The following is a 57,671-nucleotide window of genomic DNA, read 5'->3' as shown; positions in this document are numbered from 1 at the left end:
GCTAAAAATTGAGTTGGTTTTAACTGCGCATCCGACTGAAGTCAGCCGTCGTACCCTCATTCAAAAATATGACGATATTAATGACTGCTTGTTTAAAATGGATCAGCAAAAACTGACACCACGTGAACGTCAGGCAGTTTTGGCAGATTTAAAGCAGCTGATCAGCTCGGCTTGGCAAACCGATGAAATTCGCCAACATCGCCCAACCCCTGTCGATGAAGCCAAATGGGGCTTTACCACCATCGAACAAACCTTGTGGAATGCGGTGCCTAAATTCATGCGTGAGTTAGACAGCATTGTGCAGGAACATTGTGGGCAAAGCCTGCCGCTGAGTGTTGCGCCTGTACGTTTCGCCTCTTGGATGGGCGGTGACCGCGATGGTAACCCGAATGTCACTCATAAAGTTACTCAAGAAGTATTGTGGCTGTCACGCTGGAAAGCAGCAGAACTGTATTTACGTGATATTGAAAACCTGCGTTGGGAACTCTCCATTCAGCAATGCAGCCCAGAATTGGCAGATGCTTTGGGACATTTCCATGCCGAGCCGTACCGTGAATATTTACGCGACACCCGAGAACGCCTAAAAGCCACCCGCGACTGGTTAGCAGCGAAACTGCAAGGCAAAGAGGCTGATGACAGTTTGGTCATCAAAAGCAAAGACGAACTGTTACAGCCTTTATTGCTGTGTTATCGCTCGCTGACGGCTTGCCAATTATCAGACATTGCGAACGGCAAATTGTTGGATTTAATTCATCGTGTGAATTGTTTCGGCATTGAATTACTAAAACTGGATATTCGCCAAGAATCGGGACGTCATCGTCAAGCCATTTCTGCCATTACCGAATATTTAGGTTTGGGCAATTTTGAAACTTGGACTGAACAAGCGCGTCAGAACTTCTTGCTTCAAGAGCTACAAAGTAAACGTCCGTTATTGCCAAAATTCATGCAAGAACCTGCACAAAGCCTGATTCAACATCCCGATGTGCAAGAAGTGTTTGCCACCATGCGCACTTTGGCTGCACAGCCGCAGGAAAGTTTGGGCGCTTATATTATTTCCATGGCGGAATATCCAAGTGATGTATTGGCAGTGTTATTGCTGCAAAAAGAAGCGGGCATTCAGCATCCTTTGCGTGTGGTGCCGCTGTTTGAAACCCTGAAAGACTTGGATGGGGCTGCCCAAACCATGAATACCCTATTTAATATGCATTGGTACAAACAGCATATTCAGGGCAAACATGAGGTGATGATTGGCTACTCAGACTCCGCCAAAGATGCAGGGTTCATGTCTGCCAACTGGGCGCAGTACCGCGCGCAGGAAGAACTGACTGCGGTAGCGCAGCAACATGCTGTGCAGCTGACTTTATTCCATGGTCGCGGTGGTTCCATCAGCCGTGGCGGTGCACCAACACAACAAGCATTGTTCTCACAACCACCGGGTTCTATTTCAGGTGCAATCCGCGTCACCGAACAAGGTGAAATGATTCGTTTTAAATTTGGACTTGAAGGGGTTGCCTTACAAAATCTGGAAGTCTACACCGCTGCAACCTTAGAAGCGACGCTGATGCCACCACCTGTGCCGAAAGCAGAATGGCGCGAGTTGATGGATAACATGACCGAACTTTCGGTGCAGGTCTATCGCCAAACCGTGCGTGAAAATCCACATTTTGTGAAATATTTACGCACCGTTACGCCAGAGCTGGAATTGCAGATGTTGCCACTCGGTTCACGTCCTGCGAAGCGTAAAGTGAGCGGTGGAATTGAATCCTTACGTGCCATTCCGTGGGTATTTGCATGGACACAAATCCGTTTAATGCTGCCTGCTTGGTTAGGGACAGGCGCAGCAATTAACCAAACGCTCGATCAGGGACAAAAAGCCACTTTGGATGAAATGCTCAGCGATTGGCCGTATTTCCAGACTTTGATTGATATGCTAGAAATGGTGCTATCTAAAGCCGACAGTAATATTGCCCTGTACTACGAATCTAACCTGACCGATGACGAAGACTTAAAACAACTCGGTGAGCAACTCCGTCAACGTCTGCGTGATGCTGTGACGACTTTACTGACCCTTAAAGGTGAATCGCAATTGCTCAGCAGCAATGATGTGCTAGATCAATCGATGCGGGTGCGTAAACCTTATTTATTGCCACTGCATTTGCTACAGGCAGAATTGATGAAACGTCGTCGTTTGTATTTGGCAGAACAGCATGCCGAACATACCCCTGTCGATCATGCCCTCATGGTGAGTATTGCAGGGATTGCAGCAGGCTTACGCAATACAGGTTAAGACCTAACGAATAGCACAACAAGCAGAGTCATGCTCTGCTTGTGGCTCATTCACTCACTTAAACATGATTTGGGACGGATGACTACATATTAGGCTAAGTAGAAAAAATCATAAAAAAACATGATAACTGGCATTTTTTATGATTTCTGTCTCAACTTATTTGAATTATGCTTAGATTAGACAATAAATAAGAATTTGGACTTGCCTATGCCAGAAAGCTCTACAATGACGACTTTATTAAAGCTAAAAATTTTTAATTTTTTCAAGGGTATAAAAATCTCCTCAGTTTAAATAACATCCAAAAATCACGTGTCGTCAGTGGCTTGGTTTTTTTCTTTCATTTACTCTTTTTAGTGGTACTTTGGCTCAGTCAAAGCCAACCCCTGTTTACCCCATACATGCTGCCATGGGTATTGGGTTGTTTAATATTGTATTTGCTGATTGCCTTGGTCTTTATATGTCATCAGCTATCGTATTCCTGAAAATCAGACCACACTCTATTATTTTCCAATTCTGTGTTTAGGCTTTTATAGCAGCTCACTCATGAGTATTGGCTATTTTCTGGGTCAAATGACGGTACTCACAGGCGTATTTACCATTGGCTCCATTTTTACAGGCTTATTGTTGTTTAAACGCAGCATTATCTTTTGGGGCACCATTCCCTGCTTGGTGGTATTTTACGGTGGTTCTTTGCTGACCTTGCGCAATATTATCCCCTATGCGCCCGTTTTTCAGCCCTATACGTTTACCAGTGCGGAATTCCAAAATTTCATGCTCATCAATAACTTGATTGGCAGCACCATCATTGGTGTTCTGTTGGCCATTTTATTTAATACTTTTTTGGGACGCTGGATGATTCGTGAAGAACATCAGCAACAACTAATTCTGCTTGATCCACTCACCCAAACTCTCAACCGACGCGGTTTAAGCATAAAATTCAACCAACTGGTGAATCAAAAACAATTGGCGGGGCAAAACAAAGAACACATCTGCCTTGCCCTGCTCGATTTAGACTGGTTTAAGCAAGTAAATGATCGCTATGGACACGATGGCGGTGATCAGGTTCTCAAGCAAATCCCCAAAATTTTGCAAAAAAATCTGCGCAGTGAAGATATTATCGGACGTTTTGGTGGCGAAGAATTTATGATTATTTTCTCTAATACCTCACCACAAATTGCCCAAAATGTACTGGAACGCTGCAGAATCGCCATTGAACAACATCGTATTCCCTATGCGGCACAGTACATTCAAATTACCGCAAGCTTTGGTTTGAGTGCAGAACCGATCTCGAGTGCACATCTGCATCAACTGATTCAACGCGCCGATGCAGCGCTGTATAAAGCTAAGCAAAGTGGACGTAATAACGTGCAAGCAGACATTGACTAAGACATACGTTGCGTGTCTAAAATTCAGCCTAAATTATGTGCAATTAAATTTATTTTTAGTCTGGATTCATCGCATTGATGCGGCAATACATTCTTTAAATTTATAAATAAAATTACTTATTTATATTAAATGTAAATTTTATCAAATAGTAAAATTTAATCCTAAAAATAAGCAGCTGGTCAGTTTCCTCGCAAAATTTTTAAAAAATTTATGCAATACAAGGGTATGATGTGCTCAATTTAGCTTTTGAGTGCTTACTTTATGTCCAATTGGTTTCCCAAATGGCGCCCTTATGAAGGCAGCATTGATGCACGTCCTGTAGGTACCAATGAGTATCTACCGCCTGCACAAACCGTTGTATTGGGGATACAACACGCATTTGCCATGTTTGGTGCCACTGTACTTGCACCTTTTTTAATGGGCTTTGATCCGAACCTTGCCATTTTAATGTCAGGAATTTGTACCATCCTGTTCTTTTTCATGACAGGTGGGCGTGTTCCAAGTTATTTAGGCTCAAGCTTTGCCTTTATTGGGGTGGTGATTGCTGCCACAGGCTATGCAGGCGCAGCAGGCGGTTTAAATGCCAATATTGGGGTTGCGGCAGGCGGGATTATTGCCTGCGGTATTTTATATGCCCTGATTGGCTTTTTGGTGATGGCTACTGGCACCCGCTGGATTGAAAAATTAATGCCACCTGTGGTGACAGGTGCGGTGGTGATGATCATTGGTTTAAACCTTGCTCCTGTCACGGTCAAAGCGGTTGCAGGCAATCCATTTAATATGTGGATGGCCTTGGTGACTGTGCTATGTATGGGCATGATTGCCGTATTTACCAAAGGTTTACTGCAACGCCTCTTGCTCCTGATTGGCTTGCTCATATCGTATCTGATCTATTTTGTAGTCACCAATGTCATGGGTTGGGGGACGCCAATTAACTTCGCACCGATTCAGCAAGCCGCTTGGTTTGGCGTACCAGACTTTCATGCGCCTGTATTTGATGTGAATGCCATGCTGATTATTGCCCCAATTGCCTTCATTTTGGTGGCAGAGAACTTGGGACACATTAAAGCAGTAGGTGCCATGACTGGTGAAAACCTCGATCCACACATTGGTAAAGCCTTTGTAGCCGATGGTGTTGCCACAACCCTTGCAGGTGGTGTCGGTGCACCGGGTATGACTACCTATGGTGAAAACATTGGGGTGATGGCTGTTACCCGCGTGTATTCCACGATTATTTTTGTGGTGGCGGGGGTCTTTGCTATTTTCCTTGGCTTATCACCAAAATTTGGGGCAATCATCCATACCATTCCTACCGCCATTTTAACGGGCGCTTCGATTGTGGTATTTGGTTTGATTACCATTGCTGGCGCGAAAATCTGGATTGAAAACAAAGTCGATTTTTCTAAAAACAAAAATCTGATGGTGGCTGCCGTGACCATTATTTTAGGAACGGGTGACTTTGCGTTGCAATTGGGCAGCTTTAACTTGGGCGGGATTGGGACAGCAACTTTTGCAGCCTTGTTCCTGAACTGGTTCTTTAGTTTGCGTGATCCCTCTTAATCAGAACTTGCGGTCATTTGCTTGAACCTAAGTAAATGCCGAAACAATGCAAAAAGACCGAACAACAGTGATTGTTCGGTCTTTTTTTACCTCAAACGGTCTGTCTAGAATGAACCGTTTTTAAGAGATAATGCTTTTACTTGGCTTATTTCTGTTTTTTAAGCTCTTGCTTAAGTTGCTTCAATTTGCCTTTATGTTTTGAAATCTTTTTCAAACGTGCTTTGATTTGTTGCTTCAAAGATTTAACTTGCTTAGCCATGGTATTACTCCTTAGTAAGGCTATTCGTTGCCATTGTGTTGTTTCACAAAACTACGAATAAATTTTCTTAATTCACGAGCAGCACTAGTATCAAGTTCTTCACATAAACGAATAAATTCATCACGTTCAGTACTATTAATACGAATTAAAAGTTGTCCATCTTTCTTGCCTGTCTTTATTTTTTTGATTTGCTCGTTCATTGCTGATCTCTCCAAAATAAAGACTGCTTTGCAAAAGATGTATATACAATATATATACTTTTTAAAATAAAGCAAACTTACAATGTTAAAAAATGTAATAAAATCATATTCTTTTTTTTACCAATACTTTTTAAAAACCCAGCAAAGCCAAGACAGGCAAGGCTTTTCGCTTAAAACCACCTGCAGAAAAAATAAGCAAATTATTTTTAAAAATTATGCTTTGAATACCAAGATGGCATATAAATACGCGGTTTTACCGCAAAAACGCAAAGTTTGGGCTGCGTTTGAAGCATCGCCCAAACTTAGGGATAGATCAATTAAGGACGGAATTCTTTTAATTCACGCTGAATAAAATGCTGAATCATATCGTGATACAAACGCTCGACCATGTCAGGATCGACTGCATGTTGCAGAGCCAAAGTACGGACTTTTTCAATCACTTCTTTCACGCGCTGCGGTGACTGTACATCTTCCACAGTCTGTTTATGGCGCATGGCCTGATCGACATAAAACTGACGCGATGCAATCAGTTCAATTAAAGCCACATCAATTTGGTCTATTTTGTCACGTGCTTGTTGTAATGAGTTTACTTTTTCATTGTTCATGGGCTTGGGCTACACTTTCAGTTTCGGTTTCGTTTTCACTCTTATACTTTTCTTCTAACACATTACTGAAAATACTTTCAATCATCCACACCCGATATAAGCTGTTAAACACGTAGCTTTGCCCATCTATGCGCAATTCCAACACAGGAAAATCGGGCTGAGATTTCATTTCACACAGCATATCGTTTTCTTTGAGCAACTCGGTCACATCGGCTGTGGTCAGTTGATCTAACTCCAGTTCACGCTGCATACGCTCAAAATGCGCTTTAAAGGATAAATCCTGTCCCCTCGTCCATACCGCCTGCAAAATGCGATACATGGCATCCACACGCTGTTCTTCAGGCGCACTGTAATACAGTTGTGCCATTTGATAAGTCGCCTGCTCAGTCGGGCGGCAAAACGGCGTAAACGCAACATCAGTACGTTTAGATAAACGTGTTGCCAAACTCCAGTCAAACCAGTCGCGTCCATGATAAGACAAGGGATACACATTCAAATGGATATTGTAATAGGCAGCTAATTCTTCTTTGATATACGCCAATAACAACCAAGAAATCGGGTCTTCCAGTGCAATATACAAATCCAGTTCAGGGTCGAGTGCCTGAATTTCATTGAGTTCTTCGGCATCACTAATTAAATGTTCTCGCCATTCAATGTGATTGATCAAGAAAATAGGATTATCGGTGAGTAATTTTTGTTGTTTTAAACGGCGTGTCAAACGCAATAAATCATCGACCGCATGATATTTACGTCCACCAAACTCAAAATAACTGGCCAATACAGGTGCATCATCAAAAACCCGTTCAGGAAAATCCTGAATTTGATGATGACGGCTGGACATGGCATATAAAGTGCGTAATTTACCCGACTGCTTTTGCCACAGCATGTGAAACACATCTTCGAGTAAATACAAGAAATCCTGACCACGTAACGGCGTATGCCGCAAAATAGCTTCTGCCTGCATTAAGGCCTCTGCAGTCGGTGGTTCAGGGCTATCGTGAAAACTAAAACGGTGTTGTTTGGCAAGAATTTGTGCATCTTGAATACAATAATTTTGCCATTCTGCAGCCGACATTTGATTCGGTGCATCGCCACTTTGCCGCGAAATCACCACGGTTAAAGGTTTTAATTCATCGGCCAGAATATCTTCTAATTGCGGCAACTGCTGTACCGCCAAATAGCTATATACATCATCTAGACGTAAATACACACTCAGTCCGTGTTCCGTGGGCAACACCGCTTGCCGAGATGGTTTTTGATAAAACCAACTCGATCTGATCGGATCGAACCAACGGCGTAACAGTGACATGAGATCAGCCTCTAAAAAGAAAATCCTTGTGGTTTGGGGACAAGCCACATGCAAATCATGTGCGCTCGTCCTTCAATAGTACACAAGGATTTATATCAATTCATATAAAAATGATCAATTAGACCTCTAAATTCAGATCAGTCACTGCACCTTTTTCTGCACCCGATGCCAATTTAGCAAATTTCGCCAATGCACCATGGGTATAGTTTGGCTTTGGTTTGACCCATGCCGCTTTACGTGCTGCCATTTCCTCTTCCGACACATGCCAAGTCATTTCACGGGTTTCGGCATTAATCGAAATTTTATCGCCATTTTTCACCAGACCAATTGGCCCGCCTTCATACGCTTCTGGGGTCACATGCCCAATCACAAAACCGTGACTGCCACCCGAAAAACGTCCATCGGTAATTAACGCGACTGAATTACCCAAACCTTTGCCAATAATTGCAGAAGTTGGTTTCAGCATTTCTGGCATACCCGGGCCACCTTTAGGGCCTTCACCACGAATCACCACCACTTCACCTTCTTGCACTTCACCATCTAAAATGCCGCGCATCGCGCCAATTTCACCTTCAAAAACGCGTGCAGGGCCTTCAAAATACAAGCCTTCTTTGCCTGTAATTTTTGCCACTGCGCCCGTAGGTGATAAGTTGCCTTTTAAAACCACCAAGTGCGAATCTTTTTTGATTGGCGCATCAAACGGTAAAATAATTTGCTGACCTTCAGGATAATCGGCAACATCGGCCAAGTTTTCTGCCAAAGTTTTACCTGTAACCGTTAAGCAAGAACCATCAAGCATGCCTGCATCTAGCATGCGTTTCATCAACGGTTGAATGCCGCCAATGGCAATCAGCTCCGACATTAAATACTTGCCCGATGGACGTACATCGGCCACCACTGGGGTTGCCTGACCAATACGCACGAAATCATCTAGTGTGAGTTCAACCCCTGCAGAATGTGCCATGGCAATCAAATGCAACACACCATTGGTCGATCCACCCAAAGCAATCAATACTTTAATGGCATTTTCAAAGGCAGATTTGGTCATAATGTCACGTGGTTTAATATCCAGACGTAACAGATTCATGACCGCTTCGCCTGCGCGTTGGCAGTCATCCATTTTATCTTGAGAAACAGCTTCTTGTGCTGAAGATCCCGGCAAACTCATGCCCAATGCTTCAATGGCCGATGCCATAGAGTTGGCGGTGTACATGCCACCACAAGAGCCTGCACCTGGCAAAGCCACTTCTTCAATTTGTTTGACCTGAATTTCGTTAATTTCACCTTTGGCATGCTGACCCACGGCTTCAAACACCGAAATAATATCGGTATGTCCTGCACCCGGTTTAATAGTGCCGCCATAAACAAACAAGCCCGGACGGTTTAAACGCGCCAGTCCCATAATGCAGCCCGGCATGTTTTTATCGCAGCCACCAATTGCAATCACACCATCATAGGCCTGACAGCCCACCACAGCTTCAATTGAGTCGGCAATAATTTCACGTGAAACCAATGAATATTTCATGCCTTCGGTGCCGTTTGAAATACCATCTGAAATGGTGATGGTATTGAAAATAATGCCTTTACCACCCGCCTGATTCACGCCTGTTTCTGCTTCGCGCGCTAAGCCATCAATATGCATATTACATGGTGTGACATTGGCCCAAGTCGATGCAATGCCAATAAATGGACGAGTAAAATCTTCATCCTTAAAACCCACCGCACGCATCATGGAGCGTGCAGGTGCATTTTCAATGCCTTCATAGACTTCGGCTGAATGTTCGCGGATATTCTGTTTACTCATGGCTGATTCCTTAGCAAGATGGGTGAAATGACGTGCTCATCATGACGATTTATTTTATTTTTCATTGTATCGAAAGCGGGCAGGATGTAAACGAAAATGCCTGTCTAATTTCATTGCTCAAATTTGCTGCGATACTGACATTGCTCATTGGCAGGCTCATAAAAAAGCACCCCAATTTTGGAGTGCTTTTTTGTGGCAGCTTAAATTGCTAAGTACTGCTTAGATTTCACGTACCGCACCTTTTGCCGCACTAGTAGTGTGCATAGCATAGGCTTTCAACGCTTTAGAAATTTTACGTGGACGTTCTTCTGCAGGATGCCAGCCTTTAGCTTCTTGCGCTTCACGACGTGCCGCCATGGTTGCGTCATCTACCGCCAAGTGAATGCTGCGGTTTGGAATATCAATTTCGATACGGTCACCATCTTCAACCAGACCAATCGCGCCACCTTCAGCCGCTTCTGGAGAAACGTGACCAATTGAAAGACCTGAAGAACCGCCCGAGAAACGACCATCAGTCAGTAATGCACATTCTTTACCTAAACCTTTCGATTTCAAATAGCTGGTTGGATAGAGCATTTCTTGCATACCTGGGCCACCACGTGGGCCTTCGTAGCGAATCACCACCACATCACCCGCTGTGATTTTACCGCCCAAAATCGCGTCTACTGCAGCATCCTGACTTTCAAAAACACGTGCTGTGCCGTTAAATTTCAAAATGGAATCATCTACCCCTGCAGTTTTGACAATACAGCCATCCAAAGCAATGTTGCCGTAAAGTACCGCCAAACCACCATCTTTAGAGAAAGCGTGTTCTGCATTACGAATCACACCATTGTCACGGTCACCATCTAAACGTGAATAGTAACGGTCTTGTGAGAATGCTGTTTGGGTGGCTACGCCGCCCGGTGCAGAACGGAAGAACTGGTAAACGTCTTCATTTTCGGTACGGATGATGTCCCATTTATCCAAAGCATCTTTTAAAGTCGCTTCGTGAACTGTGCCTACTGAAGTGTCCAATAAACCTGCGCGATCCAGCTCGCCTAAAATAGACATAATGCCACCCGCACGGTGTACATCTTCCATGTGAACATCTTGTTTTGCAGGCGCTACTTTACATAGTACAGGCACTTTACGTGATAAACGGTCAATGTCATCCATGGTGAAATCCACACCTGCCTCATTGGCAGCCGCCAACAAGTGCAGTACGGTGTTGGTTGAACCGCCCATGGCAATGTCCAACGTCATAGCATTTTCATAAGATGCTTTGGTTGCAATTGAACGTGGCAATACGCTGTAATCGTCTTGTTCATAATGGCGTTTGGCCAATTCCACAATCAACTGACCTGCTTTATCAAACAGTTTTTTACGGTTGGCGTGAGTTGCTACAATTGAACCGTTGCCCGGTAAAGATAAACCTAGAGCTTCTGTTAAGCAGTTCATTGAGTTTGCAGTGAACATCCCTGAGCATGAACCACAAGTTGGACATGCAGAACGCTCATATTCAGCAACTTCTTCATCCGTATAGTTGTCATCTGCCGCCACAATCATCGCGTCAATCAAGTCAATCGCGTGTTCATTGCCACGAATTTTGACTTTACCTGCTTCCATTGGGCCGCCAGACACAAACACCACTGGAATGTTCAGACGCATAGCAGCCATCAGCATCCCTGGTGTGATTTTGTCACAGTTGGATATACACACCATTGCATCGGCGCAGTGTGCGCTGACCATGTATTCTACCGAGTCGGCAATCAAGTCACGCGATGGCAATGAATACAACATGCCGTCATGACCCATGGCAATCCCGTCATCTACAGCAATGGTGTTAAATTCTTTGGCAACACCACCTGCCGCCTGAATTTGCTCTGCCACCATTTGACCGAGGTCTTTTAAATGCACATGGCCAGGTACAAATTGGGTAAATGAGTTGACCACCGCAATAATCGGCTTACCGAAATCTTCGTCTTTCATACCCGTTGCACGCCATAAGCCGCGTGCACCCGCCATATTTCTTCCGTGTGTCGATGTTTTTGAACGATAGTCAGGCATTATAAAGTTCCAACTTGGTTGTGCTGAAATGAATCTGAAATTCATTCTGGCGAAATAATACTGTTTGCAAGATCTGTATCACTGCAAAATAGTTTAAGAGTCTTTCTATTTTACTACAGCTTGAGGTAGTAAGGCTGCTGCTTTACCAACTTTATGATGGATAAAAAGTGACGAGAACCCACAGCACCTTGTTGATCATACTGAATGCAATACAAAACTTTCATGAATAATTTTTAAATTTTGCATTACTAATTTTTATCATAATAATTTATAGCACAGCGACAAGGTGGATTTGTTACAACCCGTTCCGACCTTTGGGCTGCAATTTGTTATAATTGCCGCGTCATCTAAAACTATGGGTTGATTTCCATTGAAAATCGTTTTTGCAGGTACGCCTGAATTTGCTGCAAGCGCTTTGGCAGCACTCCTGAACACCGACCATGAGATTGTCGCGGTTTACACCCAGCCTGACCGTAAAGCAGGACGCGGACAAAAACTCACAGCATCTGCGGTGAAGCAATTGGCACTACAACACGATCTTCCTGTCTATCAACCTTTGCATTTTAAATCATCTACTGAAGAAGGTCTGGCGGCCCAACAAGAATTGGCTGCATTGAATGCCGATGTGATGGTGGTTGCGGCCTATGGTTTAATCTTGCCGCAAGTGGTTTTAGATACTCCTAAATATGGCTGCTTGAATATTCACGGTTCGTTATTGCCACGTTGGCGTGGTGCAGCGCCGATTCAGCGCGCGATTGCCACAGGTGATACCGAAACAGGCATCACCATTATGAAAATGGCTGCAGGCTTAGATACGGGCGATATGATGTATAAAACCCTATGCCCAATTACTGCCACAGACACCTCTGCCACTTTACATGACAAACTGGCGCAGCAAGGTGCCAAAGCAATTGTTGAAGTACTGGCTTCAGAACAAAAATTGCAAGACTATTTAGCCGCGCGTGAAGTGCAAGATGAAGCCTTGACGGTCTATGCACACAAATTGACCAAAGCCGAAGCACGAATTGACTGGTCACAAACTGCAGCCGAAATTGACCGTAATATCCGTGCCTTTAACCCGTGGCCGGTGGCGTTTATCCCTTTAGATGAAACACAAAACTTGCGCGTTTGGGGTTCAGCATTATCGGATGAATCTGCACAAGGCAAAGCTGCAGGCACAATTTTAAAACTGGACAAACAAGGCGTACACGTCGCTTGTGGCGATCAACAAGCGGTATGCTTAAGCTCGTTGCAATGGCCAGGCGCTAAACCGCTGAATCCTGTGCAAATCATTCAAACTCAAAAACTTCAAACAGGACAAGTTCTCGCATGAGCCATTCTGAATCAGGCAACTCACATTTGAACTTGCGTGCCCAAGTCATCCGTACGCTATTGGCTGTACAACAAGGGCAATCATTGGCGAGCGTTTTACCTGCACATTTAAGTAAAGTCGCAGAACGTGACCGCGCCTTGTTTCATGAACTGGTTTTGGGCACTTTGCGTCAATGGTATGCCCTAAAAAGCATTACTTTGCCGCTGTTGGTGAAACCACTCAACAATGAAACTGTTGAAACCTGTTTATATGTCGGCTTATATCAAGTGCTTTGTACTCGTGTAGCCAGTCATGCCGCAATTTCTGAAACCGTAACTGCAGCCAAACAATTGGGCTATCAAGCACTCAGCGGTGTGGTGAATGCAATTCTGCGTCGTGTTTCACGTGAAACATCGGAATTTCAAAAGGCTTTGGCGCAGGCACATGGTTTGCCAAGTTGGTTGTATAAACGTCTGAAAAAAGATTGGCCTGAACAACAAGAACAACTGACGCAAACTTTAAAGCAAACCGCGCCTCTGACTTTAAGAGTCAATACACGCCAAATCAGCCGCGATGACTATTTAGAAATTTTGCAGGAACAAGAGATTGCTGCAGAAGCTTGCACCGTGTCTGAAGTCGGTATTGTGATGCTGCAAAATGTGCACATTCCAGACTTGCCTGGTTTTGATGAAGGCGTATTTTCCGTACAGGACGAACATGCCCAACTGTGTGCAACGCTCTTGCCAAATTTAGATGGCAAAGTGGTAGTCGATGCCTGCGCAGCACCCGGTGGTAAAACAGCGCATCTGCTTGAAAAATTTCAGCCTAAAAAATTGATTGCCATAGATCAGGATACCAAACGTCTGTTACGTGTCAGCGAAAATCTAGAACGTCTGCAACTGAATCAAGAAGCGCAAGTTGAAATTTTGGCTGCCGATGCAACCACATGGAATGCCAGTGAAGCAGTAGACTGTATTGTATTGGATGCACCGTGTTCTGCAATTGGAGTCTTGCGTCGTCATCCAGATATTCGTTTGCTGCGTCAATCTAGCGATATTCAGCAGACGGTGGTATTACAGCAACAGATTTTGCAGCAGATGTGGCAACAGCTCAAAGTTGGTGGCACCTTGCTTTACATTACCTGCTCGGTTTTAAAAGCCGAAAATGAACAGCAAATGCAGCAATTCTTTGCCGAACATCAAAATGCCAAAGAAGTCAAAATTGAGGCAGATTGGGGCATTCCACAACTGTATGGGCGCCAATTATTGCCGCAACAAGGACGCGGGGATGGTTTTTATTATTGTCGTATTGAAAAAACCGCCTAAGCTATTTCTGTTTTAACGATTCTTCTCATTTAATAGCCTTTCCAAAAAAATAACCCTTGAATCAATCAAGGGTTATTTTAGTTAGCCAGTGCAATGCTTTACAGCATCGCACCCGTTTCAGCAAAATGCTTAGTCTTCGAGTTCATCTGGGTTTTTGATCAGGTGAATCATCGCCAAAACTAAACCACCCCAAAGTACCACTGTTGAAATAATCAACATCACCAATGCAGATGTATTCATCTTATTTCTCCGCTGCGTCGTGATCTTTTAAGCGGCTAAGCAATACCGCGCCAATAATAAAGAGCACCACGGTACCACCACCCACGGTGAGTAAAATGTGTAATGGATAACCACCATAGCCTTCTGCAAAAATAGATTTCAGGGTTAAGCCTAAAGCCACGAGCAATGAAAGCGGCGTCACGATGGTTAACAGGAAATTCCAGCCCCAACCCAATTTAATGCTTGAGTATTGGTTAACGTGTTGCTGCAATTCTTTGAGCAATGGACGACGGAACCAAGTCACCAAAATGATCGACAATAAACCACCACCAACAATACCAATGTTGTTGGCAAAGTAGTCAATGATGTCGACAAAAGTGATCGCGCTGTGGGTAGAGAATAAAATGGTTGAAACAATAGCTGAACCACCCGCAATGATGGTTACTGCACGCTTACGCGACCAACCCAGTTTGTCTTGGAACGCAGCAATGGGCACTTGCAGAATACTCACCATTGAGGTCACCCCTGCAACCGTCAATGAAGCGAAGAATAAGAAACCAAATAAATCGCCACCTGCACCCAAGCTTGAAATGATTTTCGGGAATGCAATAAAGGCTAAACCAATACCACCAGAAACCACTTCATCTACCGATGAACCTGCGCTGTACGCCATGAAACCAAGCGCAGCAAAAATACCAATACCCGCTAAAATTTCAAAAGATGAGTTTGCAAGTGCAACCACCAAGCCTGAACCAGTCAAGTTGGTTTTACGTTTTAGGTAAGATGAGTAGGTCAACATAATCCCGAAACCCACTGAAAGTGAGAAGAAGATATGACCAAAGGCAGCTAACCATACTTTATAGTTCGCCATCGCTTCCCAGTTAGGCGTAAAGAAAGCATTTAAGCCATCGACTGCACCCGGTAAACGTAAAGCTTGAACCACGAGAATAGAGAACAAAATCAGCAAAAGTGGTATAAAGATTTTATTTGACAGCTCAACCCCTTTTTTCACCCCGCCGTATAAAATGAACATCACCACCGTCCATACGATGACTAGACCAATAAATAAGGTTGGTACAAAACCAAAGGCTAAGCCTTCACCATTTTGTAAGTAGCTTGTGAAAAAGAATTTTTCAGTGTCTGTTCCCCATTGCTGACCAATGGAATAGAACATATAACTGCCTGCCCAAGACAATACGCTGGCATAGTAAATACCAATCAGCAAAGTCACCATCACCTGCCACCAGCCCAATGCTTCACTGTTCATGAGCTTTTTATAAGCGGTTGGTGGTGCTTTACGGTATTTATGCCCAACTGCATAGTCCAAAAACAGCAATGGCAAACCTGCGGCAAAGATCGCAATTAAATAAGGGATTAAAAATGCGCCGCCGCCATTTTCATAGGCAACATAAGGGAAACGCCAAATATTGCCCAACCCGACCGCAGAACCAATGGCTGCGATAATAAAGCCTGATCGCGCGGACCAACTCTCACGAGAATCTGTCATAGAACACCTAAACTTCAGGCTATTTTTTGCTGCTTGTTTTTTAATTCTGACCTTTTATATAAATAACTTGCTTTTTCATTAGCTTAAATTTACTTTATATAACGGTACTTTAGCGCACGCAAAAAATATCCTGCAAAAAATGAAAATCTGGGTGTTTGCTTTAGAGTCACACCTTTTGAGCATCAAATTCTAAAGGTCAAACAGCGAAATATTCGGAAAATCTTGCTTAAAGTCTTTGCCCAATATTGCGCTTTTGTATGGCTTAACAATACTCATTTTTGAACAATTTTTCTGTAAATTCTGCTTAGAAAGATGCTTTTTGTATGCATTTTTTTAATCAAACGTTCAAATTCCACTCCATTTTGACTTGATTTTTTGGTTATAAGTCATATAACTATTTGGAATGTAATGTTGGTGCTATTTGAGTTGTTTTACTTTTCATCTATTATAGCAGCGCTGTAGCTTATTATTCACCAAACCACAGCGCTGTAATCAATCATCTCAAAATTCAGAGTTAACTCATCCTTTCTCTTTATTTATAATGATGCATCATTAGATCAGATACTTAACGCTTAATTACCAATAAACGCTCTTCCTGCATATCCCGAATAGCAGATTGAATCCCTTCACGCCCTAAACCTGAATCCTTCACGCCACCATAAGGCATATTGTCCACACGGAACGATGGAATATCATTAATAATCACCCCACCAACTTGTAACTGATCCCATGCATACAGCATTTTTTCCAAGCTTTGTGTATAAATACCCGCCTGTAAACCAAAACGGCTTTGGTTAATACGTGTAATTCCTTGTTCAAAAGATGAATATTTTTCCAAAATGGCAACAGGGCCAAAAACTTCATCTTTATAAACCTCCAAGTTTGGATCGACCTGTTCCAATAAAGTCGGCTCAAACATCACACCTTTCAGCTCGCCACCTGCCAATATTTTTGCACCTTTTTTCACCGCTTTATCAATCCACTTTTTCAAGCGCTGCGCTTCAGCTTCCTTAATCATTGGCCCGACTAAAGTGCTGTCTAAATCAGGATCTGCCGCTTTAATTTTCTTGAGCTGGCTCACAAGTTTCTTTTTCAGTTCGGCATATACGTCAGCATGCACCAAAATACGTTGCACACTAATACACACCTGCCCAGCATGATTATACGCACCACCAATTAAGCGATGAATCAATGCATCATTCAATTCAGTATCGGGTTCAATCATCACTGCTGCATTGCCGCCCAACTCTAGCGTTACTTTTTTGCGTCCTGCGCGGGCTTTCATATCCCAACCCACCACATCTGAACCGGTAAAACTGAGCAGTTTAAAGCGGTCATCTGTCACTAAAACATCAGCTTGTTCACGCTCACAAGGCAATACCGAAAACGCACCTTTAGGTAAATCTGTTTCTGCCAACACTTCTGCAATTTTCAATGCTGAAATAGGCGTGGCACTGGCAGGTTTTAATACAAAAGGACAACCTGCGGCAATCGCAGGTGCAATTTTATGTGCAGTTAAATTCAACGGAAAATTAAAAGGACTAATCAAAGACACGGTACCAATGGGTACATGCTTAACCATCCCTTGATAATTCGCAGCAGCAGCCGTCACTGCCAACGGCAAAATACGCCCTTCATCTAGTTGTGACACCGCATCTGCCGCAATTTGGAAGGTATTAATTAAACGCTCGACTTCTGCCATCGCAGCCAAACGTGGTTTTCCACCTTCGGCAATTAAAATTTCGACCAATTCTTCACGCATGTTTTGAAAACGCTGCACACAATGCAACAGAATTTTTTGTTTTTGAAAGGGCTGTAATTTTGCCATTTCAGCTTCTGCTTTTACGGCTGCACGAATGGCCTTTTCAATACTTTTTTCATCGGCAAGTGCAACACGCGCATATAAATTTTGAGAATATTTATGCTGAACGGCTAACCATTGCCCTGTTTCTACGGCTTTATTGGCAAGATAGAGCGGATAATCGACAGGTGGATGGACATTTTGCATACTGAAATCCTCTATTTTTGGCGCGAATTAGGCTATATTTTTACAAGAATTTTGATTCAAGAAAATGTATGATGCGCTAAGTTGGACAATATTTCACATGATTTTTTGTCACGAGAACATCACAACACTAAACCATTCATCCCAAATGATGATGACAAAATACTAGAGTTTATATGCTTACATTACAACGTTTTGCTTTAGCATGCAGTTTAATTAGTTGTTCAGCGGTGCATGCCGATATTATTGGGGTAAAAGCCAGCGTAGATTATTGGAAATATAGCGCAGACTGGAATCAGGCTCAGTTATCACCAAACTTGGATGATGATTTTGCCTTACCCTTCAGTCTAGCAGTAGAGCATCCAGTACCATTTTTACCCAATGCTAAAATTAAACATGCCAATTTGCAGGCCGAAAGCGAGCAAAGCGCTGCTGGTGTAAAAATCAATCAACTAGATTTAGATTACTCAGACTTCATTTTATATTATGAAATTTTAGATAACATTGTTGCCGCAGATGTTGGATTTGGTGCCAAAGTACTTGAAGGCGACTTAAGATCGAATTTGTTTTCGACACAAGACGTCAGTGAAACTTTAGCTATGCTGTATGCAGAAGCAGCGGTCAAATTGCCATTTACAGGTTTAAGTGCCAAAGCTGAAGCTAACTATGCCAAAAATAGCGACAATGAAGTTCGTGATGCTCAGGCAGAAATTAAATATAACTTTATAGATGCCATTTTAGTCGATGTTGGTTTAAAAGCAGGTTATCGCATTTTAGATATTAAGCTCAATCAAGATTCCAATCAGGAAACTCAATTAGAGTTTAAAGGCCCATATTTAGGTTTAGAAGCACATTTCTAAATATTTGATATTTATATAAGTTTAAAACCCTTAAATTATTTTTAAGGGTTTTTTATTCTTCGCAGATTCAAATCCCAAGTGCAACACATTTGTAGTTAGTTGAAAAAGTTAGGTGTATTCATAGAATCATTAGACTTTTTCAACTCGCAATTGGAAAGCACACAATGAAGAAATACACCCAACTTTCTCAAGATGAAAGATACGAAATTTATGCTACTTTGAAAAGTAAAAGTTCAATCGCTACCCTTGCTCGAGAGTTAGGACGTTCACGATCAACCATCTACCGTGAATTAAAAAGAAATACTGGGCAACGTGGATATAGAGCTCAACAGGCAGCTAAATTTGCAAGTCAAAGACGGTACCGTCCTTCATCATCAATGACAGCATTTGCCTTCGCTTATATTGATTATTTGATTGGTTTGGACTGGTCACCAGAACAAATTTCAGGTGCTTTAACACAACGCGGTTGGCTGGGTGTACCTTCACATGAGTGGATTTACCAGTACATTTATCAAGATAAATCAAAAGGCGGTAAACTTTATCTACACTTAAGGCTTCAGAAGAAATATCGAAAACGCGGTTACAAAAACACGGATCGTAGGGGGCAAATCATTGATAAAACAAGTATTCACTGCCGAGACCAGGTCATTGATCAACGACAACGTTTAGGAGATTTCGAAGGTGACACGGTGATTGGTAAACATCATAAAGGTGCTTTATTGACTCTCGTTGATCGAAAGAGCCTGTATGTACATATTGTTCATTTAGGGCCAACGAGAGCATCCTCTCAAACGATTACTTGTGCATTAGATCGTTTACAAATGAGCCATGCTTATAGTGTGACATTTGATAATGGCAAAGAATTTTCCGAACACAAAAGAATTACTGATGCTGGCATAGAGACGTATTTTGCTGATCCTTACAAGTCTATTCAGCGAGCTAGAAATGAAAATACGAATGGTTTAATCCGTCAATATCTGCCAAAATCATCATCGTTTGATGACGTGTCAAACGAACAAATAGAGCAGATAGAATTTGCACTCAACCATCGTCCTAGAAAAACACTAGGTTGGTATACACCGAGTGAAGTTATGGCTGGTTTTTATACTGTTGCACTTGCCGCTTGAATCCGCCCTTCTTAAAGTTTTCTTTCTCCCATAAAAAACACCCCCAACGCTAGTTGAGGGTGTTTGAATAATGAGCTGGCGATGACTTACTCTCACATGGGTAACCCCACACTACCATCAGCGCGAAGAGGTTTCACTTCTGAGTTCGGGAAGGGATCAGGTGGTTCACTCTTGCTATGGTCGCCAGCACAACTGTTTACGGAGACTTGCATTGGTCTTATTCACGACTGTGATGCACTGCGTTTTCCGAATCTGTAACAGATTGGGCTGTATTGGGTCTGAATTTTATTGTTTAGCGTTAACTAAATCAAGATCAGTCTGAATTGACTGATTGGATTTGAATCGATTGAGCATACAACCCCAACTGTTTGGGTGTTGTATAGTCAAGCCTCACGAGCAATTAGTATTGGTCAGCTTCACATATCGCTATGCTTCCACATCCAACCTATCAACGTCGTAGTCTTCAACGGCTCTTTAGGAGGCATAAAGCCTCGGGGAAATCTTATCTTGAGGTAGGCTTCCCGCTTAGATGCTTTCAGCGGTTATCCCTTCCGAACATAGCTACCCGGCGATGCGACTGGCGTCACAACCGGTACACGAGAGGTTCGTCCACTCTGGTCCTCTCGTACTAGGAGCAGATCCTCTCAAATTTCCAGCGCCCACGGTAGATAGGGACCGAACTGTCTCACGACGTTCTAAACCCAGCTCGCGTACCTCTTTAAATGGCGAACAGCCATACCCTTGGGACCTGCTTCAGCCCCAGGATGAGATGAGCCGACATCGAGGTGCCAAACACCGCCGTCGATATGAACTCTTGGGCGGTATCAGCCTGTTATCCCCAGAGTACCTTTTATCCGTTGAGCGATGGCCCTTCCATACAGAACCACGGATCACTAAGACCTACTTTCGTACCTGCTCGACTTGTGGGTCTCGCAGTTAAGCGCGCTTTTGCCTTTATACTCTACGCGTGATTTCCGACCACGCTGAGCGCACCTTCGTACTCCTCCGTTACTCTTTAGGAGGAGACCGCCCCAGTCAAACTACCCACGGACATGGTCCTCGTCCCGGATAACGGGACAGAGTTAGAACCTCAACATTACCAGGGTGGTATTTCAAGGACGGCTCCACTCGGACTAGCGTCCAAGTTTCAAAGCCTCCCACCTATCCTACACAAGTAAGGTCAAAGTTCAATGTCAAGCTGCAGTAAAGGTTCACGGGGTCTTTCCGTCTAGCCGCGGGTACACCGCATCTTCACGGCGAATTCGATTTCACTGAGCCTCTGCTGGAGACAGCGCCGCCATCATTATGCCATTCGTGCAGGTCGGAACTTACCCGACAAGGAATTTCGCTACCTTAGGACCGTTATAGTTACGGCCGCCGTTTACTGGGGCTTCGATCAAGAGCTTCGCTTACGCTAACCCCATCAATTAACCTTCCAGCACCGGGCAGGCATCACACCCTATACGTCCACTTTCGTGTTTGCAGAGTGCTATGTTTTTAATAAACAGTTGCAGCGGCCTGGTTTCTGAGGCTGTCGACAGCTCAAGGAGCGAGTCCTATCACCATCAACAGCGTACCTTCTCCCGAAGTTACGGTACCATTTTGCCTAGTTCCTTCAGCAGAGTTCTCTCAAGCGCTTTGGTCTACTCGACCTGACCACCTGTGTCGGTTTCGGGTACGATTCCAGTGTAACTGAAGCTTAGAGACTTTTCCTGGAAGCAGGGTATCAGCCACTTCACTGTACAAGTACAGCTTGCTATCAGATCTCAGCATAGAGCACCCCGGATTTGCCTAAGATGCATGCCTACTTCCTTTCACCTGGACAACCAACGCCAGGCTGACTTAACCTTCTCCGTCCTCTCATCGCATTACACTGAAGTATTGGAATATTAACCAATTTCCCATCGACTACGCCTCTCGGCCTCGCCTTAGGGGTCGACTCACCCAGCCCCGATTAACGTTGGACTGGAACCCTTGGTCTTTCAGCGAACGGGTTTTTCACCCGTTTTGTCGTTACTCACGTCAGCATTCGCACTTCTGATACCTCCAGCAGACTTCTCAATCCACCTTCTTCGGCTTACAGAACGCTCCCTACCACGTATACAATGTATACATCCGCAGCTTCGGCACATAGTTTTAGCCCCGTTACATCTTCCGCGCAGGCCGACTCGACTAGTGAGCTATTACGCTTTCTTTAAAGGGTGGCTGCTTCTAAGCCAACCTCCTAGCTGTCTATGCCTTCCCACATCGTTTCCCACTTAACTATGATTTTGGGGCCTTAGCTGGCGGTCTGGATTGTTTTCCTCTTGACTACGGACGTTAGCACCCGCAGTCTGTCTCCCGGATAGTACTCATTGGTATTCGGAGTTTGCATCGGTTTGGTAAGTCGGGATGACCCCCTAGCCGAAACAGTGCTCTACCCCCAATGGTATTCGTCCGAGGCGCTACCTAAATAGCTTTCGGGGAGAACCAGCTATCACCGAGTTTGATTAGCCTTTCACCCCTATCCACAAGTCATCCCCTGGCTTTTCAACGACAGTGGGTTCGGTCCTCCAGTTAGTGTTACCCAACCTTCAACCTGCTCATGGATAGATCACCCGGTTTCGGGTCTATACCCAGCAACTATACGCCCTATTAAGACTCGATTTCTCTACGGCTCCCCTATTCGGTTAACCTTGCTACTGAATATAAGTCGCTGACCCATTATACAAAAGGTACGCAGTCACCACACGAAGTGGCTCCCACTGCTTGTATGCATGCGGTTTCAGGATCTATTTCACTCCCCTCACAGGGGTTCTTTTCGCCTTTCCCTCACGGTACTGGTTCACTATCGGTCAGTCAGGAGTATTTAGCCTTGGAGGATGGTCCCCCCATATTCAGACAAGGTTTCACGTGCCTCGCCCTACTCGTCATCATTATGTGTGCCCTTTCGTGTACAGGACTATCACCCACTATGGTTGCACTTCCCAGAGCATTCCACTAAAACACACATAACTTAATGGGCTTTTCCCCTTTCGCTCGCCGCTACTGAGGGAATCTCAATTGATTTCTTTTCCTACGGGTACTGAGATGTTTCACTTCCCCGCGTTCGCTTCGTATGACTATGTATTCATCATACGATACCTACCTTAAGGTAGGTGGGTTTCCCCATTCAGAAATCTCCGGATCAAAGGATATTTGCCGCCTCCCCGGAGCTTTTCGCAGGCTATCACGTCTTTCATCGCCTCTGACTGCCAAGGCATCCACCACATGCACTTAATTACTTGACTATACAACCCCAAACAGTCGTTAATCCCTACAAGTAGGATTAAGACAATTAAATAAATATAAAATATTTATTTAATTCACAGTTTGATGTCTTGTGCACTTAAGCACTGTACAGCTTCAATTAGATTCATATACCAAAACGCTTGATTCAGTTAATTTGCTAGTTCTCATTTCAATTCGTAATTAAACCGTAACACCGAAGCATTACTGTCAATCTTGAATTAAATGAGTTGAACAATTTATTTCAGACTCAATTTTGCCAATCTGTTAATGAATTAATGCGTCTTCGTCAGATCGCACTAAATACTGTGATATTTAAATCACAGAACTTAATAAACCATCAAATCTAATCATTCGATCTTTTATTAAGTTCTGCAATCTTTAGCTTAAAGCTCCAGTATATGTGTGCCTGCGCACAGCATAGCTGTTTGCTTAAATTTTAAGGAAAAACAGTGCTTTTCTGATCTTAAAATTTGGTGGAGACTAGGAGAGTCGAACTCCTGACCTCCTGCGTGCAAAGCAGGCGCTCTACCAACTAAGCTAAGTCCCCAGCTTATCATCTGTGATTCGATGTATCTTCTTCTGCATAATTGCTTCGTCAGTAGTGGTGGGTCTGACAAGACTTGAACTTGTGACCCCACGCTTATCAAGCGTGTGCTCTAACCAACTGAGCTACAGACCCTCAGATACATCAATGAAGAACAACTTGTTGTGGATTCTTACCAATCGTCAATCTTTCGTTAAGGAGGTGATCCAGCCGCAGGTTCCCCTACGGCTACCTTGTTACGACTTCACCCCAGTCATCGGCCACACCGTGGTAAGCGTCCTCCTTGCGGTTAGACTACCTACTTCTGGTGCAACAAACTCCCATGGTGTGACGGGCGGTGTGTACAAGGCCCGGGAACGTATTCACCGCGGCATTCTGATCCGCGATTACTAGCGATTCCGACTTCACGCAGTCGAGTTGCAGACTGCGATCCGGACTACGATCGGCTTTTTGAGATTAGCATCCTCTCGCGAGGTAGCAACCCTTTGTACCGACCATTGTAGCACGTGTGTAGCCCTGGCCGTAAGGGCCATGATGACTTGACGTCGTCCCCGCCTTCCTCCAGTTTGTCACTGGCAGTATCCTTAAAGTTCCCATCCGAAATGCTGGCAAGTAAGGAAAAGGGTTGCGCTCGTTGCGGGACTTAACCCAACATCTCACGACACGAGCTGACGACAGCCATGCAGCACCTGTATGTAGATTCCCGAAGGCACCTTTCCATCTCTGAAAAGTCTCTACTATGTCAAGGCCAGGTAAGGTTCTTCGCGTTGCATCGAATTAAACCACATGCTCCACCGCTTGTGCGGGCCCCCGTCAATTCATTTGAGTTTTAGTCTTGCGACCGTACTCCCAGGCGGTCTACTTATCGCGTTAGCTGCGCCACTAAAGGATCAAATCCCCCAACGGCTAGTAGACATCGTTTACGGCATGGACTACCAGGGTATCTAATCCTGTTTGCTCCCCATGCTTTCGCACCTCAGTGTCAGTATTAGGCCAGATGGCTGCCTTCGCCATCGGTATTCCTCCAGATCTCTACGCATTTCACCGCTACACCTGGAATTCTACCATCCTCTCCCATACTCTAGCTAACCAGTATCGAATGCAATTCCCAAGTTAAGCTCGGGGATTTCACATTTGACTTAATTAACCACCTACGCGCGCTTTACGCCCAGTAAATCCGATTAACGCTCGCACCCTCTGTATTACCGCGGCTGCTGGCACAGAGTTAGCGGTGCTTATTCTGTGGGTAACGTCCACTTAGCCCAGGTATTAACCAGGTAAGCCTCCTCCCCACTTAAAGTGCTTTACAACCAAAAGGCCTTCTTCACACACGCGGCATGGCTGGATCAGGGTTCCCCCCATTGTCCAATATTCCCCACTGCTGCCTCCCGTAGGAGTCTGGGCCGTGTCTCAGTCCCAGTGTGGCGGATCATCCTCTCAGACCCGCTACAGATCGTCGCCTTGGTAGGCCTTTACCCCACCAACTAGCTAATCCGACTTAGGCTCATCTATTAGCGCAAGGTCATAAAGAGCCCCTGCTTTCTCCCGTAGGACGTATGCGGTATTAGCATCCCTTTCGGAATGTTGTCCCCCACTAATAGGCAGATTCCTAAGCTTTACTCACCCGTCCGCCGCTAGCTCAGTTACCGAAGCAACCTCGCCCGCTCGACTTGCATGTGTTAAGCCTGCCGCCAGCGTTCAATCTGAGCCATGATCAAACTCTTCAGTTAAAATCATTTTGAAGTTTTAATCTAAACTTCCAAATCTGGCTCATCAATTTTCTGACTTAAATTTCGCTCAAATAAACTTCGAGTAATTTAAACCAATCAATCAATGAAATATTTTCGATCAATCAATCAGTAAAAATCCACACAAGTTGTTCTTCATAATCTCTTAATGATCTTAATTTCTGCCTCGTCAGCAGAAATTTTAACGCAAAACACTTCTAACAACTCAACCCTGTAAGCTAAGTTCGTAGGCTGTTTCGCGTCGGGATGTGTGCATTCTAGGGGATTTCAAAATCTTTGCAAGCCCCAAATTAGGATATTTTTCACGTATGTATTTTTTTTCTACAAAAATACTTGGTTTTTTAATTTTTTAGCTATTTTTTCATCAAATTTAAATAAAAACTCACATCTACAAAGTAAAGAGGGCTTTTTTATCCATACTTTTATGGGCTCAAATCGGTCAAGTTTTGCAGGCTGTAATCAACGATTGCCAATGTATACAATTCTTTTTGTCTTATGATATCTAAAAAAATTTTACATCTCAGTTAAAAATGCTTTTGCATTATCCAGAATCATATTCCTACATACGGCGTACCTATCATTGATTTCATATCAGTGTGGAGGTCTTGTCCGTTGATTAAAAGTTGGTGTTCAGCATTTACATTATTGATTTCAAGTCGAATGAGTCTACTCCTCTATTCAACAAGTTTAGATCGCGCCATCCACATGCACTACCTACAAGAGGTTTTGCCGTATAAAAGTAGCTTTAGCTTTGAATTTTGAATTTAGGTCTTAAAGTTTTAAGAAAATTTTTATAAAACAAAGAGAAGTAATCTTACATTTTACCTTTAGATATAAACCACAACAAAACTAGAGGCAAAAAAAAGAAAGAGATCTCTCCCAAAATCTCTCCCTCGGAGTTGAATCTATATGCGATCCATATATCATTATTATAGTTATACGAAAAAAAGAGTCCCTTGGGGAAGGGACTTGTAAATTGTGGAGCTATAGTTATAAGTACCCTCTAGATCTGTTTTGTACACTGTGTCTAGATGGGTAAATCTTATACATAACTGAGCAAAAATGCAAGCTGCTTGGCAAAATTTAAGTGTTGTTTTTATAAGGTTTTTTTTGAATTTACTTATTCATATAATTAATATACCAAACAGAAAATAAAAGCAGACCGAAGCCTGCTTTTATTTCAATCACTTAGAATGGATCTAGTCCGTAAATGTGACTTTGGCAATGGCTTTTTTGCCCGCCTGAATAATGTGTGTTGCGTTTTCTTTGACCGAGAAACCCGCATCGACCACATTCCAATCTACTTTCACTGCGCCACGTGCCACAGCATCTTTGGCTTGCGCAGCATTTTTAGTTAAACCTGCAGCACGTACAATAGAAGCAATAAATAATTCGCCACCAAATTCAGCACGTGAAATCGTTACTTCTGGCGTACCTTCAGGTAATTCACCTTCAGTAATAATATTACCCGCACCTTTATGCGCATTGGCTGCAGCTTCGCTGCCGTGGAAACGCTCAACCAATTCGAGTGCCAAAATCTTTTTGATTTCTTGCGGATTACGACCTTCTGCCATTTCTTTGAGCAACACTTCAATTTCATCCATCGACTTGAAGCTGAGTAATTCAAAATAGCGTTCAATCAGACTATCAGGCATCGACAAGACTTTTTGATACATCGCACCCGGTGCATCAAATACACCAATATAATTGCCCAAAGATTTAGACATTTTATTCACGCCATCTAAACCTTCAAGAATTGGCACGGTAATACAAACTTGCGCTTCCTGATCATAACGACCTTGCAAGGTACGTCCCATCAACAAGTTAAAGGTCTGGTCTGTACCGCCCAATTCTACATCGGCTTGTAATGCCACCGAGTCATAACCTTGTACCAACGGATACAAAAATTCGTGAATCGCAATCGGTTGCTGGTTGTTATAACGCTTGGTGAAGTCATCACGTTCCAACATACGCGCTACGGTTTGCTGCGATGCCAACTGAATTAAGTCTGCTGCAGTTTTTGTTGCAAACCATTCAGAGTTAAACACCACTTTGGTTTTATTTGGATCAAGAATTTTAAAAACTTGTTCCTGATACGTTTTGGCATTTTCCAAGACTTTTTCACGTGACAACGGCGGACGTGTAGCACTTTTACCTGTTGGGTCACCAATCATGGCAGTGTAATCGCCAATCAAGAAAAATACTTCGTGACCTAAGTCTTGGAATACTTTTAATTTATTGATTAATACCGTATGCCCCAAGTGTAAATCAGGTGCAGTCGGGTCAAACCCCGCCTTAATTTTTAAAGGACGATTCTCTTTTAATTTCTTTAGAAGATCTTCTTCAGAAATAATTTCATGCGTGCCTCGTTGAATGAGGGCAAGTTGTTCTTCAGCCGGCAGGAAATTTGACATCACGAAATCCAAACACATCAGTTATTCAATTTGTGCGATATACTAACACTTTTTCAGCATATTGCAGGCTATAGAATAACCATGACAGCGATCTATATTGGGGTAATGACGGGCACAAGTATGGATGGTGTCGATCTTGTTGCTGCTTCTTTTGATCCACTGCAACTCCACGCGACCCTGACTTTGCCGTTTGATCCCGATTTACGTGACGAACTCATGGCACTGACTTTGCCAGGTGACAATGAAATTGACCGCATGGGCAAAGCAGATGTGGCTTTAGCCACCATGATTGGACATGGTATTAACAGCCTGATTGAAAAAAATAAACTGGATAAATCTCAAATTAAAGCGATTGGTTCGCATGGCCAGACCATTCGTCATCGTCCTGAACATGCTTTTACTTTACAAATTGGTGATCCGAACATCATCACCGAAATCACCCAAATTCCTGTAATTTCAGATTTTCGTCGTCGTGACATGGCTGCAGGCGGACAAGGCGCACCGTTAGTGCCCGCTTTCCATCAAAACTTATTCCAACATCCGAGTATTCATCGGGTAATTTTAAATTTAGGCGGCATTGCCAATGTCAGTTTGTTGCCTGCAGGACAGCCCGAAGCAGTATCGGGTTTTGATACAGGGCCTGCCAATATTTTAATGGATGCTTGGTGTGAGCGTTACACAGGACAACCTTATGATGAAAATGGCAATTGGGCTGCGTATGGACATCCGATTCGCAGCTTGTTAGATCGTTTACAAGCCCATGCTTTTTTCTCTAAAGAACCACCCAAAAGTACAGGGCGCGAAGACTTTAACTTGGAATGGCTAGATGAACAGGTTGCCGATTGGCGCAATGATGTGGAATATGACGAGCTGGAAGATAATCCTGAAAATATTCAAGCGACTTTATTAAAGCTCACCACCCGCGCGATTAAAAAAGCCATTTATCGTTCAGGCATGGATACAGGTGAAGTCTATGTCTGTGGCGGTGGTGCCTATAATTCTTATTTGCTAGAGCAATTGCGCTGGCGTTTGCGCAAACATCAATGGACTGTACAAAGTACAGCCGATTTAGGGCTAAACCCAACATGGGTCGAAGCCACCGCCTTTGCTTGGTTGGCAATGCGTTTTTGTCAGCAATTAAGTGGCAATTTACCTGCGGTCACAGGGGCTAAAGGTGATCGCATTTTAGGTACCATGACTTTGGTTTAAGGATGCACTTTTAAACCAGATCAGTAGCAACAAAAAAGCCTTTCCTCTTCTATATAGGAAAGGCTTTGATCATTTTGAGTGCATCAATCTACTTTTTCAGATGCTGATACTCAAAAATATTTAAATCATACTTAGATTGAGAATGAAGAACCACAACCACAAGTCGTGGTTGCATTCGGGTTTTGTACCACAAAACGCGAACCTTCCAAGCCTTCAATATAGTCCACTACCGAGCCAACTAAATATTGATAGCTGAGTGAATCGACCAGCATTTTTACATCGCCATTCACAAATTCTGCATCATCTTCATTTTGGCTTTCCGCAAAGTTAAAGCCATAAGAAAATCCTGAACAACCGCCACCTGTCACATATACACGTAGCATTAAGTCTTGATTACCTTCACTGTCACGCAATTGGCGAACTTTTTTAGCAGCGTTGTCGGTGAGCTCAAGTGCTTGGGCATTCATGATGGATTTTCCTCAGGTACAATTCAGATGTCTTTTCTGCAAAAAGACCACTTATCAAGTATAGCATACTCAATATTGGGACGGTGATGCAGAATTAAAGTGAATTCTGAGTAATTACCTCAAGATTCTCCAATTACTTGTAATTTTCGTCCTGCAAGCCACATTCAAAATTGGTTGGCGCTTCTTTACAGCGGAATTGCCACAATAATTTCATCATGCGTTTGTCATAAACACCACGTTTAGTTAAATCAATCCGCGATTCACGCATCATTTTTTGATAACCCGGTTGATCTGCTGCAGGCACTTGCATCCAATATTTTGCAGGAATATCGGCTTTCATTTTGCCTAAAATACCAAAGGCACGTGGTAACTGCCCTTTCACCCATTCACGTGATTTTTGCCCAAAACCTGCAGGGAATTTATCTGGGCGGATAATAATATTGCCCGTGACCTGTAAAATTGGATAATTCACAATCGCGCCTTTAGTGCCTAAGCCTTTATGTAGTTCCAAAGGACGGAATACTGCAGCAGGCGCACCAATAATATCGACCTGACCATTGTTAAATTTACTGCCAAAATTGGTGACATCGGCACTTACTGCTTGCGCACCAATTTGCTGTACCATTATTTTTTGCGCTTGGTCATAATCTAAAACAGCAATTTTTTTCCCCGCGGCTTTGGCGACACTATTAATACTGCGGTCATTCACCATCAAAAAGGCATCACCCACAGGAATGACACCTGCGACTTCATACTGACCATTGCGCATATATTTGGCAAAAGCAGGACTCGCCAAACCTTGCATGACTTTAACTGCCAGTTTTAAATCTGGAATCGCACCAATTGCATCTAATGAGCCTGTAAAATGGTTAAATTGACGACCACGCATGCCCGTCACACTAATACCATCACATTTTCCTGCTTTAAAATCTTCTGCAATCACGCCTTCGTTTTGTCCTACGCGTAACTCAATTTCTGCGCCCCAGTTTTTGGCCGCCAATTGATAGTCTTGCATTAAGTTATAGACATCACCGTTTTTACCGACCAAGTCGAATACACAGACCACTTGCTTAGCCTGCACTGCACTGGCGGCTAAAGACAAGCCTGCACCGAATAATAAAGCTTGCGTCCATTGTTTCATTTTATAGTTCCTTCCATTTTTTGTTTTTCTGGTCAAAATTGATTCAAACCTTCAATTTTGTAGCACTGTACTTTTCATCAAGCTAAGATTAGCGAATTTTGATCTTTGGCTGATATGACTCAATTGACGAATCTTTCAATTTGACATCCTCCCCGACCTAAAGGACGGAGATTCCTACTGCTAGACGCTCATGCCCGAGCGCAAGAATATTCAGTGCGGAATTTACATCCCGATCATGGAGCGTACCACACTCCACACACTGCCATTCTCTTATTCCAAGTCCTGCTCTACCTTCCGAACTACTGGAGCGTGAGCCACAGCACGAACAAGTTTGGGTGGTATAGGCTTCATTGACTTCTTCATAACATACCCCTGCGTTCTCGCATTTATACTTGAGCATGGTTCTTAGTGTTGTCCAACTGGCATCTAGCACTGATTTAGCCAATCTGGTTTGTGCTAATGCTTTGGCATTCACATTGCCAACGAAGATGGCTGCATGTTCATTCACCAGTTTTCGGCTGAATTGATGCAGCATGTTTTGTCTTACATTTTTAATCTTGGCATGGATGGCTTTGACACGTTTCTTATTTTTTGCACGTTGAGCAATACCAAGTTTTTGTTCATATTGCCGATAGATTTGAGGTGCTTTAAGTTTTACGCCATCTGAACAAGTCGCTAAATCTTTTAAACCTAAATCTATGCCAATTGAGGTTTTAGCGTTGTTTTTTTCTATTTTGACTGCATCAACTACAAGACAAACATACCAACGTCCACGACTATCTTCTACGAATGTGCCTGTTTTGATATTGTATTGACTTAATCCGTAACTATCCCATAGTTTAAATTGATGCTTGCCATATTGAACATAGCCATCAGCATATTTGATTGCAACCTTTTTAAACGGTATCCAACCCAGTGAACGTCTAGCTGATTTTTTATTACTGACACGCCATTTTAGTTTTGCTTTTTTGAACTGCTTGCGTCTTGTGACCAATTCTTCTGTCACTGCTTGAATAGTTTGACTGTGCAAGTTGCATTCTTTCGATGTGCCTTTCGTGTATTTTGCAAGGTCGTATGCTGAAAAGAATTGTTGTTTACGTTGTAGATGCTTAAAACACAAATCATTGACATAATTCCAGACAAAATTTACTTCGGATGCTAACTGATTTAGCACCTTGCAATGTTTGTCTTTTATGCTTAATTTGAGTGTCTTCATCCAATTATTTTAACAGTATTTTTCTTAATAGTGACTATAGTACAAGTATTTAAAACGACATTTCGTGTCGTTCATATGGTTTACTCCAGTCGCTTATATCCTCGTGCTGAACCACGAGGTTTTTCGCTCCAGTGGATAAAAAAACCTAGAAATCTAGGGTCTGTTGATACTTCGTCTATGTTTGCGACGTGAGAGATATATCTCGCAAGGTTTTTTAGCTGATATAAGGCATGAGGCAGGAAATTTAGTCATTCTAAATGACTGACTCATAACGCAATAGCAGCAAAAAATATGCTCGTTCCGAAGGACTGTGGCTAAAACTTTCTCAGATTGCGTTATGAAACTTGGCAATAGACCCACTATTCCCTACGTTTCATGCCTGATCTGCTCAGTTTTAGCCTACAGCGCAAGCCATTTATGAAATATCAACAGACCCTCGGCTTTTTATTAAAAATCAATCTATTCACCACCAAGTGAACATTCAAAATTGGTTTTTTCGACAGAACAACGAGCGCGTTTTAACACACTCATCATGGCAGGGTCATAAATACCGCGTTTGGTCATATCCATACGTCCATCACGTAGCATTTTTTGATATTTAGTTTTATCTTCTGCGCTCAAGTTCATTTTATATTTGGCTGGAATTTCACCTTCTAAACGATTAATCATACTCATCGCTTTAGGCAGATTTTTTACAAACCAATCTCGTGATTTTTGCCCAAAGCCCGCAGGGAATTGTTCAGGGCGAATCACAAAGTCTGCGGTCACTTGTAATACAGGGAAGTTAAACATCGCCCCGTTATTGCCTAAACCCTTGTAGATTTCTAAAGGTTTGTACGCATAGGCAGGCGCACCGACCATATCGACCTGACCATTGTTAAATTTCGCCACAAAGTTAGATACATCAGAAATGACAGCTTGCGCACCTACACGCTGCACCATAATTTTTTGTGCATCGTCATAGCCCAATACCGCAAACTTTTTCCCTGCTGCTTTTTCAATCGAGCTGATGTTCTTGTCGCGCACAAAAATAAAGGCCGAACCTAAAGGTGAAATACCCGCAACTTCATATTTCTTGCCACCTAAATTGGTAACCATTTTCGCTGCATTACGTTGATCTAAAGCAAAGCTGATGGCACGTTGTGCAATCGCATTACTTGGCGCACCACCTAAAGCATCAATCGAGCCTGCAAATTTATTGTATTGGCGAGCACGCATGGCGGTCATAAATACCCCATCACATTTGCCTGCTTTAAAATCATTGTCTGCGACAGCTTCATCCTGACGTGGAATTAAATTGACTTCTGCACCCCAGCCTTTTGCTGCTAGCGCCCACTCTTGTGCCATCTGAAAAGATTCACCTGACTTACCCAGTAAGTCAAAGACACATACATCTACTTTTGCTGCTTGCGCCTGAGCACTGAAACCGATCGCTGCGAATGCTGTCAATGTTGCGCTGACCCATATTTTTTTCATTGTTTCGATCCTTCTACAGATTTTTTTATTTTTGAGTGTCCGTACACGAAACAAATATTAAGCAAGTTCAAATTAAAAAAATAGAGCATTTACTCGAATTTCATCTGTCAATTCTGCCAAAACCTTATACTGCCTTATTTAAGCGATCATTTTTATTTCATAATTCACTTATATTTTATAGATTTAGATCAAAATAAAGATCATTTCCAACATGCACGTATTTTGTGCTTGTTTACAAAGTCATAAAAAAAGCCTGTTGTTAGATCATAATTTTTAAACATCACAAGAGAGATTTTTCGCAAATCACAAATAAAACTGGGCTTATTTTTGTTTTCTGGTGGGCTTCCATTAGAATATGCCCAACTTTTGTTGTGACCAGTAAACACCATGATTCAACTTGACCAAGTTTCTTTACGCCGCGGTGGACGTGTTTTATTTCAAAAAGCGTCTATGCAAATCCATCCAGGCTGGAAAGTCGGTCTTACAGGTGTCAATGGTGCAGGAAAATCCAGTTTATTTGCTGCGCTTTTAGGTAGTTTAACCCCAGACGAAGGTACGTTGAGCCGTCCGCAAGGCTGGACTGTGGCGCACATGGCACAGGAAGTTAAAGCATTGGATTTGCCTGCGATTGATTTTGTGCTGTCGGGTGATGAAGAATACTGGAACATTCAACAACAACTGCAACATCCTGAACAATTAAATAATGACCAACTTGCACATTTGCATGGTCGTTTTGATGAAATTCATGGCTATACCGCACCCGCCAAAGCCGCACAACTGATGGCAGGTTTAGGTTTTATGGAACATCAAAACAGCTTGGCGGTCAGTAGTTTTTCTGGTGGATGGCGCATGCGTTTAAATTTGGCGCGTACCTTAATGAGTCGCTCCGAATTATTATTACTGGACGAACCAACCAACCACTTAGACTTAGATGCAATTTTATGGTTAGAAGACTGGCTTAAAGCCTATGCGGGAACTTTGGTGCTGATTTCCCATGACCGTGATTTTTTAGATGCCATTACCGATCATATTTTACATATTGAAAATAGTGAACTGACTTTATATACAGGCAATTATTCAACCTTTGAAACCACACGCAGTGAACGCTTGGCACAACATCAACAAGCGTATGAAAAACAATTAGAAACCCGTGCACATTTACAAAAATATATTGATCGTTTTAAAGCCAAAGCCACCAAAGCACGGCAGGCACAAAGCCGTATCAAGCAATTGGAACGCATGCAATTGCTTGCCCCTGCGCATGTAGATACACCATTTACCTTTAGTTTCCGTGAACCGACCAAAATGAGCTCACCCTTACTGACCTTGGAACAAGTCAGCATTGGTTATGCAGACAAAGTGATTGCCAGCAAAATTAACCTACAAATTACCCCGACCAGTCGTATTGGTTTATTGGGGATGAACGGCGCAGGTAAATCGACCTTAATTAAATCCTTAGTGGGTGAATTGGCGTTATTGGCAGGTACTCGCAAAGCCTCAGAATTACTCAATATTGGCTATTTTGCACAGCATCAAATGGATGCTTTGGATGATAGCGCCAGCCCGATGCTACAACTGGCACGCATTGCCGATAAAAAAATCAGCGAAGCCACTTTACGCGCCTTTTTAGGCAGTTTTGGTTTTAGTGGCGAACGTATGGACACGCCTTGTGAAAGTTTTTCAGGAGGTGAACGTGCACGTTTGGCTTTGGCTTTAATTGTCTGGCAACGTCCTAACGTACTGATTCTGGACGAACCGACCAACCATTTAGACTTAGATATGCGACATGCCTTAACCATGGCATTACAGGATTATGAAGGTGCAGTGGTATTGGTGTCACACGAACGTCAATTAATTGCCAGTGTCTGCGATGACTTACTCTTGGTTCATGCAGGACAATGCACAGAATTTGAAGGCGATTTACAAGATTATGCCCAATGGTTACGCCAAGCTCGTGCAGACATGCTTAAGCAAGGTACATCCAACACAGCTCCATCCAATCCAAGTCCAGTGGTTGAGAACAAGACTAACCTAGTCAAAGTAGATAAAGAAGCTCAACGCAAACTGGCAGCACAACGCCGTGAACAAACTCGCCCTATTCGTAAAAATATTGAAAAATACGAAGCGCAAATTGAAAAAATTCAACCGCGTCTGACTGAAATTGAAACCGAACTGGCAGATCCTGCCCTTTACGATGCCAACCGTAAAGATGATTTGCTCAAACTCATGAATGAGCAAAATGATCTGAAAACAAAATTGGCACAGGCAGAAGAACAAATGCTTGAATTGATGATGGAATTGGAAGAACTCGAAAGTAGCTTTGAATAGCCATACCGATGAGATTTTAACGCTATGCTAAATAGGGTTAAATCTCATCATATTTCGTAGAATATGCATTGTGTATGTTCCATACTTATAAGACACATTCGTAATAGTTTTAATCTTTAGTTTATCTTCACAATAACCACGCAAAGAAATTTAAGTCACTCTCTGCGTTTGTTTATTTTTACTTATCAATCTTGCACCACAGCATAGTTGTATGACACCCCCCACCCTGAATAAAAGTAAGACAACGATAGCTACCAAGCAAGAAGTTTTGAATTTAAAACTCAGTGTGATTTTTAAATTCAAAATCTACAATTTAAATTTAAAAGCAAAAACTTAGTTATCCACAACTCAAACTAACTGTTATTTTAAATTCAAAACTCTAATTAAAGCCAAATCAATCCATTCTTTCATGGTTATTTTGAGTCATTGAATCTCAGTGATTCACAGAAAATCGCTGCTACTCGGCAGTAATTTTTGCTTTGCTAATACATAATTCTTGTATTTTCCAGCCCTGAATATAGCGCCAGATTTCTTGAATATACCCTTGATCATCCGCCAAACCAATTTGAATCCGACAGTTAACCTGCTCACGATCAAACTCATATTCTTCTAATTCAACATTCGGTTTGATCGGTTTCCAAACACCATTATTCACTGCATGCTGAATGTTGGCATAACGTGTTTCACGATTTTCCACACGTGATTCTGCCGTATAAACGACTTTAAAATCTTCATCTTCATAGTGTGCTAACAGCTCCACATTGCCAGTAAAAAAAGCATTCACCCATGCATCACGTGCTTGTTCTAATTGATTATCCATCTTAATGATTCTCCTATATTTTTGGCTTAATGTAGCTCAGCATGACAGAACAATAAGTCAGTTTTATAAAAGTTATTTGGATGAATCACGACAACAACAAAAGCCAAACATAAAAAAGCACTCCGTAGAGTGCTTATGGTTATGCGGATGATTTGGACGAATTAAGCGTCAATATCTGCATTTAAGGCATTTTCTTCAATAAAGGCACGACGTGGTTCTACATCATCGCCCATTAAGCAAGAGAACATGCGGTCTGCTTCAATGGCATCATCAATGGTGACTTGCAACATATTGCGGTTTTCTGGGTCCATCGTGGTTTCCCAAAGTTGTTCCGCATTCATCTCACCCAAACCTTTATAGCGCTGAATCATCATGCCGCGACGCGAGTCCTGCAAAATGTGTTGCCACACTTGATGGAAATTGTTGACCGTAATTTTACGTTCGCCTTTTTCCAAATACGCACCTTCTTCAAGCAGCGTAAACCAGCTTTTTGAATTTTTCAGCAAACGTGCATATTCAGCTGAACCCAGCAAACCTGTGTCTAGCAAATAGGTATGTGGCAAGTTGTGCACATATACCGTGATTCGTGGCCAATACGTTGCAGATTTTTGACCATCCGCATCTTCTTTTTCAAACTGTTCGATGCTTAATTCAGGACGCAAACTTGGTTGTAATCGTTCAATGCTTTGACGTAATTGCTCGCCCCATTGTTGTACATACGCCTGATCTGCTGCTTGATCAATTTTAAAGGCATCTAATTCTAATAAACCATCCAACAGACTTGCAGGATAACGCAGCGTTAAACGGCTCAAACTCTTTTGTGAAGTTTGATAATCAGCAATGACTTTGGCTAAAGCCTCACCACGAATTGCAGGTGCATCAGCACTCACATGCAGCTCCAATTCATCAATCGCATTAGAAATTAAATAGGTTTCTAAAGCATCGTTATCTTTGATGTATTGTTCCTGCTTGCCTTTTTTCAGCTTATACAATGGTGGCTGTGCGATATAAATATGACCACGCTCAACCAATTCTGGCATTTGACGGAAGAAGAAGGTCAATAGCAAGGTACGAATGTGTGAACCATCTACGTCAGCATCGGTCATGATGATGATTTTGTGATAACGCAGTTTGTCTGGGTTATATTCTTCACGACCAATACCACAGCCCAAAGCGGTAATTAAAGTACCTACTTCTGCCGATGAAATCATCTTGTCAAAACGGGCACGTTCCACGTTCAGGATTTTACCTTTCAGTGGCAAAATTGCCTGCATTTTACGGTTACGACCTTGTTTAGCCGAACCACCTGCAGAGTCACCCTCGACTAGATATAATTCAGATAATGCAGGGTCTTTTTCCTGACAGTCAGCCAATTTACCAGGCAAACCTGCAATATCCAAAGCACTCTTGCGGCGCGTCATTTCACGGGCTTTACGCGCCGCATCACGGGCACGCGCTGCATCAATAATTTTACCCGCAATGGATTTTGCCGCTTGTGGATTTTCCAATAAATATTCAGAGAAAGATTTATTCATGGCCTGCTCAACAGCAGGTTTCACTTCACTCGATACCAATTTTTCTTTGGTCTGTGATGAGAATTTTGGATCTGGCACTTTGACCGACACAATCGCGGTTAAACCTTCACGTGCATCATCACCCGACACCACGACTTTTTCTTTTTTCAGGATATTTTCGCTTTCCATGTAGTTGTTTAACCCACGGGTTAGCGCAGCACGGAAGCCTGCCAAGTGCGTTCCACCGTCTTTTTGTGGAATGTTATTGGTAAAGCAACGTACGTTTTCCTGATAGGAATCATTCCACTGCAAAGCAACTTCTACGGTAATTCCGTTTTCAGCCTGTGTCGTGAAATGGAAAATTTCATTCAGATGGGTTTTGCCTGCATTGATATATTTCACAAATTCAGACAAACCACCTTCATAGTCAAAAATATGTTCTAAATTGACACGTTCATCACGCAATACAATACGCACGCCCGCGTTTAAGAAAGACAATTCACGCAATCGGCGTGCCAAAATATCCACATTAAAAATGGTTTGGCTAAAGGTTTCAGCACTTGGCCAAAAACGCACAGTCGTACCTGATTGCTCAGTGTCGCCCACTACTTTTAAAGGATATTGTGGATCACCATGGCGGTATTCCTGTTGGTGAATTTGACCCGCGCGTTTAATCGTTAATTCAAGTTTACTCGATAAAGCATTGACCACCGACACACCAACGCCGTGCAAACCGCCCGACACTTTATAACTGTTGTCATCAAACTTACCACCTGCGTGCAGAATGGTCAGAATGACCTCTGCTGCAGAGACACCTTCTTCAGGGTGAATATCGGTTGGGATACCACGACCATTGTCAGATACGCTGACAGATTCATCTTCATGGATAGTCACCAAAATTTCATCACAATGACCCGCCAAAGCTTCATCAATAGCGTTATCGACTACCTCGAACACCATGTGATGCAAACCTGTACCATCATCTGTATCACCGATATACATGCCTGGGCGTTTACGAACAGCATCTAGGCCACGCAATACTTTGATACTAGAGGAATCATAAGCCTTTTCATTGGTTTGTTCTGTAGTAGAGACAGATTGATCTTCTGAACTCATGGTTTCTCCCTAGTGAAAAATAGGTCTATCCAAAGATAAAAAAATTATTGCTCAACAGCCTGCACCGTTCCGTGATCGACCTGAAATAAGCGATAAGGAATCGACAACGCTTGTAAGTGTTGTTGCACGGATTGATGATCTAAAGTGGTAATAAAAACTTGACTACCCAATTGGCTTAATCGTTCAATTAAACGTTGTTGTGCGCTTAAATCTAATTCTGCTGTCAGATCATCTAATAATACCACAGTTTCCTTATTAGACGCATGCAGCATTGCAATCTGTGACAGTTTTAATGCCATAATCAATAGCTTTTTCTGCCCACGTGACAGCACCACATCGGCATCACCCATTGGGGTTTTTAAGCGTAAATCGGCGCGGTGTGGCCCATATTCGGTATAGCGACGTTCCACATCTTTTTGATGATAATTGCACAGATCATTCAACAAGCCTGTTTCGGTATGAAAGCCTGCGCTGTATTCCAGACTAATGTGTAAATCAGGCAATAAATACTGTAAATCTTGTGCAAAAAATTGCTGCCATTGTTCCACCGTTCCCAAACGCTGCTGATGCAAAATCTCACCATAATCACTGAGCATTTTGTTCCACGGTTCCAAGTCCGACAGACTTAAATGTCGCTGTGATTTAAGCAAACTATTACGTTGTTTTAAGGCACGTGAATAATATTGCCAAGCGTGATAAAACTCTGGTTCCACGTGGAACATCAACCAGTCCAACAGTTGCCGTCGTGGTTTTGCACCATGGTCAATAATATCGGTACTGAGTGGATCAATATGTTGTAAAGGCAGAATTTTAGCCAATTGCCCTTGGGTCGCAACAGGGTCGCCATTGACCTTAATCAACTGCTCACCCGATGCCATTTTTTGCATGCCAATTTTTTCAGTCAATGACTGAGCAAATACAATCGCATCTTGGCTACTGTTCTGAATGTAATTTTTAGGAATATGGGTGCGAAAAGAACGCCCTGTCGCCAATAAATGAATCGCTTCTAAAATCGAGGTTTTACCCGAACCATTTTGCCCATAAAAGACGTTAAACGGCTGCAACTCATGAAGTGCAACCGCTTTTAAGTTCCGAACACGCTCGATATGTAAACGCGTAATATGCATGATTCAGCTAGATTTAATCTTGAAATAAACCGCTCACTTAAACACGCATTGGCATCACAACATAGGTTTGATCTTGATGTGCTGGATCTTGTACCAATACCGATTGATTGGCTTCGGTCATGGTCATCGATACATCATCGCCATCCAATGCCCCTAATACGTCCAATAAATACTGTGCGTTAAATGACATTTCTAACGGCGAATCGGCATATTGAATCGCTAAATCTTCAATTGCTTCATCTTGTTCTGGGTTATTGGCACGTAATTGCAAGGTGTCCGCACTAAAATTCAGGAATACGCCACGCAATTTTTCATTACTTAAAATCGCCACACGCTGTAAAGATTGTTTAAATACATCATGCGCGATCAGCACGTTTTTATCACCACCACGTGGAATCACACGGCGATAATCTGGGAACTTACCATCAATTAATTTAGTGGTAAAACGCACGGTAATTTCTGCTTGTTCTTTGTCACGGCTTGGGGTGCGAATGGTCACATTCAGCAATTCACGCCCAATTAAAAGTGCCAGTTGTTCATCTTCAATGCTCAGCAAACGCTGCAATTCAGCCACAGCTTTACGCGGCACAATGGCTTGAATTAATTGAGTAGCTGTCGAAGATGCCGCTGTTTCACACAAGGCCAAACGGTGACCATCTGTGGTCACAGCACGTAATTGGTTTTCATCAATTTCTAACAAAGTACCCGTTAAATAAAAGCGTACATCCTGCACTGCCATCGCAAACGCAGTTTTTTCAAACAAACGCTTCAGCTCACGCTCAGTAACCGTCACTTGCGTACCTTGAGCATTTTCTGTAGCCAATAATGGATAATCTTCCGCAGGCAAAGTACCTAATACAAAGCGGCTATTGCCCGATTTTAAAATACAGCGCTGATCTTCAGTGATTTGCAAATCAATCAAAGCTGCGCTTGGTAAAGATTTACAAATATCCATCAGTTTACGTGCAGGCACTGTAGTTTCCCCTGCCTGTAAACATGCCCCTTCAGTCAGATTCGTACTGGCAACCAATTCCACTTCCAAGTCCGAACCAGTAATGGTTAAGGCTTGCTCAGTCACCTGAACTTTGACATTGGATAAAATATTTAAGGTATGGCGACGTTCAACCGCTCCTACGACATGTGACAGAACATTCAGTAAGCTTTCTTTCGCGATTTTTAAACGCACGGTACATTCCTCTAACAACTGAAGATTGGAGTATAAAATAGGTTTTTTAGCAGTGTACTATGCGGCAAAAGCTGCCGCATGGCAAGAACAGAATTTGAGCAAATTCGGTCAACTTTGCAACAATCGTTGCAGGTTTTTATAGTCTTCGTTAAAGATCGGATCTTCTTCGCGCAGGCTTTGTACTTTTTCGCAGGCATGCATCACGGTACTGTGATCACGGCCACCAAATGCCATACCAATTTCAGGGAAACTGTCGCCTGTCAGCTCACGTGCCAAGCCCATTGCCAACTGACGTGGACGCGCATAAATACGGGTACGTTTTGGCCCCACCAATTCTTTGAGCGGAATACGGAAATATTCACTCACGACTCGCTGAATATTTTCGGTACTGATGGTACGTGCGCGAATTGCCAAGACATCTTTTAAAGATTCACGTACCACATCTAGATCGATTGGGGTGCCTTTAAAACGGGAAATTGCCACCACTTTATTGAGTGCACCTTCAAGTTCACGCACATTGGCCACCACTTGCTGGGCAATAAATAAAGCACAGTTACGTGGTAAATCTACGGCGCTGCTTTCAGCTTTCTTTAATAAAATTTCAATTCGGGTTTCAATATCTGGCGGTTCTACCCCGACTGATAAGCCCCAAGAAAAACGTGACACCAAACGTGCATCCAATTCGGTTAATTCTTTTGGATAACGGTCTGAAGTCAAAATAATCTGTTTAGATTCATCCAATAAAGCGTTAAAGGTATAGAAAAACTCGACCAAACTGGCTTCTTTACCTGCCAATAAGTGAATGTCATCCACCAATAACAAATCTAAAGAGCGGCAGTTTTTCTTAAATTCTTCAACCTTGCCCTGCTGCAAAGAGCTGACAAAATCCTGCACAAAACTTTCTGCAGTCATGTACATCACCCGTGCATTCGGTTTGGCTTGCAACAAAGCATTGCCCACCGCTTGCATCAAGTGAGTTTTACCCAAACCTGTTGGGCCATACAAAAATAATGGGTTGTGCTGTGAAGCCCCCAATTGGGTCAATACCTTGCGACAGGTTTCCGCAGCCATTTGGTTAGAACGACCTTCCACAAATAAGGAAAAGGTAAATAACGGATTGAGTTGGCGTTTACGGCTTTTTGCAGAACTTTCTTCTTTTTCACGTTTAGGCTTGGCCACAGGCGCAGGGCTAGATTCCAGCGCAGCAGTAGTGGTAGCAGGTTGTTCACTGGCCGATAAAATTGCACCTGGACGCGAATCGACTAAAATTTCGACCTTACGCACGCGTCCCTCAGACAACTGCTCTGCCAAAATAGTAATCAATTCCAGATGATGTTCTTGAATGTAACGCGTCCAATAAGGATTAGGCGCATAAAGTTTTAATGTATCTTCAACTTCTTCTGCCACCAATGGGCGAATCCACATTGTAAAGACATTTCCAGAGAGCTCTTGTCGCAAGCGATTTAAGCAGTCCGTCCAAAGCATGTGAAACCCCTATCTAATCCATTTTTAAATTTAAAACTTCTCTCGACCGCCTGAGCGGGTCGCCATTCTAACCAAGTTATCCACATCTGTCATGACAAAATCAGCAAAATTGCTCAAAAAAGGAATCACTAAACCTGAATTTAAATTTGAAACGTGGTGTGGATAAGTTTATCCGCAAGGTGTGGATAAAATATAGCACAAAGTTATCCACATAGTATTAAAATTATAGAAACACAGATATCCACAATTCAAAATTTTGTTTTATAAAAGAAAAAGTGGGTTTTCAACAGAAAAATGCGTCCCTAATAGTAATAAATTTAAATTTATAAATTTGAATTTATTTATAAGAAACGTTGCAACTGTGGATAATTCAATCTGAGTTTAAATTTAAATTCAAAACCGAAAATTTTAAAATTAAACAGAATAAGCTTGTGGATAATTATGTGAATAATACTGTTAATAACTTATTAGTCAAGCATAAACAATTGCTTATCTTGTGTATACTTTAATTTGTATGATCAACCAGTCAATTGAGCGAAAACTTGTTAAAAAGAAAAATTTAGGCTTATTTTGCAAGAAACCGTGTTTTTCATTGACAGCTCAAGCAATGAGCACTAAAATCGCGGACCTTTATAGAAAGATCATTTTTGGAGTTTCGATATGAAACGTACATTTCAACCATCTGAATTAAAGCGTAAGCGCGTTCATGGTTTCCGTGCTCGTATGGCTACTAAAGCTGGTCGTCAAGTATTGGCTCGCCGTCGTGCAAAAGGTCGTCACAGCTTAACTGTTTAATACAGTCACGCTGAACCGACTCTTGGGTGTTATGACAACACTTTATGGCTTCAGCACAGAGTTGAGATTACGCTGTGCTGCCGATTATAAAGGTGTGTTTGATGGTGCGCTTTTTAAAGTGCATCAACCCCATTTCTTATTTCTTGCAAAACATTCCGAACTGCCGAATAGCCGTTTGGGTCTTGTCGTTGCAAAAAAGAAAGTGCGTCGTGCACACGAACGAAATCGAGTAAAACGACTTGCTCGCGAAAGTTTTCGCTTACACCAACAGCAATTAAATGACTTAGATATTGTGGTAATGCCCAAAGTTGGGGTAGATACGGTATCTAATGCGGAATTGCATCAGCAATTACAATTTGCTTGGCAGAAGTTACAACGTCTCGCCAAAAAGCATTCAAAAATAGCTCCCTCCCCACAAAAGTAGAGATGGCCAATGGTACGTTTACTGCATTGGTTGATACGTTTCTATCAGATCGCGATTAGTCCTTTATTGGGACCACGCTGTCGCTATATTCCAACATGTTCTCAATATTCTTTGGAAGCAGTCCATACGCATGGTGCTGTACGTGGTGTGTGGCTGGCTACAAAACGTATTTGTCGTTGTCATCCGTGGGGTGGTGCGGGCTATGATCCGGTGCCGCCAAAAGTCATTCGTTTTATTTCATTTCAGCAAATAGATTCTCAAACGCATCACATTACTGTACCCTTTCGTGATCGTTTATTGAACCAAAATCACTCTAACCACTTGGGGTAATAGATATGCAACAATGGGCCAGGTTTGCAATTCTCGGGGCCATGTTTGTCGTCGCATATTTGCTCATTTTGGCGTGGCAAAAAGATTATGGAAATGCTGAAACAGCACCGCAGCAAAAAACTGCCGTTGTTTCACATGAAGTGTCTGCAGATTTGCCGAATGCCCAAACGGCTACAGCAGCTTCTGATGTACCGCAAGCAAATATTCCTGCACAGCAAACAACCGATGCCACAGCACCTGTAAGTCAGCAGCTTATTTCAGTACAAACTGACCTTTATCATCTTTGGATCAATCCGAAAGGTGGTGATATTGTTCGTGTTGAATTACTCAATCATGACAAAAATAAAGACAGTGACGATCCTTTCGTCATGCTGGAAAGCGATGCTAAGCGCACCTATGTCGCGCAATCTGGGTTAATCGGGCTGAATGGTCCAGACAGTAGCCGTAATGGCCGCCCAAGCTATGAAATTGAAAAATCGACTTATAGCTTAGCCGATGCCAAAGAAAGCAAAAATAAAGCGGGTGAAACAGTTAAAACTTTAACTGTCCCAATGGTATATAAAACTGCCGATGGTGTAGAAATCATTAAAACCTTTAGTTTTACTGAAGGTGAATATCCTGTGCTGGTGAATCACAAAGTGATTAACCGCAGCAGCCAAAACTGGCAAGGTCAGATGTTTGGTCAGTTGAAACGTGATAATTCAGATGATCCAGGCAAGTCAGATCAAGGTATTTTTACCTTGGGTACTTTCCTTGGCGGCGCATGGGGAACACCTGAAGAACACTACAACAAGTTGAAATTTGACAATTTTAATGACGAAAAATTGAATGTCGATGCAACAGGTGGTTGGGTGGCCGTGGTTCAGCACTATTTCGTGAGTGCATGGGTTCCAGGGCAGTTAAAATTGACGCAGGCCGATGGTCAACCGTATGCAGCGAAGTTGGAATCACGTAAATCTAGCGATGAAATGAACATCATTGGTTTTACCTCGCCAACCATTAATGTCCCTGCAGGTACGGTGGCAGAAGTTGATGCGACCTTCTACTCTGGTCCAAAAATTCAGTCTGAATTGAAAGATTTGGCGACAGGTTTGAACCAAACTGTGGATTATGGCTGGTTATGGCCAATTGCAAAATTATTGTTTATTGGTTTGCAATTCTTCCATGGTTTAGTGGGCAACTGGGGTTGGTCAATCATCTTATTAACCGTTCTTGTCAAACTGATTCTTTGGCCGTTATCGTCTAAGAGCTATCGTTCTATGGCGAAAATGCGTGTGATTGCACCAGAAATGCAGCGCATGAAAGAAGAATTTGGCGAAGACCGTATGCGTTTCTCGCAAGAAATGATGGCACTTTATAAACGTGAACAAGTGAATCCACTGTCAGGTTGTTTGCCATTGTTACTACAAATGCCAATTTTCCTTGCCTTGTACTGGGTATTGATGGAATCGGTAGAGTTACGCCATGCACCGTGGTTAGGTTGGATTCAAGACTTATCGGCAATGGACCCTTGGTTTATCTTGCCATTGTTGATGGGTGTGACCATGTATGTTCAACAAATGTTGAACCCACAGCCAACAGATCCAATGCAGGCAAAAATCTTCCGCATTATGCCTGTGGTATTTACCGTATTCTTATTGTTCTTCCCTGCAGGTCTAGTTCTGTACTGGATTGTCAACAACTTGATTACGATTTTGCAGCAAAGCTTGATCAACAAAAGTGTTGAAAAAGACCGCGCTAAACGAGAAGAGGCAACTCCAGTCAATTAAGTATGGCTGAGCTGCTGAATAAATCCGCTTAAGATGGTAATCTTAGGCGGATTTTTCTTTGCATATATTTTGAAAGTTTTAGGTGAATTTTATGTATAACCGCAGCACCATTGCCGCAATCGCGACTCCACCTGGCCGTGGTGGTGTGGGGGTGATTCGCCTGTCGGGACCAAAAGCCTATGCGATTGCCGCAGCATTGACCCAAAAAGACTTACCCAAAGCGCGTTATGCAGGTTTTCGCCAGTTTTACGATGCAGCCAATGAAGTCATGGATGAAGGTTTGGTGATTTGTTTCCCCAATCCTCATTCATTTACTGGCGAAGATGTGGTGGAACTACAAGGGCATGGTGGCCCAGTGATTCAAAATGCGCTGTTGGCACGTTTACTGGAACTCGGTGCAACGGCTGCCAAAGCGGGTGAATTTTCGATGCGCGCCTTTGAAAATGGCAAGCTAGATTTGGTACAGGCCGAAGCCATTGCTGATTTAATTGATGCCACTTCACAAGCCGCTGCGCGTTCTGCTCTACGTTCCCTGCAAGGGGCTTTTTCCACCAAAGTGAATACCGTGCTGGAACAGTTAATTCACTTACGTCTGCATGTTGAAGCTGCTATTGATTTTCCTGAAGAAGAAATTGACTTTTTGGCCGATGGGAAAATCCTTAATTTGCTGGATGAAGTGGCTGCTTCGGTGACTGCTGTGCAACAATCTGCGCGTCAGGGACAATTGTTGCGTGAAGGTCTGCAGGTGGTGATTGCGGGCAAACCGAATGCAGGTAAATCTTCCTTACTCAATGCCTTGGCGGGTATTGAACGTGCGATTGTGACCGATATTGCAGGGACTACTCGTGACGTATTGCATGAAAAAATTACCCTAAATGGCTTACCAATTACCCTGACCGATACCGCAGGTTTACGTGAAACAGGGGATATTGTGGAGCAGGAAGGGATTCGCCGTGCAATTAAAGAAATTGAACAGGCGGATTTATTGTTATTGGTCTATGACTTGAGCCAAAACGAAGATCCGTTGCAATTGGCACAGCATTATTTTGCTGAACATATTGAACCGAAGCGTTTGATGTTGATTGGCAATAAATGCGATTTAACTGGTGTACAAGCTACAATTTCAGATTTTAATGGTTTTAGACATATTACTGTGTCGGCCAAACAAGAAACAGGTGTTCAATCGCTCATAGAGGCGATTACAGCGCATGCAGGCTTTCAGCCTGAAGAAGATACCTTTATTGCACGTACCCGTCATTTAGACGCAATGAAACGCACGCAGCAGTATTTGGCTGAAGCACGTGAGCAGTTGGTGGTCTATCATGCGGGGGAATTAGTAGCCGAGTCGTTACGTCTTGCACAGAATGCTTTGGGTGAGATCACTGGTGATTTTTCTGCAGATGATTTGTTGGGCAAGATTTTTGGATCGTTTTGTATTGGGAAATGATTTTTAGCGATTACTTCCTGATTTGATACAAAAATAGCATTAAGTTTGAGTGGCTTAGTGCTTTTTTATTATCCTATTTGGGGTGATCTGCTACTAAAAATCAGCCTATTCGTTAATGTTTAGTTTCTCATTCGGCACAAGCCCGATCTAACTTATGTCATATTTAAACGTTTCAATTTATCTTTATGAAAACCCATCAATAATCACGTAAGTCTTTTTAAACCGCAGCATTTAAAGCTATGATGAGAAAATAATCAAAAATTGGCGCTCAATTCAATCCTAAATGCACGAGATGAAATCTCTGATGGAGGTATTTGGATGTTTGAACTGGCTTTTTTACGTGAAATACTCATTTCTTCGGTTCATTTTTTGCAATTGTCACTCGAAGCCATTTCTGTGATTTGCGTGGTGATTGGTCTGGTTAAAACTTTATTGGTGCTGGTTCAGTTAAAATCGGGGCGTACTGCACGTTATTGTTTTGGGGATTGGCTCGCGACGGCACTTGAATTTCAGTTGGCTGCAGATATTTTAGCCACCACAGTAGATCCAGATTTAGATAGCCTAATTAAACTGGCGATCATTGCTGTCATTCGAACCTTTTTAAATTACTTCCTAACTAAAGAATTAGAGCATCAAACCATCAATGAAAAATAATGGCTGCTGAGTTTGAGATCAAACAGAAGACATAGTCCTAGTCATCTACAAAGTTTGAATATTTGAATAAACTCAGCTGATCCAAACCTTGTCCTGATTTTAGTTTGTCGTTTAGATGAAACTTCATCCTAAAACAGGTTTGTTCTGCAATTGGCGATACCAAATAATGATGTAGCCACACAGTAAGCAGATGGCTGCACAAAAGCTAAGTACGGCGGTGGTTAAACCAAAATGATCGGCCAGATAACCGACTGCAATAATTGGCAGAATTGTGCCTAAATAGCCCACAAATAAATAGGTCGACATCACTGCAGCGCGATTCTGTAGATTGGTCATGGCATGAATTAAGCCAAAAGCACCAATCAATGCCAACCCGTGTCCTATGCCTAGCAGCACATCACTCACAAAAAATAGAAAACTCCAATGTAAATACATGCATAAACCGAGTACCAATAAACTCAATAACAGCAAATACAGCCCATAATTTAGGCATTTTTGTGCAGGAATGGCTTTAGAAAAATACTGCACCAGCGCTGAAATCAGCAAAATACAGGTGATGGCCAAACCACTGACCAAAGGCCCGTGCCACGGAATAATCACTTGCACAAAAGAGGGAGAGAGCGAAGCAAATAAACTAAAGGCAGCAAAGGCACAGAATGCGGTTAAACCTGTAATATAAAATTCTGCATGAAAGCGTGGTTCTGGGCGTTCTAATTTTGGGGCAATCGAGAAGGCTTGTGGCGTAAATTCAGGCGGTGCTAAACGTAACAATCCAATAAAACACAGTACTGCACCCAAAATGACAGGAATATATGGACTAAACAAAGGCGCTGCTGAAAATTGTGCCACACCACCACCGAGCAAAGGACCTAAGCCAAACCCGACTGCGGTAATGACTGAACTGAGCTGTGGCGCATGTGCTTTATGTGATTCGGGGATACTCCACATTAAGCCAATTAACGCCGATGTAGTCATAAGACCTGAAGCAATTCCAATCACAAAACGCCCCAAAGCAAGCCAAAGTGCATTGGTGGCAAACATAGACAGAATCAGTCCGAGGGTGATGATGACTAAACCCAATTCTAAGGTTTTTAAGAAGCCGATACTGTTGCTGGTACGCCCTAAAAAGAGCAAGGTAGCCAAACAACCGAGCATATACGCCACAAAAATAAAGGTGATATGGCTGGGTAAAAGCTGCCACAATTCCTGATAAATTGGATACAGCGGGCTTGCAAGTGCCGTGCCCATGGTGCCAATAATCAGGGTGAGGCTGATCATCACGAAAGGATGCCAAGATTGAGATTGAGTCATAAAAAACTCGATTGATGGCTAAACTGTTGAGTTTAGTCTCATATAGTGAGAAATATCACTCAGTGTAAAGACAAGCCTTGAATCTGGTCAAGCCTATTTGTGTTTAAGCATAGCGTTTCAGCAATTTCATAAACTCTTCCAGTTCATGTTCATCAATCGCGCATTGATCACCAATCACATGATGGCGTAAATGCGATTCGATTAACTCATTCATCAAACCATTGACCGCACCTTTAATGGCTGCGACTTGTTGTAAAACTTCAATACAGCCATGATCAGGATTGTGAAGTGCTTGTTCTACTGCCCCAATTTGTCCTTGTAGGCGTTTGACGCGATTTAAAATTTTCTTATCTGTATGTAAATGACCCAACACATCACCTCAATTTTTATATACTCTATGGGAGTATATTTAACAATGATTTCCCATTATGCGTCAGCAACACTCTCATCGTATGCATCCACATCAATTCGATCAAGGCAATCCGCTGGCGCAGAAAAAAATATTATATGCGGCTTTGCTGACGGCTGTCATGATGTTCTTGGAAATCTTGGGTGGTTGGATTTTTCATTCCATGGCTTTGCTAGCGGATGGCTGGCACATGAGCTCACACATGCTGGCGCTAGGCTTGGCTTATTTTGCCTATCGGGCAGCACGTCATTATGCAGCAGATACACGGTTTAGTTTTGGTACATGGAAAATTGAAATTTTAGCTGGCTATAGCAGCGCCATTTTATTGTTGGTGGTGGCTGCATTTATGGCAATTCACTCTATCGAGCGTTTATTTTTTCCTGTCGATATTCAGTATAACCAAGCCATCCCAATTGCAATTTTAGGGTTATTGGTCAATTTGATTTGTGCATGGTTATTACATGAAGATGATCACCATCACCATCACCATCACCATCACCATCACCATCACCATCACCATCATGAGCATACGCATGACAGCCATGACCTGAATCAAAAAGCCGCCTTTATGCATGTGGTGGCAGATGCGGTGACTTCAATTTTTGCGATTATTGCTTTAATTGCGGGTAAATATTGGGGCTGGGATTTTCTAGATGCACTGTTAGGTATTGTTGGTTCAATTTTAGTGGCGCGTTGGGCGATAGGTTTGATGCAGGAAACAGGGAAAACATTGCTGGATGCAGAAATGGATCATCCTGTGGTGGATGAAATTCGTGAAGTGATTGCAGAGTTACCAGTCAGTGTGATGATTACAGACTTGCATGTTTGGAAAGTCGGACAGGGTAAATTTTCCTGTATTTTGGCATTGGAAACCGCACACGATTTAGACGCAGATCAAGTCCGCACCGCCCTCGCCATTCATGAAGAAATTGTGCATATTTCAGTAGAAATTAATCCGCCATCAGGCTTGAATGTTCCACGTGAAACCTAAAGCGTTGCATAGCAAAAACGAGTTGTAGCAATTGCGTAATTCTGGCTTAAAAATACTGAATTCTGTGCAGCTTTCAGCTTAGAATCAGGCTAAATTTACTTTTAGATGAAACACATGATTAAACAATTGAGTTTAGCTGCCTTAATGGGATTATGCAGCGCCGTGAGCATGGCCGATGTTGCAACGGTTAGTAAAAATGTCAAACAACAGCATCCGCAACTGAAATTAGACAATATTCAAGCCACAGAAATGAAAGGTATTTACAGTGCCTCTATGGATGGTCAAGTGGTGTATTTGAATGAAGATGCACAACATATTTTGGCGGGTTCAATGATTCGTTTAAAGGATCAGCATAACTTAACCAAAGATTTATTGATCCAACAAAACAGTGTCGATTGGAAAAAGTTACCGTTACAAGATGCAATCAAAAGTGTGCGAGGTACGGGAAAACGTCAGATTGCGATCTTTTCTGACCCAAATTGCCCATATTGTAAACAGCTTGAGGCTGAACTGAAAAAGCTGGACAACATTACAATCTATACCTTTATTTTGCCGTTAAAAGCGCAATCTGTTGCGCCATCTAAACATGTGTATTGTGAGAAAAACCCTGCTCTTGCTTGGGAAAACCTGATCACAAAAGCACAATTGCCTACAAGTCAAAGCAGTTGTGCCAACCCTGTGGAGCGCAACATTGTTTTAGCGCATCGTTTAGGTGTAAACGGTACGCCTGCGATTATTTTCTTGAATGGCTTTAAAGTTATGGGAGCATATCCTGCGGCACAAATTGAACAGATTTTTAAAGAATTTGGTCTTTAAGAACGGCTAATTTTTTATCTGATATTGGCAACTAAAATTGTGTAGTGTGTATCGGAGCAAACCTGAAATTTGTGATTGCGAAGTAGATATAAAAAAACCGCCTCAATTTTTAGGCGGTTTTTTATTGAGAGAGAAGATGTTTGACTGAAAAATTACAGTCGTTAATACAGGATTTAAGCACGCGATTTTTTCATGAACGTATTATAAATAAATAGAATAATCAGCGCACCAATGATGGAGGCAATAAAGCCTGCGGCAGAACCATCACCGTACAATCCCATCATACGCCCTGCATAGGTTGCCAATAAAGACCCTGCAATCCCAAGTAAGGTGGTGACAATAAACCCTGCTTTGTCATCTCCAGGATGAATCGCACGGGCGATTAAACCTGCAATAAAACCCACCACAATTGCGACAATTAATGACCACATGAGCAGCTCCTTGTTATCTTTGTTTATGTTTTACATCATGTTTCAGACTTATTTTTGCTGAAAAATCCCAAGGAAAATAGTCGAATAATGCTACAGCATGTTGTGTTTTTGTCCTGTTAGATAGATGAAATGCAAATTTTAGCCATAAAAAAAGTGATCTGAAACGATCACTTTTTTTAAGCGAGGCGTGTTTGTTTTATAAGCCAATTTCGCCAATAAACGGAATATGACGATATTTCTGGTCGTAATCTAAGCCATAACCGACAATAAACTTATCTTCAATTTCAAAGCCCATGAATTTAACTTCAAGTTCAATTTCACGGCGTGATGGCTTGCTAATTAAGGTACATAGCTCAATTGAATTTGGCTCACGGGTTTGCAAAATTTCCATCACTTTATTTAGGGTGTTGCCCGAGTCGATAATATCTTCAACCACCAAGACATCTTTACCGCGAATTTCACCATCCAAATCTTTTAAAATTTTCACATCACGCGATGACACAGTACCTCCGCCGTAGCTGGATACAGTCATAAAATCCAGTTCATGCGGCTTTTGAATGGTGCGGCATAAATCTGCCATGAACAATACAGAACCACGTAATAAGCCAATTAAAACCAACTCTTTGTCGCTATTGGCATAGTGAGCATTAATTTTTTGACCAAGTTCCTGAACTTTTGTTTTGATTTCTTCTGCAGAAATCAAAACCTGCATTTCAACTGTCATGGGTAGATACCTAAAAAGCAAAAATAAAAAAGGTGTTGACCTGCAACACCCCAAAATATGCGCTAATTTTAATATATCTTGCGCGATGTTGCACGTGCTTGCATGGTTAAAATAGCATCATTTTTGTGCTGAGTGAGAATCTGAGCGTAACAACAAAGCACAACCGAGTATCAGCATTGCCCATCCGATGGGTTTTATATACGAGGATTGCGCAGGTTTAGCCACCTGCTGCTGAGTTTTGATTGGGTTGGTAGTAGGCACGTTGTCCATAAATATAGGTCGCATGAATATTACGGTCATCTGCTAAAGTAATGAGGGCAAATAATGCATCTTCAAGATGTTTGGAACGTTGTTGTCGTAAGCGTTGTAAAGCGGTGGCATTTAAATCCAGCACCACAAAATCGGCTTCTTTGCCTACCTTAAAATTCCCCAGCTTATCGTCTAAGTCCAAAGCTTTGGCAGCACCTAATGTGGCGTGATACAACGCTTCAAAAGCAGAGAGTTTTGCCCCTTGCAGTTGTTGTACTTTATAGGCTTCATTGAGGATATGCAGTACATTAAACGTGGTGCCTGCGCCAATATCTGTACCTAAACCGACCTTCACCTGTCGCTCCCAAGTTTTATGCAGCGGAAATAAACCGCTGCCCAAAAATAAATTGGAGCTTGGACAAAAGGCAATTGCAGAATCGGTATGATGCAGACATTGCCATTCATGTTCTTCTAAATGCACACAATGCGCAAAAACCGAACGTGAACCTGTTAAACCATAGTGATGATAAACATCTAAATATCCATTTTGCTCTGGAAATAATTGTTTCACCCACGCAATTTCATTGTGATTTTCACTTAAATGGGTATGTACATAAACATCGGGATATTCGGCTTTGAGTTGCCCTGCCCGCGCCAGTTGCTCAGGGCTAGAAGTCGGTGCAAAACGTGGCGTAATCGCGTAGAGATTACGTCCTTTTCCATGCCATTTTTCAATCAACGCTTTAGAGTCTGTATAGCCTGAGTCTGCACTGTCACACAATGCTTCAGGTGCATGCCGATCCATCAGCACTTTACCTGCAATTAAACGCATTTGATGTTGTGCTGCCGCTTCAAACAACGCATCTACCGATTCAGGATGTACCGTACAAAACACCAAAGCTGTGGTGGTGCCATTTTTCAGTAATTCCTGCACAAAAAATTGTGCAATCTGATCTGCATAGGCTTTATCTGCAAATTGCAGTTCAGTCGGAAAAGTATAAGTATTCAGCCATTCCAGTAATTGTTCACCATACGCGCCAATCATTTCAGTCTGTGGAAAATGAATATGGGTGTCGATGAAGCCAGGCACAATGAGATGGTCAGGATAATGATGGAACTCTGTGTTGGCGTTTAGCTTTGCCTGCCCTTCTTGCCATGAACCAAACCACTGAATTTTGCCTTGTTCGCAAATTAACAAGCCATCGTCTACATAACGGACTTGTTCTGAAATTTGATCGGCTTGGCTGGTACAGTTTTTGAAATCAAGAAAGCGACCACGAATTGCGGTGCGTTGTACAGGAGATGGCATAAAACAACCTACATTTTTCATTTTTCAAGAGATTGTACCTTAAATGTAGCTTGCAGCAGTACGATAAAATTTATCGTACGGTAAATTAAAACTTGGTGAAATGAATACAAAAAGCCTTCTCGAAAGAAGGCTTGCAACGATGGTGGGGATTATTAAATTTTATAATGTGGTTTCATGGTGTTTTCGACTATGTCGAATTGATAACCACGCAGTGATTGTCAGCACAAGTACAATAAAGCCGAGTGAAATCCAGATAGGCATGTGGAATACATCTAACATCAGCATTTTAAAGCCAATAAATAGTAAAATTAAACCCAGTCCATACGGTAAATAATGCATTTTAGTGGCTGCGCCTGAGAGCAAGAAAAACATGGCACGTAAGCCCAAAATAGCCATAAGATTTGCAGTGAGTACAATAAACGGATCGGTAGTCACGGCAAAAATTGCAGGGATAGAATCCACGGCAAAAATAACGTCAGATGCTTCGACCAAAATTAAAACTAAAAATAATGGCGTTGCCCAAAGTACACCATTTTGGCGCACAAAAAACTGATCTTTTTCCAGTGTTGGGGTAATACGCATGTGTTTGCGTAGCCATTTCAACAACGCCATATCTTCAATATTGCTGGCTTCTTGCTCTGGACCTTTTAAGAATTTAAAGCCTGTGTAGACCAAAAATGCGCCAAAAATATACAAAATCCAGGAGAATTCTTGTACAAACCAAGCTCCAATAAAAATAAAAATGGTTCTGAGAATAATTGCGCCCAGTACGCCGTAGAGTAAAATTTTACGCTGTAAGCCCGGTGGGATGGCGAATGCGGCGAAGATCATCAACCAAACGAATACATTATCAATCGCCAGTGATTTTTCCAGCAAATAACCCGCAAAGTATTCCATGACTTTGGTGTTGGCGACTTCTAGCCCAACGCTGTGTTTAAGATACAGCCATAAACCGCCACCAAATAAAGCTGCCACACTGACCCAGGCGATACTCCAATACGCAGCGGTTTTGACTTTGACCGATTCGCCTGCTTTTTGTTTAAAGCCTAAGAAGTCAATGGCGAGCATGACTGCAACAATTGCAAAAAAGACCAGATATAGCCATAAATTGCCGATGGATTCCATACAATCTCCACATCCAACAACTGGCCACAAAAAAACCTTGACCTGTTGTCAGATGATTTCAAACATCTGTAACAACATGATCAAGGTCTTGCCTACATAGAGCGGACTTGTATCAACAAGTATGTGCACTATGCTCAGCGTCCGACTTTTTGCAAAGTGTAATGACGAAACGCTGACACGTTAAAGTTATATTTTAACGCTTGGAGGAGGCTACTCCCCTTGTTCAACATAATTTGGGATTAGGACGCTGCCTAAATCTGCGTAAAGAATTACATAATTTTAAGTGTTGTGCAATTTATTCTGTATGGTAAATCACTTTAAGTTGTACAAATTCAGCACAATATTTCGTAAAGAGTGTGGCAAATTGAAAAAATAGATTTAGTTTGATAGGTGGACTTATGCAAATTCAACATCAAGAAACCCAACGCGGTGGCGAGTTTTTTATTGAACGAGATGGTCGGCATATCGCTGAAATTACTTATCAATATCAAGATGATCACACTATTTTAGCAGATCACACTTGGGTCGATCTGACATTACGAGGTCAAGGGGTTGCCCGTCAGCTATTAGATATTTTGGTCGCCTTTGCACGTGAAAAGCAGCTAAAAATTGTACCCGTGTGCTCTTATATTGAGACGGCTTTTGAAACAGATACACAATATGCTGATGTCGTGGCTTAAAAGTCTTTCTACGTTGAAATAATCTAATGTGTTGGTATTAAAACAGCATGCAGACTTCGTCTGTCGTGCAGTCTAAAATTTTCTTGAAAATATTATAAAAGCCCAAAAAAGCCAATCCACAGCGCGTAGATTGGCTTTTTTGTAACATAGTTAAGCCAAGATTATTCGTAATTAATCATCACTTTCATGGCATTTTCATCTGAAGCATGTTTAAACACATCATAGGCTTTTTCAAATTCAGAGAATTTAAAATGGTGCGTTGCCAGTTTTTCTAAAGGTAATTTGCCTGAACAGCAGGTTTTTAACAGCATACCTGTCGTATTGGTATTCACCAAACCCGTAGTGATGGTCAGGTTTTTAATCCAGAGTTTGTTTAACTCAAAATTTACCGACTTACCATGTACGCCCACATTGGCAATATGTCCGCCCTCTTTCACGACATTTTGGCAAATATCCCAAGTGGCTTCGACACCTACAGCTTCCATGGCACAGTCTACCCCGCGACCACCTGTAATCTCTAAAATACGTTGTACTGCATCTTCTTTGGCAGAGTTAATGGTATGGGTTGCACCCAACTCTTTTGCCATCGCCAAGCGGTTATCGTCCATATCGACTGCGATAATTTGTGCAGGAGAATAGAACTGTGCGGTAAGCAGACAACCCATGCCAATTGGACCTGTACCCACAATTGCAATGGTATCACCAGGTTTAACATTGCCGTATTGCACACCAATTTCATGTGAAGTTGGCAATACATCAGACAAGAAAACCGCAACTTCTTCATTTAAACCTTCAGGCAGCAAATATAAAGAAGTGTCTGCAAATGGAGTACGGACATATTCAGCATGAGTACCATCAATCATATATCCCATGATCCAACCGCCTTCATTTTGGCAGTGTGCATAGAGTTGTTTTTGACAGTTTTCACAAGTACCACAACGGCTGACACAAGAAATAATGACCTTGTCGCCTTTTTTGAAATTTTTGACTGCCGAACCGACTTCTTCAACAATCCCGATACCTTCGTGACCTAAAATACGGCCATCAAATAGCCCTGTCTTGGCAACTGCAGTGTCTTGAATTTCTGGGTTTTTACCTTTCCAAATACCTAAGTCAGTACCGCAAATTGTAGTTTTGGTGAGACGAATCACGGCATCTGTTGGTTGTAAAATTTCTGGACGTGGGCGTTCTTCAAAACGAATATCATTGGCGCCGTGGTAGACCATGGCTTTCATTGTTTTTGACATTGTGACCATCCTTCTTAGTAATAATGATGAAAGACATCCAGCAGCCAACCTGTAGCAACCGTCATGCTCGCAGGATGTAATCTTT

Annotated in this window: 44 protein-coding genes, 2 tRNA genes and 3 rRNA genes (1 of these 49 only partly in view); 19 read left to right on the top strand and 30 right to left on the bottom strand. The window is 42.5% G+C overall.

Annotated features, from left to right (window positions below):
- The 3 genes from ppc to J4G44_RS02750 form a co-directional block, all read left to right on the top strand.
- Window positions 1-2,287, top strand: partial view of a phosphoenolpyruvate carboxylase gene (gene ppc, locus J4G44_RS02760; protein WP_131261313.1) — the 3' portion only. 398 nt of this gene lie to the left of the window's left edge; 2,287 of the gene's 2,685 nt are visible here — the last part of the coding sequence; its start codon lies beyond the left edge, outside the window; it ends in the stop codon at window positions 2,285-2,287.
- A gap of 441 nt (window positions 2,288-2,728) precedes the next feature.
- Complete coding sequence (locus tag J4G44_RS02755) at window positions 2,729-3,673, top strand: GGDEF domain-containing protein (RefSeq protein ID WP_180061065.1); 945 nt, start codon at window positions 2,729-2,731, stop codon at window positions 3,671-3,673.
- A gap of 261 nt (window positions 3,674-3,934) precedes the next feature.
- Entirely contained in the window at window positions 3,935-5,233 is a 1,299-nt protein-coding gene (locus J4G44_RS02750; protein ID WP_004970352.1) for a solute carrier family 23 protein, read from the top strand.
- A 279-nt stretch (window positions 5,234-5,512) separates the two neighbouring features.
- Here the strand turns inward: J4G44_RS02750 and J4G44_RS02745 are convergent, their stop codons facing one another.
- A complete protein-coding gene (locus tag J4G44_RS02745; protein WP_004970356.1) occupies window positions 5,513-5,692 on the bottom strand; it encodes a hypothetical protein in 180 nt (59 codons plus the stop codon).
- 82 nt (window positions 5,693-5,774) lie between these two features.
- Between J4G44_RS02745 and J4G44_RS02740 the strand changes: the two genes are divergently transcribed.
- Window positions 5,775-6,044 (top strand): hypothetical protein, encoded by a 270-nt coding sequence (locus J4G44_RS02740; protein WP_026438410.1) that lies wholly within the window; start codon window positions 5,775-5,777, stop codon window positions 6,042-6,044.
- Here the strand turns inward: J4G44_RS02740 and J4G44_RS02735 are convergent.
- From J4G44_RS02735 to ilvD (J4G44_RS02720), 4 genes are all read right to left on the bottom strand, one after another.
- Complete coding sequence (locus J4G44_RS02735) at window positions 6,010-6,297, bottom strand: chorismate mutase (RefSeq protein WP_179988877.1); 288 nt, start codon at window positions 6,295-6,297, stop codon at window positions 6,010-6,012. The genes J4G44_RS02740 and J4G44_RS02735 overlap by 35 nt on opposite strands.
- Window positions 6,287-7,606: a thioredoxin domain-containing protein gene (locus J4G44_RS02730; RefSeq protein ID WP_179990365.1), complete on the bottom strand. Its 1,320-nt coding sequence runs from the start codon at window positions 7,604-7,606 to the stop codon at window positions 6,287-6,289. The genes J4G44_RS02735 and J4G44_RS02730 overlap by 11 nt, the downstream gene beginning before the upstream one ends.
- A 118-nt stretch (window positions 7,607-7,724) precedes the next feature.
- Window positions 7,725-9,410 carry a dihydroxy-acid dehydratase gene (gene ilvD, locus J4G44_RS02725; RefSeq protein WP_207973813.1) on the bottom strand — a complete coding sequence of 562 codons (1,686 nt, stop codon included), beginning with the start codon at window positions 9,408-9,410 and terminating at the stop codon, window positions 7,725-7,727.
- A gap of 219 nt (window positions 9,411-9,629) precedes the next feature.
- Complete coding sequence (gene ilvD / locus J4G44_RS02720) at window positions 9,630-11,459, bottom strand: dihydroxy-acid dehydratase (RefSeq protein WP_180062510.1); 1,830 nt, start codon at window positions 11,457-11,459, stop codon at window positions 9,630-9,632.
- Window positions 11,460-11,829: 370 nt separating this feature from the next.
- Here ilvD (J4G44_RS02720) and fmt point away from each other — a divergent pair, with 370 nt between their 5' ends.
- Together fmt and rsmB are read left to right on the top strand one after the other, a co-directional pair.
- Window positions 11,830-12,792, top strand: a complete 963-nt coding sequence (gene fmt / locus J4G44_RS02715; RefSeq protein ID WP_180052266.1) for a methionyl-tRNA formyltransferase — start codon at window positions 11,830-11,832, stop codon at window positions 12,790-12,792.
- Entirely contained in the window at window positions 12,789-14,096 is a 1,308-nt protein-coding gene (gene rsmB, locus J4G44_RS02710; protein ID WP_207973812.1) for a 16S rRNA (cytosine(967)-C(5))-methyltransferase RsmB, read from the top strand. Before fmt ends, rsmB begins: the two co-directional genes overlap by 4 nt.
- A gap of 129 nt (window positions 14,097-14,225) precedes the next feature.
- On the opposite strand, the gene J4G44_RS02705 is transcribed toward rsmB, so the two are convergent.
- The 3 genes from J4G44_RS02705 to J4G44_RS02695 all read right to left on the bottom strand — a co-directional run bounded on the left by J4G44_RS02705 (window position 14,226) and on the right by J4G44_RS02695 (window position 17,830).
- Window positions 14,226-14,336, bottom strand: coding sequence for a methionine/alanine import family NSS transporter small subunit (locus J4G44_RS02705; RefSeq protein WP_004970370.1), 111 nt, complete (start codon window positions 14,334-14,336; stop codon window positions 14,226-14,228).
- 1 nt (window position 14,337) lies between these two features.
- Window positions 14,338-15,822: a sodium-dependent transporter gene (locus tag J4G44_RS02700; RefSeq protein ID WP_104852799.1), complete on the bottom strand. Its 1,485-nt coding sequence runs from the start codon at window positions 15,820-15,822 to the stop codon at window positions 14,338-14,340.
- Between the two features lie 565 nt (window positions 15,823-16,387).
- On the bottom strand, window positions 16,388-17,830 hold the full coding sequence (locus tag J4G44_RS02695; protein WP_207973811.1) for an aldehyde dehydrogenase family protein: 1,443 nt from the start codon (window positions 17,828-17,830) through the stop codon (window positions 16,388-16,390).
- 173 nt (window positions 17,831-18,003) lie between these two features.
- On the opposite strand from J4G44_RS02695, the gene J4G44_RS02690 reads away from it, so the two are divergent.
- On the top strand, window positions 18,004-18,687 hold the full coding sequence (locus J4G44_RS02690) for a TIGR04219 family outer membrane beta-barrel protein (RefSeq protein ID WP_179988883.1): 684 nt from the start codon (window positions 18,004-18,006) through the stop codon (window positions 18,685-18,687).
- Between the two features lie 164 nt (window positions 18,688-18,851).
- Window positions 18,852-19,814: an IS30 family transposase gene (locus tag J4G44_RS02685; RefSeq protein ID WP_068532856.1), complete on the top strand. Its 963-nt coding sequence runs from the start codon at window positions 18,852-18,854 to the stop codon at window positions 19,812-19,814.
- Between the two features lie 73 nt (window positions 19,815-19,887).
- Here the strand turns inward: J4G44_RS02685 and rrf are convergent.
- From rrf to tyrS, 6 genes are all read right to left on the bottom strand, one after another.
- Window positions 19,888-20,002 (bottom strand): 5S ribosomal RNA (gene rrf, locus J4G44_RS02680).
- 191 nt (window positions 20,003-20,193) lie between these two features.
- Window positions 20,194-23,083: ribosomal RNA gene (locus J4G44_RS02675) — 23S ribosomal RNA — on the bottom strand.
- Between the two features lie 472 nt (window positions 23,084-23,555).
- Window positions 23,556-23,631, bottom strand: a tRNA-Ala gene (locus J4G44_RS02670).
- A 55-nt stretch (window positions 23,632-23,686) separates the two neighbouring features.
- Window positions 23,687-23,763, bottom strand: a tRNA-Ile gene (locus J4G44_RS02665).
- A gap of 59 nt (window positions 23,764-23,822) precedes the next feature.
- Window positions 23,823-25,358 (bottom strand): 16S ribosomal RNA (locus tag J4G44_RS02660).
- The 16S, 23S and 5S rRNA genes sit together here with 2 tRNA genes alongside, the layout of an rRNA operon.
- Before the next feature lie 1,217 nt (window positions 25,359-26,575).
- Complete coding sequence (tyrS, locus tag J4G44_RS02655) at window positions 26,576-27,808, bottom strand: tyrosine--tRNA ligase (protein ID WP_180006229.1); 1,233 nt, start codon at window positions 27,806-27,808, stop codon at window positions 26,576-26,578.
- A 63-nt stretch (window positions 27,809-27,871) separates the two neighbouring features.
- On the opposite strand from tyrS, the gene J4G44_RS02650 reads away from it, so the two are divergent.
- On the top strand, window positions 27,872-28,999 hold the full coding sequence (locus tag J4G44_RS02650) for an anhydro-N-acetylmuramic acid kinase (protein ID WP_004969740.1): 1,128 nt from the start codon (window positions 27,872-27,874) through the stop codon (window positions 28,997-28,999).
- Between the two features lie 131 nt (window positions 29,000-29,130).
- Here the strand turns inward: J4G44_RS02650 and erpA are convergent, their stop codons facing one another.
- From erpA to J4G44_RS02630, 4 genes are all read right to left on the bottom strand, one after another.
- Window positions 29,131-29,466 (bottom strand): iron-sulfur cluster insertion protein ErpA, encoded by a 336-nt coding sequence (erpA, locus tag J4G44_RS02645; protein ID WP_004969742.1) that lies wholly within the window; start codon window positions 29,464-29,466, stop codon window positions 29,131-29,133.
- Window positions 29,467-29,599: 133 nt separating this feature from the next.
- Window positions 29,600-30,607 (bottom strand): putative solute-binding protein, encoded by a 1,008-nt coding sequence (locus J4G44_RS02640; protein WP_131261901.1) that lies wholly within the window; start codon window positions 30,605-30,607, stop codon window positions 29,600-29,602.
- Window positions 30,608-30,764: 157 nt separating this feature from the next.
- A complete protein-coding gene (locus J4G44_RS02635; protein WP_207973810.1) occupies window positions 30,765-31,823 on the bottom strand; it encodes an RNA-guided endonuclease InsQ/TnpB family protein in 1,059 nt (352 codons plus the stop codon).
- Between the two features lie 459 nt (window positions 31,824-32,282).
- Window positions 32,283-33,299 (bottom strand): putative solute-binding protein, encoded by a 1,017-nt coding sequence (locus tag J4G44_RS02630; RefSeq protein ID WP_004969750.1) that lies wholly within the window; start codon window positions 33,297-33,299, stop codon window positions 32,283-32,285.
- 387 nt (window positions 33,300-33,686) lie between these two features.
- On the opposite strand from J4G44_RS02630, the gene J4G44_RS02625 reads away from it, so the two are divergent.
- Entirely contained in the window at window positions 33,687-35,627 is a 1,941-nt protein-coding gene (locus J4G44_RS02625) for an ATP-binding cassette domain-containing protein (protein ID WP_104852778.1), read from the top strand.
- 457 nt (window positions 35,628-36,084) lie between these two features.
- On the opposite strand, the gene J4G44_RS02620 is transcribed toward J4G44_RS02625, so the two are convergent.
- From J4G44_RS02620 to dnaA, 5 genes are all read right to left on the bottom strand, one after another.
- On the bottom strand, window positions 36,085-36,447 hold the full coding sequence (locus J4G44_RS02620) for a hypothetical protein (protein WP_004969754.1): 363 nt from the start codon (window positions 36,445-36,447) through the stop codon (window positions 36,085-36,087).
- Between the two features lie 161 nt (window positions 36,448-36,608).
- On the bottom strand, window positions 36,609-39,077 hold the full coding sequence (gene gyrB / locus J4G44_RS02615; protein WP_004969755.1) for a DNA topoisomerase (ATP-hydrolyzing) subunit B: 2,469 nt from the start codon (window positions 39,075-39,077) through the stop codon (window positions 36,609-36,611).
- A gap of 44 nt (window positions 39,078-39,121) precedes the next feature.
- Window positions 39,122-40,204, bottom strand: coding sequence for a DNA replication/repair protein RecF (recF, locus tag J4G44_RS02610; RefSeq protein ID WP_154320150.1), 1,083 nt, complete (start codon window positions 40,202-40,204; stop codon window positions 39,122-39,124).
- Window positions 40,205-40,241: 37 nt separating this feature from the next.
- Complete coding sequence (dnaN, locus tag J4G44_RS02605; RefSeq protein ID WP_004969759.1) at window positions 40,242-41,390, bottom strand: DNA polymerase III subunit beta; 1,149 nt, start codon at window positions 41,388-41,390, stop codon at window positions 40,242-40,244.
- Window positions 41,391-41,498: 108 nt separating this feature from the next.
- Window positions 41,499-42,875, bottom strand: coding sequence for a chromosomal replication initiator protein DnaA (gene dnaA / locus J4G44_RS02600; protein ID WP_004969761.1), 1,377 nt, complete (start codon window positions 42,873-42,875; stop codon window positions 41,499-41,501).
- Window positions 42,876-43,535: 660 nt separating this feature from the next.
- On the opposite strand from dnaA, the gene rpmH reads away from it, so the two are divergent.
- From rpmH to J4G44_RS02570, 6 genes are all read left to right on the top strand, one after another.
- On the top strand, window positions 43,536-43,670 hold the full coding sequence (gene rpmH / locus J4G44_RS02595; RefSeq protein WP_000831329.1) for a 50S ribosomal protein L34: 135 nt from the start codon (window positions 43,536-43,538) through the stop codon (window positions 43,668-43,670).
- Between the two features lie 31 nt (window positions 43,671-43,701).
- Window positions 43,702-44,094, top strand: coding sequence for a ribonuclease P protein component (gene rnpA / locus J4G44_RS02590; RefSeq protein WP_004969764.1), 393 nt, complete (start codon window positions 43,702-43,704; stop codon window positions 44,092-44,094).
- Between the two features lie 9 nt (window positions 44,095-44,103).
- Window positions 44,104-44,424 carry a membrane protein insertion efficiency factor YidD gene (gene yidD, locus J4G44_RS02585; RefSeq protein ID WP_178867911.1) on the top strand — a complete coding sequence of 107 codons (321 nt, stop codon included), beginning with the start codon at window positions 44,104-44,106 and terminating at the stop codon, window positions 44,422-44,424.
- 5 nt (window positions 44,425-44,429) lie between these two features.
- On the top strand, window positions 44,430-46,193 hold the full coding sequence (gene yidC / locus J4G44_RS02580; RefSeq protein ID WP_004969769.1) for a membrane protein insertase YidC: 1,764 nt from the start codon (window positions 44,430-44,432) through the stop codon (window positions 46,191-46,193).
- Window positions 46,194-46,284: 91 nt separating this feature from the next.
- Window positions 46,285-47,640, top strand: a complete 1,356-nt coding sequence (mnmE, locus tag J4G44_RS02575; RefSeq protein WP_207973809.1) for a tRNA uridine-5-carboxymethylaminomethyl(34) synthesis GTPase MnmE — start codon at window positions 46,285-46,287, stop codon at window positions 47,638-47,640.
- Between the two features lie 318 nt (window positions 47,641-47,958).
- The gene (locus tag J4G44_RS02570; RefSeq protein WP_154321234.1) at window positions 47,959-48,294 is read left to right on the top strand and encodes a DUF1622 domain-containing protein; all 336 of its coding nucleotides are present in this window, start codon (window positions 47,959-47,961) and stop codon (window positions 48,292-48,294) included.
- Between the two features lie 123 nt (window positions 48,295-48,417).
- Here the strand turns inward: J4G44_RS02570 and J4G44_RS02565 are convergent, their stop codons facing one another.
- A complete protein-coding gene (locus J4G44_RS02565) occupies window positions 48,418-49,605 on the bottom strand; it encodes an MFS transporter (protein ID WP_207973808.1) in 1,188 nt (395 codons plus the stop codon).
- 103 nt (window positions 49,606-49,708) lie between these two features.
- Window positions 49,709-49,975 carry a metal/formaldehyde-sensitive transcriptional repressor gene (locus tag J4G44_RS02560; RefSeq protein ID WP_004969779.1) on the bottom strand — a complete coding sequence of 89 codons (267 nt, stop codon included), beginning with the start codon at window positions 49,973-49,975 and terminating at the stop codon, window positions 49,709-49,711.
- Between the two features lie 58 nt (window positions 49,976-50,033).
- Between J4G44_RS02560 and dmeF the strand changes: the two genes are divergently transcribed.
- Window positions 50,034-51,005: a CDF family Co(II)/Ni(II) efflux transporter DmeF gene (gene dmeF / locus J4G44_RS02555; protein WP_207973807.1), complete on the top strand. Its 972-nt coding sequence runs from the start codon at window positions 50,034-50,036 to the stop codon at window positions 51,003-51,005.
- 168 nt (window positions 51,006-51,173) lie between these two features.
- Window positions 51,174-51,821, top strand: a complete 648-nt coding sequence (locus tag J4G44_RS02550; RefSeq protein WP_420830718.1) for a DsbC family protein — start codon at window positions 51,174-51,176, stop codon at window positions 51,819-51,821.
- A 173-nt stretch (window positions 51,822-51,994) separates the two neighbouring features.
- Here the strand turns inward: J4G44_RS02550 and J4G44_RS02545 are convergent, their stop codons facing one another.
- The 4 genes from J4G44_RS02545 to J4G44_RS02530 form a co-directional block, all read right to left on the bottom strand.
- The gene (locus J4G44_RS02545; protein WP_004969785.1) at window positions 51,995-52,252 is read right to left on the bottom strand and encodes a GlsB/YeaQ/YmgE family stress response membrane protein; all 258 of its coding nucleotides are present in this window, start codon (window positions 52,250-52,252) and stop codon (window positions 51,995-51,997) included.
- Window positions 52,253-52,448: 196 nt separating this feature from the next.
- Window positions 52,449-52,976: a hypoxanthine phosphoribosyltransferase gene (hpt, locus tag J4G44_RS02540; RefSeq protein ID WP_180044402.1), complete on the bottom strand. Its 528-nt coding sequence runs from the start codon at window positions 52,974-52,976 to the stop codon at window positions 52,449-52,451.
- Window positions 52,977-53,193: 217 nt separating this feature from the next.
- The gene (guaD, locus tag J4G44_RS02535; RefSeq protein ID WP_179989095.1) at window positions 53,194-54,534 is read right to left on the bottom strand and encodes a guanine deaminase; all 1,341 of its coding nucleotides are present in this window, start codon (window positions 54,532-54,534) and stop codon (window positions 53,194-53,196) included.
- Window positions 54,535-54,693: 159 nt separating this feature from the next.
- Window positions 54,694-55,659: a TerC family protein gene (locus J4G44_RS02530; protein ID WP_104852786.1), complete on the bottom strand. Its 966-nt coding sequence runs from the start codon at window positions 55,657-55,659 to the stop codon at window positions 54,694-54,696.
- A 398-nt stretch (window positions 55,660-56,057) separates the two neighbouring features.
- On the opposite strand from J4G44_RS02530, the gene J4G44_RS02525 reads away from it, so the two are divergent.
- Window positions 56,058-56,339, top strand: coding sequence for a GNAT family N-acetyltransferase (locus J4G44_RS02525; protein ID WP_004969793.1), 282 nt, complete (start codon window positions 56,058-56,060; stop codon window positions 56,337-56,339).
- A gap of 161 nt (window positions 56,340-56,500) precedes the next feature.
- Here J4G44_RS02525 and J4G44_RS02520 read toward each other — a convergent pair whose 3' ends face one another.
- A complete protein-coding gene (locus tag J4G44_RS02520; RefSeq protein ID WP_096902007.1) occupies window positions 56,501-57,586 on the bottom strand; it encodes a zinc-dependent alcohol dehydrogenase family protein in 1,086 nt (361 codons plus the stop codon).
- Window positions 57,587-57,671 lie beyond the last annotated feature (85 nt).

This window comes from Acinetobacter towneri, from assembly GCF_017498585.1.
Classification (GTDB): Bacteria; Pseudomonadota; Gammaproteobacteria; order Pseudomonadales; family Moraxellaceae; genus Acinetobacter; species Acinetobacter towneri.
This window is presented reverse-complemented; position numbering and strand designations above follow the sequence as displayed.

Excerpts from the sequence above, each read along its gene's own strand:
- J4G44_RS02750 (WP_004970352.1), top strand. The coding sequence starts at position 3,935 with ATGTCCAATTGGTTTCCCAAATGGCGCCCTTATGAAGGCAGCATTGAT.
- J4G44_RS02745 (WP_004970356.1), bottom strand. The coding sequence starts at position 5,692 with ATGAACGAGCAAATCAAAAAAATAAAGACAGGCAAGAAAGATGGACAA.
- J4G44_RS02740 (WP_026438410.1), top strand. The coding sequence starts at position 5,775 with ATGTTAAAAAATGTAATAAAATCATATTCTTTTTTTTACCAATACTTT.
- J4G44_RS02735 (WP_179988877.1), bottom strand. The coding sequence starts at position 6,297 with ATGAACAATGAAAAAGTAAACTCATTACAACAAGCACGTGACAAAATA.
- J4G44_RS02730 (WP_179990365.1), bottom strand. The coding sequence starts at position 7,606 with ATGTCACTGTTACGCCGTTGGTTCGATCCGATCAGATCGAGTTGGTTT.
- ilvD (WP_207973813.1), bottom strand. The coding sequence starts at position 9,410 with ATGAGTAAACAGAATATCCGCGAACATTCAGCCGAAGTCTATGAAGGC.
- ilvD (WP_180062510.1), bottom strand. The coding sequence starts at position 11,459 with ATGCCTGACTATCGTTCAAAAACATCGACACACGGAAGAAATATGGCG.
- rsmB (WP_207973812.1), top strand. The coding sequence starts at position 12,789 with ATGAGCCATTCTGAATCAGGCAACTCACATTTGAACTTGCGTGCCCAA.
- J4G44_RS02705 (WP_004970370.1), bottom strand. The coding sequence starts at position 14,336 with ATGAATACATCTGCATTGGTGATGTTGATTATTTCAACAGTGGTACTT.
- J4G44_RS02700 (WP_104852799.1), bottom strand. The coding sequence starts at position 15,822 with ATGACAGATTCTCGTGAGAGTTGGTCCGCGCGATCAGGCTTTATTATC.
- J4G44_RS02695 (WP_207973811.1), bottom strand. The coding sequence starts at position 17,830 with ATGCAAAATGTCCATCCACCTGTCGATTATCCGCTCTATCTTGCCAAT.
- J4G44_RS02690 (WP_179988883.1), top strand. The coding sequence starts at position 18,004 with ATGCTTACATTACAACGTTTTGCTTTAGCATGCAGTTTAATTAGTTGT.
- J4G44_RS02685 (WP_068532856.1), top strand. The coding sequence starts at position 18,852 with ATGAAGAAATACACCCAACTTTCTCAAGATGAAAGATACGAAATTTAT.
- tyrS (WP_180006229.1), bottom strand. The coding sequence starts at position 27,808 with ATGTGTTTGGATTTCGTGATGTCAAATTTCCTGCCGGCTGAAGAACAA.
- J4G44_RS02650 (WP_004969740.1), top strand. The coding sequence starts at position 27,872 with ATGACAGCGATCTATATTGGGGTAATGACGGGCACAAGTATGGATGGT.
- erpA (WP_004969742.1), bottom strand. The coding sequence starts at position 29,466 with ATGAATGCCCAAGCACTTGAGCTCACCGACAACGCTGCTAAAAAAGTT.
- J4G44_RS02640 (WP_131261901.1), bottom strand. The coding sequence starts at position 30,607 with ATGAAACAATGGACGCAAGCTTTATTATTCGGTGCAGGCTTGTCTTTA.
- J4G44_RS02635 (WP_207973810.1), bottom strand. The coding sequence starts at position 31,823 with ATGAAGACACTCAAATTAAGCATAAAAGACAAACATTGCAAGGTGCTA.
- J4G44_RS02630 (WP_004969750.1), bottom strand. The coding sequence starts at position 33,299 with ATGAAAAAAATATGGGTCAGCGCAACATTGACAGCATTCGCAGCGATC.
- J4G44_RS02625 (WP_104852778.1), top strand. The coding sequence starts at position 33,687 with ATGATTCAACTTGACCAAGTTTCTTTACGCCGCGGTGGACGTGTTTTA.
- J4G44_RS02620 (WP_004969754.1), bottom strand. The coding sequence starts at position 36,447 with ATGGATAATCAATTAGAACAAGCACGTGATGCATGGGTGAATGCTTTT.
- gyrB (WP_004969755.1), bottom strand. The coding sequence starts at position 39,077 with ATGAGTTCAGAAGATCAATCTGTCTCTACTACAGAACAAACCAATGAA.
- recF (WP_154320150.1), bottom strand. The coding sequence starts at position 40,204 with ATGCATATTACGCGTTTACATATCGAGCGTGTTCGGAACTTAAAAGCG.
- dnaA (WP_004969761.1), bottom strand. The coding sequence starts at position 42,875 with ATGCTTTGGACGGACTGCTTAAATCGCTTGCGACAAGAGCTCTCTGGA.
- rpmH (WP_000831329.1), top strand. The coding sequence starts at position 43,536 with ATGAAACGTACATTTCAACCATCTGAATTAAAGCGTAAGCGCGTTCAT.
- rnpA (WP_004969764.1), top strand. The coding sequence starts at position 43,702 with ATGACAACACTTTATGGCTTCAGCACAGAGTTGAGATTACGCTGTGCT.
- yidD (WP_178867911.1), top strand. The coding sequence starts at position 44,104 with ATGGTACGTTTACTGCATTGGTTGATACGTTTCTATCAGATCGCGATT.
- yidC (WP_004969769.1), top strand. The coding sequence starts at position 44,430 with ATGCAACAATGGGCCAGGTTTGCAATTCTCGGGGCCATGTTTGTCGTC.
- mnmE (WP_207973809.1), top strand. The coding sequence starts at position 46,285 with ATGTATAACCGCAGCACCATTGCCGCAATCGCGACTCCACCTGGCCGT.
- J4G44_RS02570 (WP_154321234.1), top strand. The coding sequence starts at position 47,959 with ATGTTTGAACTGGCTTTTTTACGTGAAATACTCATTTCTTCGGTTCAT.
- J4G44_RS02565 (WP_207973808.1), bottom strand. The coding sequence starts at position 49,605 with ATGACTCAATCTCAATCTTGGCATCCTTTCGTGATGATCAGCCTCACC.
- dmeF (WP_207973807.1), top strand. The coding sequence starts at position 50,034 with ATGCGTCAGCAACACTCTCATCGTATGCATCCACATCAATTCGATCAA.
- J4G44_RS02550 (WP_420830718.1), top strand. The coding sequence starts at position 51,174 with ATGGCCGATGTTGCAACGGTTAGTAAAAATGTCAAACAACAGCATCCG.
- J4G44_RS02545 (WP_004969785.1), bottom strand. The coding sequence starts at position 52,252 with ATGTGGTCATTAATTGTCGCAATTGTGGTGGGTTTTATTGCAGGTTTA.
- hpt (WP_180044402.1), bottom strand. The coding sequence starts at position 52,976 with ATGACAGTTGAAATGCAGGTTTTGATTTCTGCAGAAGAAATCAAAACA.
- guaD (WP_179989095.1), bottom strand. The coding sequence starts at position 54,534 with ATGCCATCTCCTGTACAACGCACCGCAATTCGTGGTCGCTTTCTTGAT.
- J4G44_RS02530 (WP_104852786.1), bottom strand. The coding sequence starts at position 55,659 with ATGGAATCCATCGGCAATTTATGGCTATATCTGGTCTTTTTTGCAATT.
- J4G44_RS02525 (WP_004969793.1), top strand. The coding sequence starts at position 56,058 with ATGCAAATTCAACATCAAGAAACCCAACGCGGTGGCGAGTTTTTTATT.
- J4G44_RS02520 (WP_096902007.1), bottom strand. The coding sequence starts at position 57,586 with ATGTCAAAAACAATGAAAGCCATGGTCTACCACGGCGCCAATGATATT.